Genomic DNA, 56,572 nt, shown 5'->3' with positions numbered 1-56,572 from the left:
GACGTTATCGACGTGTCTCCGGGCGGATTTATCTGATTCCGCCCATGCGAGATTAATCACGGGATTGAATCAGAACCGCGACCAAGGCGAAAGGCCATAAGTCGCAGGTGCATTGTATCAGGGCAAAAAAGAAGGCCGCCCGGAGGCGGCCTTCGATCACAATGCAGTTGAGCGTGAAAGCAGGGCTTAGAAGCCCATGCCTCCCATTCCGCCCATGCCACCCATACCGCCGCCACCGCCCGGCATCGCCGGTGCAGCTTCCTTCGGCAGTTCGGCGACCATGGCTTCGGTGGTGACCAGCAGGCCGGCAACCGAGGCGGCGTCCTGCAGTGCAGTACGCACCACCTTGGCCGGATCGATGATGCCCTTGGCGACCATGTCGACATAGGTTTCGGTCTGCGCGTCGAAGCCGAAGGTCTCGGACTTCTCGTCCAGGATCTTGCCGACCACGATCGAACCTTCAACGCCGGCGTTTTCGGCGATCTGGCGGATCGGAGCTTCCAGCGCCTTCAGCACGATGTTGATACCGGCCTGCACATCGGCGTTCTCGTTGGTGAGACGGCCGACGGCCTTCTTGGCACGCAGCAGCGCAGTGCCGCCACCGGGGACGATGCCTTCCTGAACGGCCGCGCGGGTGGCGTTCAGCGCGTCATCCACGCGATCCTTCTTTTCCTTCACTTCGACTTCAGTCGCGCCGCCGACGCGGATGACGGCAACGCCGCCAGCCAGCTTGGCCAGACGCTCCTGCAGCTTCTCACGGTCGTAGTCCGAGGTGGTTTCCTCGATCTGCGCCTTGATCTGGTTGACGCGGGCTTCGATCGCCGGCTTCTTGCCAGCGCCGTTGACGACGGTGGTGTTTTCCTTGTCGATCACGACCTTCTTGGCGCGGCCGAGCATGGCGAGCGTGACGCTTTCCAGCTTCATGCCGAGATCTTCCGAGACGAGCTGACCGCCGGTCAGGATCGCAAGGTCTTCCAGCATCGCCTTGCGGCGATCGCCGAAGCCTGGTGCCTTGACGGCAGCAACCTTGAGGCCACCGCGCAGGCGGTTGACCACGAGGGTGGCGAGCGCTTCACCTTCGACGTCTTCAGCAATGATCAGCAGCGGCTTGCCCGACTGCACCACGGCTTCGAGCACCGGCAGCATGGCCTGCAGGCTGGAGATCTTCTTCTCGACGAGCAGGACGTACACGTCCTCGAGCTCGGCGGTCATCTTCTCGGCATTGGTGACGAAGTAGGGCGACAGGTAGCCGCGATCGAACTTCATGCCCTCGACGATGTCGACTTCGGTCTCGAGCGACTTGTTCTCTTCAACCGTGATGACGCCTTCGTTGCCGACCTTCTGCATTGCCTGGGCGATCATCTTGCCGATGGCAGCGTCGCCGTTGGCGGAGATGGTGCCGACCTGGGCGACTTCAGCCGAAGACGCAACCGGCTTGGCGCGCTTGGTGATGTCCTTGATGACGGCGGCGACGGCGATATCGATGCCGCGCTTGAGGTCCATCGGGTTCATGCCGGCGGCAACCGACTTGGCGCCTTCACGGACGATGGCCTGGGCCAGCACGGTGGCGGTGGTGGTACCGTCGCCTGCGGTGTCGTTGGTCTTCGAGGCAACTTCGCGCAGCATCTGCGCGCCCATGTTCTCGAACTTGTCCTCGAGCTCGATCTCCTTGGCGACGGTGACGCCGTCCTTGGTGATGCGCGGAGCGCCGAACGACTTCTCGATCACGACATTGCGGCCCTTCGGACCGAGCGTGACCTTGACGGCGTTGGCGAGAATGTCGACGCCGCGCAGCATGCGATCGCGCGCGTCTCCGGAGAATTTAACGTCTTTGGCTGCCATGTTGATGGTGCTCCAAGTGATGGGAATTTGAAATTAAAACGCTGTCATGGCCGGGCTTGACCCGGCCATCCATCTTCCTGCGAAGAAGCCAGATGGATGCCCGGATCAAGTCCGGGCATGACGTCCGAGTGTTTGGAGAGCGGACCGCCTTTAGGCGATCACGCCCATGATGTCCGACTCCTTCATGATGAGGAGTTCTTCGCCGTCGAGTTTGATCTCGGTGCCCGACCACTTGCCGAACAGAACCTTGTCGCCGACCTTGATGTCGATCGGGATCAGCTTGCCGGCTTCGTCGCGGCCGCCAGGGCCGACGCCGACGACTTCGCCTTCAGACGGCTTTTCCTTGGCGCTGTCCGGGATGATGATGCCGCCCTTGGTCTTCTCGTCGGCGACGATGCGCTTGACGACGACGCGGTCGTGCAGCGGGCGGAATTTGGTCTTGGCCATGGGAGTGTCCCTTTAGGGTTTGCGATTTCGTTGCCATCTCGGAGGCGGGCGGGAATCCAGCCGGAACGCTCAAGGCGGCCGGCTCATTCCCTTAGCAATCGCGCTCCGGGAGTGCTAATTGAGCGTCCGGGAAATATGGCCAGACGCTTTTTGAGTCAAGCGAGGCCTTAAGGCCTTGGTGAGGCCAATATAGGATGATCTGGAAACCATAATGGAGAGTCGGCGTAATTCTGCCGACCTCATTGCGCCGTCAGGTGTTTTGCGCTTGGCTGCCGGGACGGGCAGCCGGGGAATTTGCTCTAGGGGATAATATGATCAGGTCACGCTACGCCCGCACGGTTGCCCATCTGGCGATCGTTTCAACTTTGGCGCTGTCATTGGGCGGGTGCGGCACGTCTGGTGGATTGGGCGGGTTCAGCTTTGGGAACTCGCAGCCGACACCGCCGCCGGAGCCCCCGCCGGCGCCGGAACTGCCAGCCTCGATCCGCTCGGAAGAACTCGTCGGCCGCTGGGGTCTGGCGTCTTACATGAATCCCAATGATCGCGTTCGCACTGAGAACGCCGCGCGTGGCCAGTGCAAGCAGCCCTATATCATCGGCCAGGGCGCCACCGGCGGCGTCATCATGCATCTCGCCGACGAGGCGACGCCGCAGGAACTGCGCCTCAAGGGCTCGCCGAGCGGCAAGAACTATATCGGCCCGCCCGGTCCCGCCGGTGGTGAGAAGGATCGCGAGATCGTCTCCTTCGACGGTCGGATTCTCGTCACACGCTTCATCGACAAGGACGCTGCGGTTCGCTACGGCAACATGGTCTATGTCCGTTGCGCACCCAAGGCCTGACCTGACAAGGCCTGACCTGAGGCGTAAGGCGGATCCCGCCACTCCCTTGAAGACGTGAGCCCATGCATCGATTGCGCGACCTCGTTTTCGGACCGGGCCGCGCGGTCCTCGTGCTGGCATTCACCCAGATCCTGACCTGGGGCATCCTGATCTATCCACCGGTGCTGACCATGCCGCATGTCACGGCGGCGCATGGCTGGTCGCTGGCCTTCGGCATGGCGGGCTTTTCGCTGGGGCTGATCGTATCGGGACTGCTGTCGCCGGTGGTTGGTGGATTGATCGACCGCCACGGCGGCAATGTCGTCATGGCATCGGGCGCATTGGCCGGTGCCTTGGGTCTCGCTCTGTTTTCGGTTGCCGATCATCCCGCGACCTATCTGGCTTGCTGGCTCTTATTGGGCGCTGCGATGTCGGCGTCGCTCTACGATCCCGCCTTTGCCACGCTGACGCGTATCTTCGGTGCCTCGGCGCGGCGGCAGATCACCTTCGTGACCTTTGCAGGCGGCTTCGCCTCGACGGTCGGCTGGCCGGCGACCCATCTTCTGCTTGAGGCCGTCGGCTGGCGCGGGACGTATCTGACCTTCGCAGCGATCTTCGCCTTTGTGGTTGCGCCGCTTCATGCTTTTGCATTGCCGCGCCACGTCGCCGTCGCGCCTCTGCCCGTGGCGGACGCCGTTGTCGTTCCCCCGCAGGCAACCCTGCGCCCGGAAGGCTGGCCGTTCATCCTGCTGGCGGCGGCGTTCTCGCTTTATAGCTTCATTCTGTCGGGCGTGACGTCGAACCTGCTGGCGCTGCTGGAGCGCGGCGGGCTCAGTGCTGCAACGGCGGTGACCATCGGTGCGATGTTCGGCCCGGCGCAGGTGGCATCGCGGTTGGCGGACTTCATGCTGGCGGGACGCACCCATCCGCTGTGGATCGCGCGCGGGGCGGTGGTGCTGGTGATGTCGGCCTTCGCGATGCTGGCATTGGCCGGGATTTCATTTCCGCTCGCGGCGCTGTTCGCGGTTGCTTTCGGCGCCGCCAATGGCGTCATGACGATCGCGCGCGGCGCGCTGCCGCTGCTGATGTTCGGTCCGATCGGGTATGGCCGCGTCATCGGCCGCATCGCGCGGCCTGCCTTGTTCGTGCAGGCCTTTGCACCGTTCGTGGTGGCGTCCGCGGTCGAGACGCTGTCGGACCGTACTGTACTGCTGCTCGGGACGGCGGGAGCGTTGATCGTACTGGTCTGCTTCGTGATGATAAAAACGCCGGGCGTTGCGGCCCGGCGTTAAACGATCTCTAACTGTGGTCGAAAATTATCTTAGCCGAACAGCGCATCGATATCGTCCTGCGAAGCGTGGCCGACGTCGCCGTCCAGCTTCGGACCGTTGAGTAGCTTGTCGTCTTCGCTGCGGTCATCGACCTTGGCCGGCGCATGCGCCTTGATCTCATCGACGCCACCCCAGATGTCCATCATCGCAGTAATGCGGTTTTCGATGAACTTCATCGTGGTCATCACCTTGCTGATGCGCTGGCCGGTGAGGTCCTGGAAGTTACAGGCTTCGAAGATCGCGACGACGTTATCGCCGATCTCTTCCAGCATCTGCTTCTGCTGATCGGGTGAGGTCACCTTGCCGAGCGCTGTCGATGCATTATCGATGGCTTCGGCTGCGGCGAGAATCTGCTGCGTGGCTTCTTCGGTGCCGCCGACGACGGCGCCGAGTTCACCGTTGACCTTCGCCATTTCGTCGCCTTCGAAGCTCTTGCCGTGAAGAACTGCGATTTCCATCTTGGTACGGGTAATGGCGTCGTGGATCAGATCGAGTTCGATCTTGAGCTTTTCGCACTGCTCGATCTGAGCGCGATAGGTGGCCAGCAGCGCCTGTGCTTCCGCAACCTGCTGATCGGCGGCGGCGCCGACCTGATCTGTCACGGCGTTGCGGGCTGGCGCTCCCATCTGCGCGCGGATCGCGCGGAGCTCAGCCATGATTTCGCGATGCATTGGCATCGGCTCGCTGCTGCCCACCACTTCATTGGGCATAGGTGCAGTACCGAAAACTTCTTCAATGCGAAATCGCTTGCGACGAACAGACATCAGGTCCCCCAACGTTCAATCAATCCCCCATTCGTATACCCATGAGTTTAACGTGAAGTTCACGCGGGAGCATCGCACCGATAGCCGATAATCGCTGCGCAAACTGTTAGTTAACCATGGGGCTTTCGCGTTCATTCAAAATAAACGCTACCAAATAGAACTGCGCCGTTTGACGACGTGGTGAATCCAAACGGCGATTGTGTTTACCAAACCGAGGCGATTTTAACCTTAAGTCGGAGTGTGCAAAGCGCTTCTCAGGTGAGAACGCGCACGACGAAACAGTGCAGAGTACGTCGATGTTCAAAAAGTTCTCTCTCACGCTTCTTGCCAGCGCATCTTTTATCACCGCTGGATCGCATCAGACGCTTGCGGTGGAAGCCGCGGCCCAATTCGCCGAGCCTTCGGTGGTCTATGCGCAGCAGCCGCAGCGCCCGATGCAGCGCACGGCTTATGCCGAACGCTCGCGCATGGGCGGCGGCTTCATCGAGTTTCTGTTCAGCGACGGTCCGGCGCAGCAGGGCCAGCGTTATCAGCAGCAGCCGGACTACTCTTACGAGCAGCGGCGTTCGCTGCTGCCGCCGATGGATCCGCAACAGCGTGTCTATCAGCAGGAGGAGACGGCAGATGCCGCGCGCCCCGCGCTCGATCCCAAATATCAGCCGCAACTGGTCGAATATCAGGGCAGCGAAAGTGCGGGCACCATCGTAGTCGATACGCCGAACAAATTTCTGTTCCTGGTACAGGGTGGCGGCAAGGCCATGCGCTATGGCATCGGCGTCGGCCGTCCAGGCTTCACCTGGTCCGGTGTGAAGACGATCACGGCGAAGAAGGAATGGCCGTCGTGGACGCCGCCAAAGGAAATGCTGGCGCGCCGTCCTGATCTGCCGCGTTACATGGAAGGCGGTCCGGAGAATCCGCTCGGCGCACGCGCGATGTATCTCGGCTCGACCCTGTATCGTATTCACGGCTCCAACGAGCCATGGACGATCGGCACCAATGTTTCCTCAGGCTGCATCCGCATGCGCAACGAGGACGTCATCGATCTCTATGGCCGCGTCGGCGTGGGTGCCCGGGTCGTCGTGATCTGATTGATCTCCCGTCACATGAAAACGGCCGCTCGTGAGAGCGGCCGTTTTTGTGTTGCTGGTCTAAACGATCAGGCCAAATCGCTGTCGTCGGAATCCATGTCCATGGCGTCATAATCGCCGTCGTCCTGGTCTTGATCCTGGTCCTGATCGGCATCGGCCTGCGCCTGATCGAACGATCCGGCGCGCGAGCCGCTGGACGAACCGATATCATTGACGCCGGCCTGATTGCCGAGGTTGCCGCCGGAGGAATCCGAACCGGAGCTCCACGGGCTCTTGCTCTCGCTGGCATTGGCGGCGTCACCGAAACCTTGCTGATGGCTGCCGCCCATCATCGAACGGATGCTGCCGAGCAAGAGTGACCCGCCGACCACGCCGGCTGCTGCCGCAGCCGCTGTACCCAGGAACGAACCGCCACCACCGGCTTGCGGTTGTTGCTGGCCGAACTGGCCCGGTGCCGGACCCTGGCCGTATCCGCCTTGACCATAGCCACCCTGTGGCTGGGGCTGGCCGATGACCTGCCCGGTGTTCCAGGCAGGACGGCTCGGCTCGGGCGGGCGAACGCTCGGCACGGAGCCGCGCGGCTGGTTCGGGTTCTGACCCTGACCGAACAGGGCGTCTCGCATCGAATCGAGGAAACCGCCCTGAGCGGCCTGTTCGGGGGCGCCGTTGCCTTCCAGTTGCTGGATGCGCTCATGGGCGCGCTTCAGCGCTTCGTCCTGCAGCAATACGGTCTGCACCAGCGCATAGAGCGCATTGGGCGCGCGGCGCTGGCCTTGCGCAATGGCGTCGAGCGCGTCCGGATCGCGTGGCGCGCCTTCGACCTTGCTGAGCCGGTCAAAGAGATCGTCAACCAGTTGGCGTTCTTGCGGTGTCATGGCGTCCTCTGTCTTCAAAGCGCGCTTGCTTTGCGCGCTGGAGATGTAGTGACGCTTTGTGTCGCAATAAGTGCCGCCTGGATTAAATTTAGTTATGCGACAAAACGACCGGCAAGCCTTGTCGTGCTTCCTCTTGTCATGCTTCCAGCGCGTAACGCGCCAGATTGGCCTTCAGCATGTCGAGAATCTGATCCCGTGCCGGATCGCGGGTCCCTCTGACCCAGGCTGCGGCGAGCGGAAGCCTGTTCATTGCCGCCATGCCTAGCGGCATATAGCGAACGCCGCGTGCGGGCATGCGAGACGTCCAGCGCGGCACGATCGCCAGTCCGATCTCGGCGGCGACGAGATTGACGATGGTCTGCTTCTCATCAGCGATCTGCACGACATTCGCCTGTAACCCGGATTCCGCAAACAGCTTCATTGTCAGGTCATGACTATGCGGCCGTGACCGCCGCTCCGGCACGATCAGCGGCTCGTCGGCGATGTCTGCGATCGTCAGATGCGTGCGCGACGCCAGCGGATGGCGTTCGGAGACGGCCACAACGGCTGTCTCGTGAAACAGAAACATGAATTCCAGCCGCTTGTCGGCACTCTCGGGCGGTCGGACGAAAGCGAGATCGAGCCGGCCCGACAGCAGGCGCGGCAGCAACCGGATCGTCTTGTCCTCATCCAGCTTGATGGCAAGGTCAGGGGCGCGTTCGCGAAGATCGTGAAGCAGCGCCGGCAGAAGCCCGGCGGCGGCGCTGTCGATTGCGCCGACCCGGATCGTGGCCGCACGGGCACGCACGCGTGCGCGGAAGGACGACGCGATCTGATCCGCGCGGGCGAGCAGGTCGCGCGCCTGTTTCAGAAACTCGGCGCCGTCATCGGTCAGGGCGACGCTGCGCGTCGTGCGCGTCAGCAGGCGTGTGCCGAGATCGTCCTCGAGGAGGCGGATGTAGCGGCCGAGTGCGGACGGCATCATCTCGAGCCGCTGCGCCGCGCGGCCGAAATGCAGTTCGTCCGCCGCCGTTACGAAACAGCGCAACTGGTGCAGATCCATCGGTGGTCCCTCTTCGTCATGCCCGCCTTGTGCCGGGTATCCACGTCTTGGCCACACCGAAGAAAGGCGTGGATGGCCGGGACAGACCCGGCCATGACGAGTACAAACCATTATATCATTTATTTATATAAACAACCTCGATTGAGCCGGGCGTAGCTCGCCTGCAGGGTGGGGAGAGCCAGTTCAACCCAGCAGAGACCTCACCATGCGCGAATATTCCATCGCGGCCATTCCGGCCGACGGGATCGGACCCGAAGTCATCGCCGCCGGCACCCGTGTGCTCGAAGCCCTGCAGAAGCGGGTCGGCGACGTGACTTTCAATGTCGAGACCTTCGACTGGGGCTCGGCCTATTACCGCAAGCACGGCGTGATGATGCCGGCCGACGGCCTGCCGAAGCTGAAGAAGTTCGACGCGATCTATTTCGGTGCGGTGGGGGCGCCCGATGTGCCCGATCACATCACGCTGTGGGGCCTGCGGCTGCCGATCTGCCAAGGCTTCGACCAATACGCCAATGTGCGCCCGACCAAGATCCTGCCCGGCATCACCTCGCCACTGCGCGGTGTCGAAACTGGCGATCTCGACTGGGTGATCGTGCGCGAGAATTCCGAAGGCGAATATGCCGGCTGCGGCGGCCGCGTGCATCGCGGGCTGCCGGAGGAAGTCGGTACCGAAGTCTCGGTGTTCACCCGGGTCGGCGTGGTCAGGATCATGCGCTACGCGTTCAAGCTCGCGCAGTCACGTCCGCGCAAGCTGCTCACCGTGGTCACCAAGTCGAACGCGCAGCGCCACGGCATGGTGATGTGGGACGAGATCGCTGACGAAGTGTCGAAGGACTTCCCTGACGTCACCTGGGACAAGATGCTGGTCGACGCCATGACCGTGCGTATGACGCTGAAGCCGCAGAGCCTCGACACCATCGTCGCCACCAATCTTCACGCCGACATTCTCTCCGACCTCGCCGGCGCACTGGCCGGCAGCCTCGGCGTCGCGCCGACGGCGAATATCGATCCGGAGCGCCGTTTTCCCTCAATGTTCGAGCCGATCCACGGCTCGGCCTTCGACATCACCGGCAAGGGCATCGCCAATCCTGTCGCCAGTTTCTGGACCGCTGCGCAGATGCTCGATCATCTTGGTGAGCCGGATGCATCGGCGCGGTTGATGCGTGCGGTGGAAAAGGTCTGCGAAGCCGGCATTATCACGCCCGATGTCGGCGGCAAGGCCACGACGAAAGAAGTGACCGACGCCGTGGTAGACGCGATCCATAGTTCGAACGTCTGACGCGATTTCCGAACGCCCCGGTCTCACCGGGGCGTTCGATTTCAATAATCAAAACAATATTCAGGGAGGATCTCATGAAAGTCACAGCTACACTTGCGTTTGCGATTACGCTGGCAAGCTCCGCTGCCTTCGCACAGGGCTATCCCAACAGGCCGATCACCATGCTGGTGCCGTTCGCGGCCGGCGGTGCCACCGACACCGTTGCGCGCGTCACCGCTGCGACAATGTCGAAGATCCTCGGCCAGACCATCATCATTGAAAATGCCACAGGCGCCGGCGGCACCATTGCCGCCGCACGCGCGGCTCGCGCCGAGCCGGACGGCTACACGATCCTGATCCATCACATCGGAATTTCTACGGCTGCGACGCTGTATCGCAAACTGCCTTACGATACCAAGACCGCCTTCGCGCCGATCGGCCTCGTCACCAATGCGCCGATGACCATCATCTCCAGGCCGAACCTGCCGCCGAACACGCTCGCCGAGCTGATCACCTATATCAAGGCCAACGGCGACAAGATGACATTCGGCAATGCCGGCCTCGGCGCCGCCTCGCAGCTCTGTGGCCTGATGTTCATGAATGCCATCGACAAGCAGATCCTGTCGGTGCCCTACAAGGGCAACGGCCCGGTGATGAACGATCTGATCGCCGGCCAGATCGATCTCACTTGTGACCAGACCACCAACACCACCGGCCCGATCGCGGCGAAACTTGTGAAGAGCTACGCGATCACGACGAAGACGCGTTTGTCGTCCATGCCGGACCTGCCCACCGCGGATGAAGCCGGCCTGAAGGGTTTTGAGGCGGGCGCCTGGCATGGCATCTACGCGCCAAAGGGAACTCCTGACGATATCGTGCAGAAACTGGCGAAGGTGCTGCAGGATTCGTTGCGCGATCCCGAACTGATCAAGCGCTTCAACGACATCAACACCGATCCGGTGCCGCAGGATCAGGCGACGCCGCAGGCATTGAAGAAGCAGCTCGATAGCGAGGTCGATCGCTGGGCGCCGATCATCAAGGCGAGTGGACAGTTTGCGGATTAGCGTGCGAGAGTGACGTTGGTTGCCGCCAGCAACTGCACGAAGGCATCGCTTGCCAGATACTGATATTCGCGTTCGCGCTGGTCGGTGAACGGATCGAGGTCGATCAGGATCTCATCGACATGACCCGGGTGGCACATCACCAGCCCGCCATCCGGAAGGTCGTTGAGGAAGCCGGCCATCAGCGCACCGAAGTCGGCTTGCTTGGTGAAGTCATAGGCGCCGGCGAAGCCCGGATTGAACGTCACGCCGGCGCCTGTCGCACGTCGGCGGAACGTGGCGCTGAGCGTGTCGAGCAATAGCGCCTTCGGATTATCGAGGCGTTGGCCTAACGACAGCACGCGGCCCGATTGGCGGACCCAGGCCTGTGGCGCATTTTTCCTCACCGCAGCGAGGAGCGCATCGCGCACCTGCGGGAAGGTCTGTACGTGCTGGTGCCCGTCGACATAGTCGGGGGCGCGCCCGAACAGGGCCACAAACTTCGCGATCTGCGTCGTCAGCTCGGTTTCGATCGCCTCGCGATCCAGCTTCCGCATCAGGCTGAAGCGCAGCATCTTGCCAAGCGGCAGGAACAGCTCGTCGAGCAGCGGCCGGTAGTGCATCGTCAGCGGATGAAACGGGGCGGTCAGCGTCGCGTGTAGCCCGATCTCGCAGTTCGGGTTCTTCGCGACGGCGTCCTGCAACGCACTCACGTCATCGCGCGAAATCGCAGGTCCGACCACCATCACGGAGGTGGCGTTGAGGCGTCCAAGCGCAATGAGTTCGCGGATGCCCTGATTGACGCCGGGGCTGATGCCATAATCGTCGGCGCAGAGCGTGATGCGGCGCAGGGCTGCGCCGGTCATTCGGCAGCGGTCCGGTCGGTGGTTTGCGTCACACTATCGGGGGTGTTGCGCTTCACGCTGTGCTCGGCGACGAAATAGATCGGCCGCGCCTTCAGTTCAGACAGGATCTTGCCGATATATTCGCCGAGCACGCCAATCATGATCAGCTGCACGCCGCCGAGGGTCATCAGGCCGACGACCAGCGATGGATAGCCCGGGACAGACTTGCCGGAGACCCATGTCTCCCACAGGATCGACAGACCGAACAGGAACGCGCCGAAGGCGAGCAGCAGACCGAGCAGGCTGGCGAAACGCAAAGGCGCCACCGAGAACGAGGTCAGTCCTTCGATCGACAGGCCGATCAACTGCTTCGGATTGAACGATGTCACGCCATGTTCGCGCGCCGCCGGCTCGTAGTCGACGCGGAGCTGGCGGAAGCCGATCCAGGTCGCCAGTCCCTTGAAGAACCGGTTGCGCTCCGGCAGCTGCCGCAGCGCCGCTGCGGCGCGCGGTGACAGCAAACGGAAGTCGCCGGCGTCTTCCGGGATCTTCTGCCGCGCGCCCCAGTTGATCAGCGCATAGAAGCCGCGCACGGCCTGGCGGCGCAGGAAGGATTCGTTGTCGCGATGGGCTTTAGCGGTATAGACGACGTCATAACCTTCGACGATCCAGTGCCGCACCAGCTGTTCGACCAGTGACGGCGGATGTTGGCCGTCGCCATCCATGAACAGAACCGCGCCCTTGGTGACATGGTCGAGCCCTGCCATCAGCGCGGCTTCCTTGCCGAAATTGCGCGACAGTGACACGACCTGAACGTCGAGCGACGTGGCTTGCAGGCTGCGCGCAACCGCCAGCGTGCCATCGGCGCTGCCGTCATCGATATAGACGACTTCGCAGGCGAGGCCGTGGCGTTCTTTCAGTGTCGTCGCAAGCGTCGCCAGCCGCTCATGAAACAGAGCAAGGCCGGGCGCCTCGTTGTAAACAGGCACAACGATCGACAGGCCTTGTGCCGCGGCGGTCGCGGCATCGGTCGACAGGCTCGATACGTCGCTGCCCAGCATCATCGATCAGATTCCGATATCCAAAATACGCTCATGAATCATATGGTAATCAGCCGGTGCGTCCGCCAGCAAGGCGAAACGCCGCGCTGCGCGTTACTGCCGCAAGAACGCCTCAAGTTTGGCGAACAGCGGATTCTCGCGATCCATCACATAGTCGAGCGAGGCGACCGAGACGGTATCTGCGCCGTTGGCACGCAGGAAGCTGCTCAGCGCGTAAAGCTGCGCCGGCGGGCAGTGCAGGGTGATCATGCCCGACGAGGTCGGGCCGCCGAACGGCGACACCACGCCGAAACGGTTGTGGGCCTCGGTGAGGAGCGCCTGATTGCAGCCGGCGAAGCGGGTGCGCACTTCCTTGTATTTGCTGGCGCGGGCGCGCGCGGCAATGTGGTCGAGAATGATGCGCGCAGTTTCCAAGGACTGCGCCGACCAATCGGCGGCGCGCGAGGCGACGAGATTGGCCTGGCTGCGCAGGATGACGCCGTCATCGAGCACCTTGAGGCCGTTGGCGACGAGGGTCGCGCCGGTGGTGGTGATGTCGACGATCAGTTCGGCGGTGCCGGTGGCCGGTGCGCCTTCGGTGGCGCCGGCGCTTTCGACGATGCGATAGTCGACCACGCCATGGGACGCGAAGAAGTTGCGCGTCAGGTTGATATACTTCGTGGCGACGCGCATGCGGCGATTGTGCTGCGCGCGGAAGCCGGTGGTGACGTCATCGAGATCGGCCATGGTGCGGACATCGATCCAGGCCTGCGGCACCGCGACCACCACATTGGCGCTGCCGAAGCCGAGGCCTTCGATCAAAGCGACCTTCTTGTCGGCGTCGGGGATGCTCTCGCGCAGCAGATCTTCGCCGGTGATGCCGAGATGCACGGAGCCGCGCGCCAGGTTCGAGGCGATCTCGCTGGCCGAGAGATAGGCGATTTCGACATTGTCGAAGCCGGCAATGGTGCCGCGGTAATCGCGCACGCCGCCCGGCTTCGCCAGCGTCAGACCGGCGCGGGTGAAGAAGGCTTCGGCGTTTTCCTGCAGGCGTCCCTTGGAGGGAACGGCAAGGACGAATGGTGCGGTCATGACGCGCTCCCGCAAACCAGCGCCGAGGACGCGTTGTGAGTGAGGGCTTCGATCCAGATCGAGAAGCCGACCGCAGGGATCGGCGTAGCGGAGCCGAGCTGCGTCAGCAGTCCGTCATACCGGCCGCCGGCGACCAGCGGCTCGGTGCCGTTGCCCTTGCGGTGTAGTTCGAATTCGAAGCCGGTGTAGTAGTCGACGCCGCGGCCGAATGAGGTCGAGAAACGCGTCTTGGTGGTATCGATACCGCGCGCCGCCATGAAGCCGATGCGGCTTTCAAATTCGTCGATGGCGGCCGTGATGTTGAGTTTGGCATCGGAGGCGAGCTTGCGCAGTTGCTGCAGGGCATCGTCGGGATCGCCTGAGATCGCGAGGAAGCGCTTGATCAGTACCAGCGCATCGCGCGGCAGTGCGCCGCCCTTGAGTGTCGATTGTTCGAGGAAGCGATCGGCGATTTCTGCCACCGAACGGCCGCCGACATTTGTCGCTCCGGCGATCGACATCAGGTCGGTGACCAGTGCCAGCGCCGCCTTGCGGTCGGAGCCCGCGAGCGCGGCGAGTACGCCTTCGTATTCGTTGCGGACCGGCGACTCCGCGAGGGTCAGCCGGTCGAGATCGTGGGTCAGGCTGATCTTGCGGTTGAAGTCCTTCATCAGCCGGCGCTTCCACACCGGATAGAGGTCGAGCGCCTCAATCAGCGCCGCGAAAAGTGCGACGTCGCCGGTGCGAATCTCGATATCGCTGAGGCCAAAGGCGGCCGTTGCCTCCAGGCCGAGCGCCAGCATTTCGGCATCGGCGGCGGCGCGATCCTGACGGCCGAAGGATTCGATGCCGGCTTGCTGGAATTCGCTGGGCGTGCCCTGACGATAGCGGAACACCGGGCCGAGATAGCTGAAGCCCGCGGGCTGGCCGGCCTGCGGCGAGGAGAGATAATCGCGCGCCACGGGGATCGTGAGATCCGGCCGCAGGCATAGCTCTTCGCCCGACGCGTCGGTCGTCAGATACAGGCTCTTGCGGATGTCTTCGCCGGACATGTCGAGGAACGGATCGGCCGGCTGCAGGATCGCCGGCTCGGCATGGGCGTAGCCGGCCTCGGCAAACGACAACAGCAGCGCATCCGCCCAGGCGGCGGATCCGGTCGCGCGAGGGGCGGCGGGTTTGGTCATCTCGAAGTCCAGCAATCTCAACAGAGTGGTCGTTGGCGCAGCCCATAGCATGGCGGTTGCGACGTTTCGACCACCATCGCCCGGTGGCCTTAATGTCGGGTCATGGCAGCGGGTTATTTGCCTACTTGGTTACCATTCCAGTCACCAAGCCCCGTTTGCACCAGCGCCAGCGCAGCTACGGCGGCGGTATCGGCGCGCAGGATCCGCGGGCCCAGTGCCAGCCGCAGGATATTGGCCTGTTTCAGCAGCAAAGCCCGTTCCTCGTCGGCAAAGCCCCCCTCCGGGCCGATCAACACGTCGATTCCGGCGGAGGCGGCCGTCCGGGCGCCGGTCAGCGCGGCCATGGGATCGGTCACTTCAGCGGCCTCGTCGCAGAAGATCAGCAGCCGTTTGGCATCCCGCTGGTCGAGATATTTGGGCAGGTTCAGCGGCTCGGCGACAGAGGCCACGCTCAGAATTCCGCATTGTTCGGCCGCCTCGACCACATTGGCGCGCATCCGCTCGGTATTCACCCGGCTGGCCTGTGTGAATCGCGTCATCACCGGCTGCAGTGCAGCCGCGCCCATTTCGATGGCCTTCTGGACCATGTAGTCGAGCCGGGCGTGTTTCAGCGGGGCGAATACATAGGTCACGTCGGGCAGGTGGTCCTGCGGCCGGACCTGGGTCAGCAGGGTCAGGCGGTCTGCCCGCTTGCCGCCGGAAATGGCGGCCTGCCATTCGCCGTCCTTACCGTTGAACACCAGCACCGAGGCGCCGGAGCCCAGCCGCAGCACATTGCCGAGGTAATTGCTCTGGTTGCGATCGAGCGAAATGGTTGCGTCGGCTGCAAAAGGCGCATCGACAAAGAGGCGGGGGCTGCGGAAATCGGCTTGCGGCATCGTTCATGTTCCATTCAGAGGGCGAGCTTTAGCCCAACTGCGACGAATTATCATGCGAGAACGCGGCTTTGCGCCGTGCTGCCGCCCGAATCCGCGTGCTCTTGGTGGGTTGTTAAGGCTTGGCAGGAATCGTAGAAAGTCCTGAATCAGGATGGGCTTCGCCCCCGATCGATCGGGGCACTGAGCTGCCGGAGGAATATCTGTGATCATCCGTCGTTTGATTGTGCCGCTGTCCATGGCCGTGTTCGCCATGCAGGCTATCGAAGTTCATGCCCAGGGCGCGTTTCCCGCGCCGCTGCCGGGCAACAGCTCGGCTGCGCCTGCGAGTTCGTCGCCGTTTCCGCCGGTGAACGGTGCGCCTGCCAGCGCATCGCCATTTCCGCCGGTCAATGGTGCGGCGGCTGCGCCCAGCGCGTTTCCCTCCAATGGCGCTGCGCCGATCGGTGGTGGCGGCTTCGGCGCTCCTCCGCAGCAACAGGCGGGCCCGCCCGGCGGCGAAGATTGCATGAAGGGCTTTCTGCCCCTGCGTCAGGACGCCGAAAAGAAGGGCGCTGCCATCAAGGCTGCGAGCGAGCGTCGCGCGCCGCCGGACGAGGCCTGCAAGCTGATCACCTCTTTCTCGCAGACCGAAGTCAAGATGATCAAATACATCGAGGCGAATGCGCAGAAGTGCGGCATCCCGCCCAATGTCGGCGAACAGATGAAGACCGGCCACAAGAACACCGAAGGCATGCGGCAGAAGGTGTGCAGCGTCGCGCAGCAGCAACGGGGTGGCGGTGGTGGCGGCCCGGTGGCAGCGCCGCGCCTCAGCGACGTGCTGGGCTCCTCGGCATCGCTGCCGGAAGCGAACAATGCGCGCAAGAGCGGCGGCACCACCTTCGATACGCTGAACGGCAACGTGCTCACCCGATGATCGGGTGGCAGATCATTCTGTTCCAATGAGCGACGCGGCCGCCCGCGTTGCGGATGCGACCGGCAACTGGGTCGATCGCTCGGCGCCGTTGTGGTCGCGGCCCTATCTGCGGCTGTCGCGCTTCGACCGTCCGATCGGCTCATGGTTGCTGCTGATGCCGTGCTGGTGGTCGGCGGCGCTCGCCTCCGGCATGGCGCATGATATCCATCAATTGCCCAAGATGATCGCGCTGTTCTTCATCGGCGCCTTCGTCATGCGCGGCGCCGGCTGCACCTGGAACGACATCACCGATCGCGACCTCGACGCCAAGGTGGAGCGCACACGCTCGCGGCCGATTCCGGCCGGGCAGGTCACGGCGAAACAGGCTTTTGCATTTCTGGTGCTGCAGGCCCTCATCGGTCTCGTGGTGCTGCTTCAGTTTAACACTTTCGCCATTGCCACCGGCATCGCCTCGCTTGGCATCGTTGCCGCCTATCCCTTCATGAAGCGCATCACCTATTGGCCACAGAGCGTGCTGGGCCTCGCCTTCTCGTGGGGCGCGCTGATGGGCTTTGCTGTCGTGTTCGGCCGCATCGATGCAACAGCGCTGGCTTTGTACGCGGGTTCGATCTGCTGGGTGATCGCCTATGACACGCTCTACGCTCATCAGGACACCGAGGACGACGCGCTGATCGGCGTGAAGTCCACCGCGCTGTTGTTTGGGGAACGCACGCAGGCCGCGCTGACGCTGTTCTACGGGCTTGCCGTGTTGCTGATCGGCGCGGCGCTAGCGCTGGCTGGCGCACGCTGGCCGGCATGGCTCGGCCTCGCGGCATTCGCCCTGCATCTGGTCTGGCAGATCACCCGCACCGATATCAGCGACTCCGCACTATGCCTGCGGCTGTTCAAGTCCAACCGTGACGCGGGGCTGCTGCTGTTTGCAGGATTGCTGGTGGATGCCATCATGCGGGCGGCGTAATCGCGCCTTCCCAGGCATTGGTGGACCGCAGAGATGGACGTCGCGCAGCTCAAGACACTCATCCACGTGGCCGAACTGGGAAGCCTGAGCAAGGCCGCCGATCGCCTTCGCATCGCGCAGCCGGCCTTGAGCCGGCAGATCAGATTGCTTGAAAAGGAACTCGGCGCGGTGCTGTTCGAACGGCATGGGCGCGGCATGGTCATCACGGAGATCGGCCGCGACGTTCTCAACCATGCGACCCGCGTGATGACCGAGCTCGATGCCATTCGCAATGTCACCTCCGAGGAGAGCGCGTCGTTCAAGGGGCTTGTCTCCATCGGCACGACGCCGACCGTGGCCGAGATCGTCACCGTTCCCCTGGTGAAGAAGATCAAGGAAGTGCATCCGCAGCTCTCGATCCGGCTGTCATCGGCTTTCACGGGCCATCTGCTCGACTGGCTGCAACGCGGCGAACTGGAGCTCGCCGTGTCCTACGATCCGCAGCCGCTGCGTTCACTGCGCATCGTGCCGGTGATGATGGAGAACCTGTTATTCGTCAGCGCCGGCAGCAAGGGATTGCGCATGGATCGGCCCGTTCCGTTCGCGGCGCTGGCCCACGAAGAGCTGGTTCTCCCCAGCCTGCGCCATGGCCTGCGCGGAATCATGGAAGAGTGCGCGCGGCAGGCTGGCATTCAGTTGCGTGGCAGTGTCGAAGCAGACTCCTTCGGCGCGATGATTGATCTGGTGCGCAACGGTGTTGGCTCCACTGCTTTGCCGCTCGCGCCGATCCACGTGCTGGTCGAGAGCGGCGTGCTCTGTGCGGCGCCGCTAATCGATCCCACACCGGCGCGCAAGCTGGTGCTGGCCTATCCGGCAGACCGTTCGGTCAGCGCGGCGGCGCGCTTCGTCGGCGATACATTCACGGAGATCGCCGCCGATCTCGTCGCCCGGAATATCTGGGTTGGACACATGATCGATCCCAGGAAAACGTAGCTGCGTCGCACCATTCGCGCGCTGTCGAGTGTTGCAACGCCAGAGATCAAATCTCGGCATATCTCTTCGAGCAAATCGGTATGCGTCGGGCTGTCTGCTTTGGGCTAAGCGTGAGTCAGCGCTATGCTGCAAGCAACGGAGACTGGAATGTCAGATGCAGGGCCCACGCCCGGTTCACAGGTGGATTGGCGGCACGATGTGTTCCGCATCCTGAAGGAGGCCGACGTCAAGCACATCGTCTATGTGCCCGATGCCGGCCATTCCACGGCGATCCGTCTCGCCGACGAGGATAATGCGATCAACTCCGTGGTGCTGACGACCGAGGAAGAAGGCATCGGCTATCTCGCGGGTGCCTGGCTCGGTGGCGAGCGCGGCGCGCTGCTGATGCAGTCCAGCGGTGTCGGAAATTGTATCAACACGCTGGCGCTGCAGGCCTGCACGCGCTTCCCGCTTCTGATGGTCGTGACCATGCGCGGCGACTGGGCCGAGTTCAATGCGTGGCAGAATCCGATGGGGCAGGCGACGGAGAAGGCGCTCAACCTGATGGGCGTGCTGACCTGGCGCGCCGATGAGCCGCAGGATGTTGCGCCGCTGTTGCATGGTGCCGCATCGATGGCATTCAATGGCGATGCAGCCTGCGCATTGCTCCTGGGGCAGCGTTTGATCGGAGAGAAGCAGTGGGTCAAGTAAACGCAACCGGCGCGCTCGATCGCCGCGAGGTCGTGCAGAAGCTGCTGGCCGGCCGCAAGGATCTGCTCGTGGTCACCGGCCTCGGCTCACCGTCCTATGACGTGATGGCTGCCGGCGACCACGACAACAACTACTATCTCTGGGCGGCGATGGGCAGCGCCGCCATGGTCGGGCTTGGACTGGCGACGGCGAAGCCCGATCATTCGGTGCTGGTCATCACGGGCGATGGCGAGATGCTGATGGGTATGGGTGGACTCGCGACCATCGCTACCCGCAAACCTGCCAATCTCACCATCGCGATCCTCGACAATGGACATTTCGGCGAGACCGGCATGCAGGTCAGCCACGCCGGGCTCGGCGTCAATCTCGATCGCGTGGCGCAGGCCTGCGGCTTCGGCTGGACGCGCGAGATCCGCGATATGGCCGGCGTGGAGGATCTGCGCACTCGCCTGTCGTCGCGCGATGGCGTCAAGCTAGCGACCATCAAAGTGAAAGCGGAAAACCCGCCGCGCGTGCTGCCGCCGCGTGATGGTGTCTATGTGAAGAACCGATTCCGTGCAGCGCTGGGACACGCGCCGCTCTGAACCAACGGAAGGGGCGCTCATCCATGTGGATGCGGCGCCCTTCTGACGATCGCTGGAAGACCCAATGCTGGAAAACCAGTGTGGGAAACAAAAATCATCAAGGGTAGGGAAACAATGGCGAGCAAGATCACACGCCGCACGTTCTGCCGCTCGGCAGCCGTTGCGGCGTCCAGCATGATGATTCCAGGTACCAGTGTCTGGGCGCAGGCAGACCTGCCGAAAAGCCCGATCACGCTGGTCGTGCCTTTCGCAGCCGGTGGGGCCACCGACATCGTCAGTCGGCATGTCGCCAAGAAGGTCTCCGATCAACTCGGGCAGACCATCCTCATTGAGAATGTCGGCGGTGCGGGCGGCGTGGTCGGTGCCACGCGGGTCGCGCGCGCGAAGCCCGATGGGCTGACATTGTTGATGGGCACCATTTCCACCCACACGATCAATCCGCTGATGGCGAAGGTGCCGCCCTACGATCCGGTCAAGGATTTCACCGCGATCTCGATGCTGGTCACGGTGCCCAATGTGCTGATGGTGTCCAAGCAGGTGAAGGCGACCACCGTCGGCGAACTCATCGCGCTGCTCAAGGCCGATCCGACCAAATATAGTTACGGGTCGTCGGGCGTGGGAACGCCGCCCAATCTGTCGGGAGAACTGTTCAAGGTGCAGGCGGGCGTGAAGATGGAGCACGTGCCCTATCGCGGCGGCGCGCCGGCCATGAACGACCTGATGGGCGGACAGATCCCGGTACTGTTCGACGTGCTGAGCGGCGCGGCGCCGTTCATCAAGGCGGGCTCGATCCGCACGCTGGCCGTTACGACCAAGAAGCGGTCGCCGTCCTTCCCTGATATCCCGACCGTTGCCGAGTCCGGCCTGCCTGATTACGAGACCTATACCTGGAACGCGGTGTTCGGCCCACCCGGCATGGCGCCGGCGTTGGCAGAGCGGTTGAGTTCGGAGTTCCGCAAGGCCGTCGCCGATCCGGACGTGGCGAAGCAGTTGCGCGAGCTGAGCGGCGATCCGGTGGGCTCGACCGGCGCCGAGCTCGAGGCGCAGGTCAAAGCCGAGGGCGTGAAGTGGGGCCCGATCATTCGGGCCGCCGGTCTGAAGGCGGAGTAGCTCTGCGGAAGGATAGCGTGTTGACGTCTCTGAAAGCTGATCCTGCCGCATTTCTTGCTGCCGTGGCCGCAGTTATTGGCGGCAAATATGTGCGCACTGGTGCGGATGCCGATGCCTATCAGCAAGACTGGCGCGCCCGTTATCGCGGGGCTGCTGTCGCTGTAGCCCTGCCGGGAAGTACGGAGGAAGTTGCGGCACTGATGGGCGTCTGCCGCAGCTTCGGTGTGGCCGTCGTGCCGCAAGCCGGCAATACCGGGCTCACCGGCGGAGCGGTCGCACCGGATGAATTGGACTGCCTGATCGTCAATGTCTCGCGGCTCAACCGTGTGCGTCATCTCGATCCACTCAACAATGCGGTGACGCTGGAAGCCGGCTGCATTCTGGCCGATGTGCGTGCGCTGGCTGACCAGCACGACCGGCAATTTCCCGTGTTGCTCGGCAGCGTCGGCAGTTGCGAGGTCGGCGGACTGATCTCCACCAATGCCGGTGGCACGGGTGTGCTGCGTTACGGCAATATGCGCGAGCAGGTGCTCGGGCTGGAAGTGGTGCTGGCGGATGGTCGGATCTGGAATGGCCTCAGGGCGCTGCGCAAGGACAATACCGGCTACGACCTGAAACAGCTCTTCATCGGCGCCGAGGGCACGCTCGGCATTGTCACTGCCGCTGTGCTGAAACTGTATCCGAAGCTCATGGTGTCAGCGACGGCGATGGTGTCGATGGACGAGGTCGGCCAGGCGATTGCGCTATTGCAGTATCTGCAGCGCACCACGGGCGGTCGTGTCGAAACCTTTGAACTGATGTCGCAGAGCCAATTGCAGATCGTTTTGCGCCATGGCTCGGGGAGCGGCAGCCCGATGGCAGATGAAGCACCGTGGTATGTGCTGCTCGAACTGGCGGACAGCGCCGCGGACTGGAATGCCGTGGAAAGCCTCGAGACCGCACTGGCCGCAGCGATGGAGGACGGGCTCATCGGCGATGCGGTGATCGCCACCGATCAGGCCAAGGCCGACCGGATCTGGAACCTGCGCCACACGATTTCGGAATCCAACAAGCGTGAAGGCTTCACGGTGTCGAACGATACGTCGGTGCCGATCTCGGCGCTGCCGGAATTTATCGATCGCGTCACGCGTCGGCTACAGCGCGAGCTGCCGAATGCGCAGGTCGCCCATTGCGGCCATGTCGGCGACGGCAATGTGCATGTGATCGTCGTGTTTCCCTACGACATCGGCGATGCGCAGGTCCGCGAGGCTGCGGCGCACGAGGCCAACACCATTGTGCATCAGGAAAGCGTCGCCTGTGGCGGCAGTATCAGCGCCGAGCACGGCATCGGCCGCATGCATATCGATCGGCTTCCGCTCTACACGTCGGAAGTCGAGCTCGATCTGATGCGGCGCGTGAAACTCGCACTCGATCCCGACCGGATGATGAATCCGGTCAAGGTGTTGCGGTTGCCTTGAGTGAAGCGGCAGGAGATTCCTGACTGCTTCCCCATGCGAGAGCGCGACCTCGAACATGTCCGATGCCGCAATCAGTCGATGCCATTTGCCCACGCTGGGCATCTGTCGACTTAAGAGTTGCGCTATCCCTGGAATGTAGCTACGCTTTCAAGATTGCCCGTGAATTGAGCTATCCTTCCCAGTTTTTGTATTTGATTTGGGGGATTGGCATGACGTTCTCGAAAATTGCGTGCGCTTTGCACATTGCGACATTTCTCTTTTTAGCTTTGCTTTGTCCAGCATCGGCGCAAATCGTTGCGATCGGTGGAAGTAACACTCAAGGTCGCGGGGTGAGTTCTTCCGAGTCTTATCCGGCGCAGCTCCAGACAATGTTGGAGGCTAAGGGCTCCAGAATGCGCGTGGTGAACGCCGGCATATCGGGCGACACGACGACCGGAATGCTGGCTCGCCTGTCGAGTGAGGTGCCCAACGGCACAAAGATCGTGATCTTGCAATTTGGCACCAATGATTTCCGCCGAGCGAATTTCGATCCTGCTGTGCGTCAGGCGAATATGGCCAGCATAGAACAGCAGTTGCGCGCCCGCGGGATCAGGATTGTTCACTCCGATCGTCTCGTATGGGCGGCGCTCGCGGCTGGCATGAAGCAGTCGGACGGTACTCATTTGACAGTGGAGGGCCATCGACGGGTTGCTGCTCAATTGCTTCCGTCGATACGCTGATCGCCATTGTGGCGCCCGTCCGGTCAGCGAAAGCCGTGACATCGAAAACTGTGCCGCCGCGGCAGCGTGCGGCTGCTCCAAAAAAGAATTTCCTGAAATCCCAGCTGGAGAAGCGCACGTTCGGCGAGCTAGTGATCGTCGTAAAGGCGATCGCTGTCGTTTTTGTAACGGTCGTGCCCGCGGTGCTTGCGACAGTTGTCGTATCGAATGCGATACGCGATACCGGCGTCGTGATGTCATACCTTCGCGTACCGCAGTCGTTCGAGGCGATCGGCTATTCTTCTGAAACGGCCACTCAGCAATTGCTTGATGAGATATCGATCCTGAACAAGAGTTCAACCGCGGCCAAGCCCAAGACGCAGATAGGCGACGGGCACCTTCTGGAAGCTCTGTCTTCGATCGAAACGCCTACTGGCAACCTTGATATCAAATCGGTCCAGTCGTTGATACAACGTGTGCTTGGCAAGACACTCACTCAGATCTCGGGAGAAATCACGACCCGCAAGGAAGACGGTCGTGAGCTGACGCGTTTGCGTTTGCGCCAGACTCCCGGTCGCGAGACTCTGATCGATGTCGAAACATCGCAAGGCCCTGACGGTCTCTTCAGAAAGGCTGCCTTGAACCTTCTTGAACATATCGATCCCGAAATCGCGGCGGGAATTTATTGGCGGGAGTATCGCGATGAAGAAAATGCATTGCGGCTGACGGCGATAGCCCTTGCGGGAGGATATCCCGACGCGGAAAAATACGCGATCAATCTGAAATCATTCATTCTGGCATCCCGCGGTCAAGCCGCTGAAGCCCTGCAGGCGTCGGATCAGGCAAGAGCCATGGACGCGGCTTTCGTCGGGGCCGAGTACTCTCGGACGTTTGCCCTGCTTGCCGGGCGGCGATTTGACGAAGCTCTGGTGGCGGCCAAAGCGGGTGTGGAGCGCGCTCCGGGCTCAGTCAACAGCTTCACCACGCTGGGATTTGCGCTTCGGGCTCTCAACCAGAATGACGAGTCGATCAAAGCTTTCAAGGAGGGCCTGCGCCTCGACCGGTCCAACGTCTTTGCGTATCGCGCTTTGGCAAATATCTACAGCAGCCTGGGCCAATCCAAGGAAGCAAGCGACACACTTTTTACTGGCGTGGCGACTGTACCACGAAGTGCGTTCCTGCAATTCGATTACGGAGAGAATTTACGCAAGAATGGGCGTCAGCATGACGCTATTGGACCCTTGAGAAAAGCCTACGGGTTACAGCCCGATAATTTGATGTTTCTCATTGGATTGGCAGAAGTCGAACTGGGTGAAGGTCACGACGCCGAAGCGCTTCGAATGGCCTCCATTGTCAGGATGCGCGTCAACAGTGGCGAAAAGGTCGCGCAGAACTTCAAGCAGCGAGCTGACGCACTTATCTCACGCCTCGGAAACACACCTTAGCGCCGACCGACTTATCGCAATCGGCGCGCGGGATCTATCAGGTCCCATCGCGATCTAGTCTCTTGCGATGATTTCGCGCTCACCCTTGTACATGCCGGCTTCGCCGAGCAACGCGCCAGGACGACGGCGCACCAGGAATTTCGGGCGGCGCTCGCGGATCGCATTGCGGCGACGGCGGCGTTGCGCCGGTTCGTAAGTCTTCTCTTCGGGCAATTGCGGGAGTGCGAAGATCTCGCTCCACATCTGCCAGGCCATGTCGATTTCCTCGCGATCCGAGCTGACCAGCAACGGAATCGACAGTGAAGGATCGCGATGCGCGAGCATCAGCATCTTGCCGTCGTCGAGACCGCGCAAGGTGACGCCGAGAAAATCGCTGACGCGCACATTGATCGCCATACGCATGCCGCCGACGGCACGATGCAGGACGACGCGGGTGCGATGCAGTTCGATATGGCGGATCGCTCCGTCGGCGCGGGTGTCATGCGCCTCGAAACGAACCGGAAGTGAATGGGGATCGAGCCGCAATGCGCTGCCCGATCCCGGGGCATGGGCCCCACCTGTCGCTGTTTGATGCCTCACGGCTTTTTATCTCCCCGCCGGAATTATGTTCCCGGTCGATGGGGAGACCTTGCCAGAGCCGGTTCGGAATCGGCTTAAAAAGGCTGGTTAATCGAATCCGACTGCCCTTCATGATTGACAGAAGCTTGGCAGGCATGATTGACGAACCGTTGCGAGAGCCCTGAAATTCTTTCCTTTTCGGCGCGGCAAATGCTTGAAGTCCCTGCGAAATAAGCACATCTCTAACAGCGGCCATCGCCGCTTCGGACCTGTTGAAATCGTCTCTCAATGTTGGGATTTTGTTCGTGAACTCTTCACCAAACGCATCGTCGTCTGCCTCCACGAAATCCGACAATTCCGATCTGCTCGATCAGTCCGTACTCTCCACGCTGGCGCAGCGTCTCGTCGAGGCTGCCAGGAAGGCCGGTGCGGATGCCGCGGATGCGGTCGCGGTGCGCGGCGTGTCGCATGGCGTCGAAGTGCGTGATGGGAAGGTCGAAGCCTCCGAGCGTTCGGAAGGCGACGATATGGGATTGCGCGTGTTCGTCGGTCGCCGTCAGGCGGTGATCTCCACCAATGACATGTCCGGCGATAATGTCGCGCAACTGGCCGAACGTGCTGTCGCGATGGCGCGCGTCGCACCCGATGATCAATATGTCGGCCTTGCGGACTCAGTGCTGCTTGCGCGCGACTTTGCCAATCTCGATCTGCTCGATCCCGTCGTGCCATCGGTCACAGAGCTCGAACGCCGCGCAGTGGAAGCCGAAGCGGCGGCGCTCGCGGTGAAGGGCGTGACCAAGTCTGGCGGCGCATCGGCCTCGACCGGCATTGGCGGCATGGTGCTCGTCACCTCCACGGGTTTCCACGGTTCCTATCTGCGCTCCAGCCAGGGCGTCTCGATGACGGCCATCGTTGGCGACGGCACCAAGATGGAGCGCGACTACGCCTTCACCTCGGCGCTGCATGCGTCTGATCTGGAGTCGCCGGCCAGCGTCGGCAAGCTCGCGGGCGAGCGCACGGTAGCGCGGGCCAATCCGCGCAAGGTGCCGACCTGCAAGGTACCGGTGGTGTACGATCCGCGCGTCTCGAACTCGCTGGTCGGTCACGTCATCGGTGCCGCCAATGGCGCGTCCGTCGCGCGCAAGACCACCTTCCTCAAGGACAGTCTCGGCAAGCAGCTGTTTAGCAGCAATATCCGCATCATCGATGATCCGCTGCGCGTGCGCGGGTTGCGCTCGCAGTCCTTCGATGCCGAAGGCGTTGCGACGAAGCAGCAGGCCATCATCGACGGCGGCGTGCTCACGACCTGGCTGCTGGATTGCGCGACCGCGCGCGAACTCGGCATGACCACGACAGGCCATGCGCATCGCGGCGTGTCGTCGTCGCCATCGCCCGGCGCCTACAACCTGCATATGGAAGCAGGCGACGTGAGCCCCGAAGACCTGATCGCCGATATCAAGGAAGGCTTTTACGTCACCGATCTGATCGGCTCGGGCGTCAATGGCGTGACCGGCGACTACAGCCGCGGCGCCGGCGGATTCTGGATCGAGAACGGCAAGCTGACCTACGCCGTCAGCGAGATCACCATCGCCGGTCATCTGTTCGAGATTTTCAAGTCGATGATCCCGGCCAACGACCTTACGTTCAAATACGGCGTCAACGCGCCGACTGTGCGCGTCGAGGGACTGACGATTGCCGGACGCTGATCTCGACACCGACAAACGGCTCGCGCACGATGTTGCCCTGATGACGGACACGGTGCGGGCGGCCGGCGAGCTCGGCCTCGCAATGTTCGGTACAGAACTCAAGAAATGGACCAAGGGCGAATCCTCGCCCGTCTCCGAAGCGGATATCGCCGTCAACGATCTGATCGAGAAGCGGCTTCGTGCCGCGACGCCCGATTACGGCTGGCTCTCGGAGGAGAGCGCCGATGACGAATCCCGTCTCGGCAAGCGCCTGACCTGGATCATTGATCCGATTGACGGCACCCGCAGCTATCTCGCCGGTCGCGAGGATTGGTGTGTCTGTGTCGCGCTAGTCGAGGATGCACGGCCGGTGATGGCCGCGGTATTTGCGCCATCCACAGATGAATTTTTCCTGGCGATCCACGGGCAGGGCACCACCTGCAACGGCGTTCCGGTTCGGGCCACGACCGGTTCCGCGATGGACTTTTCGCGCGTGGCGGGCCCGAAACCTCTGGTCGAGCGGATGGTCCATCCCAGACAGGATATCACCCTTTATCCGCGAATCGGCTCGCTGGCGCTGCGATTGTGCTGGATCGCCAATGGCCGGCTGGATGCGGCCTTTGCCGGGGGGCAGAGCCGGGACTGGGATCTGGCCGCCGCAGATTTGATCGTGCACGAAGCGAATGGTAGGATGACCGAGCTTTCGGGCGATCCCATCCTCTATAATCGCCGGGAAGTCACGCACGGGTTGCTGGTGGCAGCGGGGGCCGATCGCCATGCTTACATCGTCGAGCAATTCCAGAACCGCCGGGTTTAACCGGCTGCACCACTATCTTTGACTTATCGGATCGCAGCCGGTCGCTGCAGGAACAGGATTCATGTCTGACACACCACAGCAACTGCTTCATCTGGTCATCGGGGGCGAGCTGACCAACCTGAAAGAGACGACGTTCAAGGATCTCAGCCAGGTTGAAGTCGTCGGCGTCTATCCGAATTACGCGACGGCATTTGTCGCCTGGAAGGCCAAGGCGCAGCAGACCGTCGACAACGCGCACATGCGCTACTTCATCGTCCATCTCCATCGGCTGCTCGATCCGGGTCAAGACGCGAAGCCGACCGCTTGAAACGACTGCTCCGAAACACGCTGCGCAGCAGCTGGGTTCAGCGCGCCGCGGGTTTTCTTGCGGCCGAATTTTTGCGTCTGGTCTGGAAGACCAACACCTTCACCTTCGATCCCGTCGATGTCTATGACATCGTCGAGCCGCAGATGCCGGTCATTCTGGCGTTCTGGCATGGCCAGCATTTCATGACGCCGTTCATCCGGCAGAAGGACTATCGCGGCGCGGTGTTGATCTCGAAGCATCGCGACGGCGAGTTCAACGCGCTGGCTGCCGAGCGTCTTGGCATTGCCACCGTCCGCGGCTCCGGCGATCACGGCGGCGCATTTCACCGCAAGGGCGGTGTCGGTGCGTTCAAGGAAATGGTGCGGGTGCTGGAGCGCGGTATCAATATGGCGCTGACCGCCGACGTGCCGAAGCGCTCGCGTGTCGCCGGCATGGGCATCATCATGCTGGCGCGTGAAAGCGGCCGGCCGATCATGCCGTTTGCCATGGCCACCAGCCGCTACGTCCAGCTCAACAACTGGGACCGCACCACGATCAATCTGCCTTTCGGTCGCGGCGTACTGGTCGGCGGTGAACCCCTGAGCGTTCCTGCCGATGCCGACGCTGCCACGATGGAGGCGCTGCGCCTGCAGCTCGAATCCACGCTGAACGAGGCCACGCAGCGTGCCTATGACGCGGTAGGTCGGCCGGAAGGTGCGGGTCGTGCCTAACGCGCTGCCGATCACGCTGCGCGCCTATCGCAGATTGTCGGCGGCGCTGACGCCGCTTGCGCCGGTCCTGATCAGGCAACGGCTGAAAAAGAACAAGGAAGATCCCGCGCGCCTCGACGAGCGTCGCGGCATCTCGCAGATCGAGCGCCCCGCCGGGCCGCTGGTCTGGATTCACGGCGCCAGCGTCGGCGAAGTGCTGGCGGCGGCGGCGCTGATCGAGCGGCTGCGCGCGCTGGGTATGCGCATTCTGCTGACGTCGGGCACGGTGACCTCGGCCGAGATCATCGCCAAGCGCTTTCCGGCCGATATCATCCATCAATACATTCCCTATGATTCACCGCGTTTCGTGGCGCGCTTCCTCGATCACTGGAAGCCGAGTCTGGCACTGTTTATCGAGAGCGATCTGTGGCCGAACCTGATCATTTCCGCCGCCAAACGCCGTCTGCCGATGGTGCTGATCAATGCGCGCATGTCGCAGCGCTCGTTTCCACGCTGGCAGAAATTCTCGGCAACCATCGGCGCCTTGCTCGGCCGTTTCGAAATTTGCCTGGCGCAGTCCGAAACCGACGCCGAGCGCTTCAGCGCATTGGGGTCGCGCAGCGTTGTTGTCACGGGCAATCTGAAGCTCGACGTGCAGGCGCCGCCGGGCGACGCCGTGAAGCTGGACAAGCTCATGGCGGTGACGCGCGGTCGCCCCATCATCGTCGCATCCTCGACGCATCCCGGCGAAGAAGAAATCATCCTCGAGACCCACAAGACGCTGACAAGTTTCTTCCCGAAATTGCTGACGGTCATCGTGCCGCGCCACGCCCATCGCGGGGCGGATATCGCGCAGATGATCACGGTGGCAGGTGCGCAGGTTGCCTTGCGCTCGCGCGAGGAGTTGCCGCATGCAGGCACTGATATCTATGTCGCCGACACCATGGGCGAGCTCGGCCTGTTCTATCGCCTGTCACCGGTGGTGTTCATCGGCGGCTCGCTGGTGCCGCACGGTGGGCAGAACCCGATCGAAGCCGTGAAGCTCGGTGCGTCCGTGGTGCATGGTCCGCACGTCTTCAATTTCACCGATGTCTATGAGGCGCTGGATGGCGCCGGCGGTGCAAAGCTTGCCGACTCCTCCGAGCAATTGGTGAAACAGCTCGGCCAGATGCTCGGTAACGAGGCGGCACGCGATGCCGCGATCGAGGCCGGGCGTCGCGTGGTTGAACGGCTTGGCGGTGCGCTCGACCGTACGCTGCATGCGCTGGAGCCTTATTTGATGCAGCTCCGGCTCGAAGCGGGAGCGCAGGATGCGTGAGCCCGCGTTCTGGCGGCCGCCATCGACATGGTTGTCGCGTCTGCTGATGCCGCTTGGCGCCATCTATGGCGAAGTCGCAGGTAGCCGCATGGCGCGCAAGGGCGTCGATGTCGGCATTCCCGTTCTTTGCGTCGGCAATTATCACGTCGGCGGTGCCGGCAAGACACCTACGACATTGGCACTGGTACACGTGCTGCGCGATCTTGGTGAGGTACCGGTGGTGCTCAGTCGCGGCTATGGCGGCAGACTGCGCGGACCGGTGAAAGTCGATCCGTCCAGGCACGTGGCGGCAGATGTTGGCGACGAACCGCTGATGATGGCACGACAGGTGCCGGTGGTGATCTCCGGGGATCGCGTCGCGGGCGCCGCACTGGCGCGCTCGACCGGCGCGAGCGTGATCGTGATGGATGACGGCTTCCAGAACCCTGCGCTCGTCAAGGACGCGTCGTTCATTGTGATCGACAGCAATCGCGGTCTCGGCAACGGCCGTGTGCTGCCCGCGGGACCTTTGCGCGCGCCGCTCGATCTGCAGATCGCACGCACCGATGCGCTCGTGGTGATTGGCGATGGTGTTGCGGCGACGGGCGTGGCGGCGCTGGTCGCGGGCAAGGGCGGTCCGGTGTTGACGGCGCGCCTCGTGCCGGACGAGACGTCAGTGGCGGCTCTGCGCGGCAGGCGCGTGCTGGCCTTTGCGGGAATCGGCGATCCCCAACGCTTCTTCCGCACGTTGCGTCATGCAGGTGTGGACGTGGCTGTGGAGAAGGCCTTCGCCGATCACCACCCGTATGCGCCCGCTGAGATCGACGCGTTGGTCGCGCAGGCGAAGCCTGATGGGCTAGTGCTGGTGACGACAGAGAAGGACATCGTCAAGCTCAGCAGCATGCCGGCCGCGGCGGAGATCGTACCATTCGCCGTCACGCTGGCCTTCGAAGACAAGGCGGCGCTGCAGGCTTTCGTGGTCGAGAAGCTCAATCGGGCAAGAGTGAAGACGCTCAGAATGTAAGGTGGGCAAAGCGAAGCGTGCTCACCTACGGAACGACCGATACGAGCTTACTTCTGACCCTTCACGGCGTCCGGATAATGCCGCGCCAGCACCGCATTCGGCACCGCATAGGCTTCCTGACGATCGACGCTCCAGTATTTCAACTCGTCCAGCGGAATGCGCTCGCCTGTAATGGCACAAGTCACATAGGTGCCGGGTGACACCACGCGGAAATCGCCGTCGAGATATTGCAACTGGGCTTCGCCGTGGCCCGAGGGGCCAAATTTGTTCAGCACGGCTGGTCTCCTGGATCGTCACTAAGTCATCTTGCCGGATTGGTCACCGGCCCTGAATGTCGTCATCTCGTAGCATAAATAGGGCCGCGGCGTCGCCCAATAAAGGCGGCCCGCGTAACCTCTAGAACAGGCTGCCCTGATCGATTTTCGTCGCCTTTTTCGGCGCGGCCGGCGACACAGGCTTTGCTTCACGCGCAGCGGCCGTGCGGTCGCCATCGGCGGTCACGCCGACGCGGCCATCGGCGAATTCGATGCTCAGGCGCGCGCCCGCTCCGACAGTGGCGGCGGCATGCAGTGCCGCGCCTTGCTCGTCGCGCACCAGCGCAAAGCCGCGGGCCAGCACGCTGCGATAGGAGAGGGCACCGAGCAGCTGGCTCGACGCCTGTACGCGTGCCTGCTGGCGCTGCACCAGTGTCGTCAATGCACGGCGCGCGCGTTCGGCAAGGCGCAGAGCGCGCTCCCGGTCGCGCGTGATGGCATTGCGCCGCGCCTGCGCATTGGCGAGCTTGGAGGCCTTCAATCGTGCTTCAAGGCCAGTGAAACGATCGCGGCGCTGCCGCAGCAGGGCACGCGCGGAGAGGCTCAACCGTTCGCCCGATACCGTCAGTCGCTGCGTGGCATGGGCGATCTGTGCGCGCAGGACGCGCAGCGTCAGCCCGGCGCTGGCCTGCGCGAAGCGGCGATGATGCGCGTGGGTATTGGCCTTCAACGCACGCGGCAGCGATGCGGTTGCGCCATCGAGACGCTGGCGCGGAATGGCGAGCAGTTCGCTGAGATCCGGCAGAGCACGCGCTGCGGCGCGTAGTTCGTTGCGGCGGGATTCCTGCCCGCGCTGCCAGCACAGCATCATGCGGCGCTCGAAGCCGGATATCTCCACCATCAGTTCGGCGCGCACGGGCACCGCCATTTCGGCGGCCGCTGTCGGCGTCGGCGCGCGCTTGTCGGCGGCGAAATCGATCAGCGTGATGTCGGTCTCGTGGCCCACGGCCGAGATCAGCGGGATCATGCTCTCGGCGGCAGCACGCACCACGATCTCTTCGTTGAACGACCACAGGTCTTCCAGCGAGCCGCCGCCGCGCGCGACGATCAGCAGATCCGGCCGCGGAATGGCGCCGCCCGCCGGCAGCGCATTGAAGCCATGAATCGCGGCCGCGACCTGCTCCGCCGAACCTTCGCCCTGAACTTTCACCGGCCAGACCAGTACGCGGCGCGGGAAACGGTCTTCAAGGCGATGCAGGATGTCGCGAATGACAGCGCCGGTCGGCGACGTCACCACGCCGATCACCTCCGGCAGCCATGGCAGCAACTGCTTGCGCGCTTCGTCGAACAGACCTTCCGCGCCGAGCTTTCGCTTGCGCTCTTCCATCAGCGCCATCAGCGCGCCGACGCCGGCGGGTTCGATGGCCTCGATGACGATCTGGTATTTCGACGAGCCTGGATAGGTGGTCAGCTTGCCGGTGGCGATGACTTCGAGGCCTTCCTGCGGCTTGAAGCGCATTCGGCCATGGACGCCCTTCCAGATCACCGCCTCGATCTTGGCGCTCTCGTCCTTGAGCGAGAAATAGCAGTGGCCGGACGAATGCGGCCCGCGAAAGCCGGAGATCTCGCCGCGCACCCGCACGTTCCCGTATGTGTCTTCCACCGTCCGTTTCAGGGCTGAGGACAGCTCGGAGACGGTGAATTCGGGGGAATTGGTGAGGGGGGTGGCGGCTTTGGGCATCGAATCTCGGCTTTCAGGATCGTCGCAAAGTAGGGATGTCGGTCGCAAAACGCCAATCAGATATTGATTTGCAGATAACTCTGTTATACAGAGTTATCTGCATTCAGAGAATGGCGGGTATTATGGCGTCGATATTGACCTTCGCGGTCCGTGGCATCGTTTGGCTCCTTGCTGCGGTGGGTCTGGCGGCCCTGGTGCTGGCCGGCATGATTGCGGTGCCGGTTTCCCGGCCCAAGGCACTGGCCTCCATTGCGGACACGGCGCGCAGTGCGTATCGCGGCGACGTTCCGCCACTGCAGTATTTCCAGGCGAGAGACGGCTCGAATCTGGCCTACCGGCGCTACACGCCATCCGGACCGTCCGTGAACCGTGCCGCACTTCTCATTCATGGCTCGTCGGGATCGAGCATCGCGGTGCACGCTCTCGCAAAAGCGCTTGCCGCGCGGGGCGTCGAAAGCATCGCTCCCGACATGCGCGGCCATGGCGCGTCGGGGACCCGCGGCGATATCGCCTATCTCGGGCAGCTCGACGATGATCTCGCAGATCTCGTCGGCCATTTGCGCGGGCAGGGGCTGGCGTCGCCACTGACGCTCGCCGGGCATTCGTCGGGCGGCGGGTTTGCGCTGCGCGTGGCAGGGTCTGCCAATCAGGGGCTTTTCGCACGCACCGTTCTGCTGTCACCCTATCTCGGCCTGAAGTCGCCATCCACACGCGAGAACGCAGGCGGATGGGCCAGTCCGAATGTGCCGCGCATCATCGCGCTGAGTGTGCTGCAGTCATTCGGGGTGACGTGCTGTTCGCAGCTCCCGGTGGTTGCCTTTGCCGTGCAACCGGGGTCGACACGCATTCTGACGTCCGAATATTCATTTCGGCTGCTGCAGAATTTTGGCACGCATCGTGACTATCGCCTCGATCTCGATCCGGCGAATGGACCCATATCGGTCATCGCCGGGCGCAATGACGAGCTGATGTTCGCCGACAAATATCGCGAGGCGATGCAGTCGAAGGCCAATATCGACGTGCGCGTCCTCGACAACGCAAATCATATGGACGTCGTCAGCACGGCAAGTTTCGTCGCCGTCGTCGCCGACGATCTCGCAACGAGGTGACACAGTGATCAACAGCCAGGAAGCCAGCGCTGCGTTGATGGAGATCGAGAGCCTCAGTCGGCTGGTCCGGCAGTCGGTATTCTATCGGCACGCCAGCACGATGCTCATTCTATGGGGCGTTGCGACTTTTATCGGTTATCTGCTCTCGTTCTTTGCGCCTGCTGCGGCTCCCGTCATCTGGTCGGTCGTCATTGTCGCGGGTGTTATCTGCGCGATCATCATCGGGGCCCTCAACAAGAAGCGCGAAGGCGTCAGTACCTTCGATGCCCGCGCGACGGCAGCTTTCATTGCGTTCGTGGCTTTTGGCTGTCTGTGGAGCATCGTTTTCGGGAACATGGCGCCGCGGCAGATCGGCGCGTTCTGGACGACTTACTTCATGTTGCCTTACGTGATGACAGGGTTCTGGTTCGGCCGCGTCTTTGTCGTGATCGGCATGAGCGTGATCGCGCTGACGCTGCTCGGTTACTTCTTCGCCGGACCGTGGTTCACGCTCTGGATGGCTGTCGTCAATGGCGGCGGCCTGTTGCTCGGTGGCCTCTGGATGCGGCGCAGCTGACATGGCCGAACTCGACGACATCATCCATCAGCCTCTGCGGCTCAAGATCATGGCAGCGCTGAACGCATTGCATCCGACACAGGGGCTGGATTTCCCGCGATTGAAGAAACTGACCGGCGCCACCGATGGCAATCTCGGCGCACATATCGAGACCTTGGCGAAAGCCGGTTATGTCAGCGTCGAAAAGGCCTTTGTCGGCAAGAAGCCGCAGACAACGGTGACGGCCACCGCGACCGGGCGTGGTGCCTTCGCGCGGCACGTCGCGACGTTGCGTGAGATCATTGCAACTGCGGAAGGCAAGTAGAGCAAAGCAAGTAACGTAAAGCTCTGGAGATTGTCATGGACATCGCGTGGCGCATTCTGACCAACACGCCGATCTGGGTGTTCGCGTTGCTGGTGCTGCTGATCTGGCTCGGAAGCCTGTCGTTTCGGCCGCGAAAGACAGAGCTGCGCCGTTTGCTGATCGTTCCGATGGTGTTTCTCCTGATGGGGATGTCGCGGCTGATCTTTGCCGGCGGCCAAATGCATCTGATCGGGGCATGGCTGGCAGCGGCAATCGTGATGGCGGCCGTCGCTCTGTGGATCGGCCCCGGCGAGATGACGGTCGATCGGCAGGACGGCACCATTCTGCGCCCCGGGAGCTGGCTGCCCCTGATCCGCAACCTGTCGGTCTTTCTGCTGCAATATGCCGTGGCGGTCGCAACCGCGATGAAGCTGGGTTCGGGTGCTGCCGTCCCGCTGATCGGTCAATTGGTGTCAGGGGCGTGCGCCGGTTATTTCCTTGGCTGGACGGTGGCTTTGATCCGCCGCTATCGCGCGGAAACAAGTGTCGCCGTCGCTTGACGGGTTGGCCGCCTGGCCAGTTGATTACTCAGACCACTGATTGCTGTCCCGACGCGCCGTGCTAAACGATGGGCGTGTTTGATTGCAATTGGTCTGGCTGGTTATGAACATTCTCCTCATCGGTTCCGGTGGTCGCGAACACGCGCTGGCGTGGAAACTGGCCGCGTCGCCGCTGCTGACCAAGCTCTGGTGCGCGCCAGGTAATGCCGGCATCGCCCGGGAGGCCGAATGCGTGGCGGTGGATATCACCGACCATGCGGCCGTGATTGATTTCTGTAAGGTGAACAAGGTCGATTTCGTCGTGGTCGGCCCGGATGCCCCGATAGCGGCGGGCATCGTCGACGATCTTGCTGCCGTCGGCATCAAGGCATTCGGACCCAGTAAAGCCGCCGGCCAACTGGAAAGCTCGAAGAGCTTCACCAAGGAACTGTGCCGGGCCAACAACATCCCGACTGCGGCCTACGGCCATTTCCATGATGCAGAGTCTGCCAAGGCCTATATCGGGACCCAGGGCGCACCGATCGTGGTCAAGGCCGATGGCCTCGCCGCTGGCAAGGGCGTTGTGGTGGCGATGTCTGAAGCCGAGGCGCTGGACGCGGTCGACATGATGTTCGATGGCGGCTTCGGCGAGGCCGGTGCGGAAGTCGTGATCGAGGAGTTCATGCAGGGCGAGGAAGCCTCGTTCTTCGCGCTGTGCGATGGCGAGCACGCGTTGGCGCTGGCAACTGCGCAGGACCACAAGCGCGCCTTCGACGGCGACAAGGGCCCGAACACCGGTGGCATGGGCGCCTATTCGCCGGCGCCTGTCATGACCGAGGCGCTCTGCGCGCAGGTAATGGACGAGATGATCATGCCGACCCTGCGCGCGCTCAGCGCCATGGGGACGCCCTATAAGGGCGTGATCTATGCCGGCGTCATGGTGACCGAGCAGGGGCCGAAACTCGTCGAATACAATGCCCGGTTCGGCGATCCGGAGTGCCAGGTGCTGATGGTCCGTATGATGTCGGATCTGCTGCCGGCGCTGATTGCCTGCTGTGACGGGCAGCTCAAGAATTTCGATCTGCGCTGGTTCCCGGATCCGGCGCTGACGGTGGTGATGGCCACGAAGGGCTATCCCGGCGACTACGACAAGGGCACGCGCATCGCCGGCTTGGACCGGGCCGAGAAGATCGAGGGTGTCGAGATTTTCCATGCGGGGACCAAGGCATCCGGCGACTGGATTCTCGCCAATGGTGGCCGCGTCCTCAATGTGACGGCGTCCGCCAAGACCGTCGCTGAGGCCCAGCGCCGTGCCTATGAAGCCATCGGCCTGATCAACTGGCCCGAAGGTTTCTGCCGCCGCGATATCGGCTGGCAGGCGGTGGCGCGGGAGCGCAAGGGCAAATAACGGTATTCAGGGGTTCCTCTTGGGGAACCGAAGGTTGTATGGCGCGTTGATGGGGCTGTGAGGTACCCATGGCGCACTATTATTTCGACCTCAAGAACGGCACGACACAGCGCGACCACGCTGGTCGGGAGCTGCGCAGCGACGCCGAAGCGATTGCACAGGCTTATGTGATCGCCGACGAAGTCAGCACGCGATTGGCGACGCATGAGGACCATGAGCGCCATATTTGCGTCATTCACGAAGACGGGCACGAAGTAACCCGTATTCCCGTCGATATAGCCGCCAGCAAAGCCTCAGCGCCGCGCTTTAAAAAACTCTCGTAACAGCGCGGCGGACTGGGTTTCGCCCACGGACGGATAGACCTCCGGCGCGTGGTGGCAGGTCGGCGAAGCGAAGAAGCGCACGCCGGAATCGACCCCGCCGCCCTTGGGATCGGCTGCGCCGTAATACAGCCGCCGGATCCGGGCGAAGGAGATTGCGCCCGCGCACATGGTGCAGGGCTCCAGGGTCACATACAGGTCGCAGTCGACCAGCCGCTCGCTGCCGAGCCTTGCGGCCGCCTCCCGGATCGCCAGGACTTCGGCATGGGCGGTCGGGTCGCGGTCCCGGAGGGTCCGGTTGCCGGCCGTGGCGATCACCTCGTTATTCCCGACGATGACGCAGCCGATGGGGACTTCGCCGGCATTTCCGGCGCTTTCGGCCGCTTTCAGCGCCAGATCCATGAAAGAAGGTGCGGTCAACGGCTCGTTTCCTGCGCAAAACTCTGCTACGGAGTTGCATTCAGCAAAAGTGGATACTGGTTTTGCGTGAGAATGCGCCCCAATGAGCGCGCATTTTCGGCCCGCGAACCCTGTCCGCACCGCTCAACCCAATTCAGCTTCCGCTGCAGTGAGACCCTTCATGCCCCGCGACAACGACAAAAACAACGGCCCCTCGCGCGGCCGGCCACCCGGTGGCAAAGGCGGAGCCGGCAAGGGCCGCTCCGGCGCCGCACGTGGACCCGACAAGAAATTCGCCAAGCGCGACGGCACATACACCCCGAAGCCGCCCGGTGCTGGCGGCGGCGAGAAGCGATCTTTCGGTGGCAAGCCGTCTGGCGGCAAATCTTTTGGCGCCAAGTCTTTTGGATCGAAGCCTTACGCCGGCAAGCGCGATGACGACCGCGCGCCGCGCCGTGACTACGGCGATGCGCCGCGACGCGATCGTGACGATGCGCGTCCGGCCCGCTTCAACCGCGACGACCGTCCTGCGCGTAGCGGCGGAGGCGATCGTCCGGACCGCGGTCCGCGCAAGGATTTCGGCGACCGCGAGAAGCGCCCGTATGCGCCGCGCGCCGGTGGCGGCGACAAACGTCCCTATAGCCCGCGCGGCGACGCACCGCGCGGCGACCGTCCGAATTTCAACAGGGATGACCGCGCCCCGCGTGGCGACCGCGGCGATGCGCGTCCGGCCGGACGTTTCTCCGACAAGAAGTTCGGTGACAAGAAGCCATATGCATCGCGTGATGGTGGTGGCGAGAAGCGCCCCTATACGCCGCGTGGCGAAGGTTTCCGCGGCGGCGATGGTGATCGTCCGCGTCCGCGCTTTGATCGTCCGCAAGGCGATCGCAACGAACGCCCACAGCGTGATCGCAGTGATCGTCCGCAAGGCGATCGTCCGTTCAGCCCGCGCCCGTCGCGTGACGGAGATCGTCCGCGTGGCGACCGGCCTTTCAGCGCCGAGAAGAAATTTGGCGGCGACAAGAAGTTCTCGCGTGGCGCGCCGGATCGTGGCGGTCCGCGCAAGAGCTTCAGCGATCGTGGAGATCGCGGTGATCGTGGTGGGCGTGATTTCGAGCGTGGCCCTGATCGCAGCGAGCAGAAGCCCTGGCAGAAGCGCGAAGGCGGATCGGATGATCGCGGCAGCCGCAGCGCGCGTCCGCCGCGCGATGGCGCGCGCAATTTCGATCGTCCGAAATTCGACAGGCCAAAATTCGAGCGTTCGCGCGATGATCGGCCGGAGCGTAGCGACAGTGAGCGTCCGCGTTTCTCGCGTCCGCGTGAGGACCGTCCAAGCTTCGATCGTCCGCGCGAGCCGCGTGGCCGCACCGACTGGCAGGAGCATGGTCGCAGCGAGGCTCGCGACGGCGACGAGCGTCCGCGTCGCGAGAATGAGGACGACAGCAGGATTTTCGCCAAGCGTCCTGCATTCGGCGGCCGTGGTGAATATCGCGAGCGCGATCCGGAAGCGCGCCGCCCGGCGCGCGTTCCCGCGGCCAAGAAGGCCGGCGAGCGTATCGCCAAGGTCGTGTCGCGCGCGGGCCTGTGCTCGCGCCGCGATGCCGAGGAATGGGTCACGCAGGGCCGTGTTGCCGTCAATGGCCGCGTGATCAATTCGCCGGCGCTGGACGTCAGCACCAACGACGTGATCACCGTCGACGGCAAGCCGTTGCCGGCGCCGGAGCGCACGCGCCTGTTCCTGTATCACAAGCCGCGCGGCCTGATGACGACCCACGCCGATCCCGAGGGACGGCCGACGGTGTTCGATCATCTGCCCGAAGGCCTGCCGCGCCTGATCTCCATCGGCCGGCTCGATTTCAACACCGAAGGCCTGCTGCTGCTGACCAATGACGGCGGCCTCGCGCGCACGCTCGAACTGCCGGAGACCGGCTGGCTGCGCCGCTATCGCGTTCGCGCCCATGGCGAAGTCACGCAGGCGCAGCTCAACGAGCTCAAGAACGGCGTCGAGGTCGATGGCGTCAAATACGGCTCGATCGATGCGACGCTGGAACGCGACAAGAGCGCCAATGTCTGGATCGTGTTCGCAATCCGCGAAGGCAAGAACCGCGAAGTGCGTAACGTGCTGGCGCATCTGGGCCTCGAGGTGAACCGGCTGATCCGCATCTCCTACGGTCCGTTCCAGCTCGGCGAGATCGAGGAAGGCCAGGTCGACGAGGTGAAGACCCGCGTGCTGCGCGAGCAGCTTGGTGAGAAGATCGCGGATGCCTCGGGCGCCGATTTCGGCCGGCAACTGCCCAGCAAGGGCGATGTGTCGCTCGACCCGGTGATCGTGAAGAAGCCGGTTCTGAAGCGCTCCACGGTGGAAGACCGCAAGGGCCGTCGCATTCTGGTGCAGCGCGCCGGCTCGGAAGAGTCGCGTGCCCGCAACGAGGACGCAGCTACCTTCGGCGGCCCGCCGAAGAAGCCGAAGCGCGGCTATCACGGCAAGCGCGATCTGAAGCCGCGGGACGCGTAAGAGAAGTCAAAGAGAAGTACGATGTGCATCGCGACGGCAGTTGTGCTCCCTCCCCCCTTGCGGGGGAGGGTCGGGGAGGGGGGTAACCCGGAGCTCCGACGTTTGTGGCTCACCCCCCTCCCGGCGCTTCGCGCCACCCTCCCCCGCAAGGGGGGAGGGCACCACGCTACACCTGCGGTGGCTTTGCCACTTTTCAAACGAGGCATCTGATGCGTGTCGTCGGTGGCCGGCTGAAGGGCCGCAACATCGCGTCGCCCACGACGCAGGCGATCCGTCCCACGGCGGATCGACTGCGCGAGGCACTGTTCAACATCCTGATCCACGCTTACGAGAGTCCGATCGAGGACGCGCGCGTGCTCGATCTGTTTGCCGGCACCGGTGCGCTCGGCATCGAGGCCGTATCGCGCGGCGCCAAGTTCACGCTGTTCGTCGATAACGGTTCCGAGGCGCGCGCCTTGCTCCGCAACAATGTCGAGGCGCTGGGTCTCGGCGGCGTGACCAAAGTGTATCGCCGCGATGCCGCCGATCTCGGCCCCGCCCATCCGGTCGAGCCGTTCTCGCTGGTGTTCCTCGACCCGCCCTATCGCATGAAGCTCGCCGAGAAATCGCTGGCCTCGCTGCGCGATGGCGGGTGGCTGACGCCGGGCGCTCTGCTGGTGGTGGAAGAGGCGAAGGATGTTGCGTTCGCAGCGCCGGAAGGGTTCGAAGAACTCGAGCGCCGCGCCTATGACGATACCGAGTTTACATTTCTGCGATCTGTGTAAGAAGACGTCAAAAGGAGCCGCCGATGTCTGCGATCGAATACACTTGGGATCATGTCCATATCCGCACGCCGGACACCGAAGCCACCGCGCAGTGGTTTGCCGATATGCTCGGTGCAGAGATACTGCGCGCGCCCGGCCGCATCGATATCAGGCTCGGCGGCGGAATGATCTTCCTCGCCCCGGTGACGCCGGAGATGGGCGTCAACCCGCCGCCGGTCACGCCCTATCAGGGCCTCGACCATTTCGGCCTGAAGGTGAAGGACATCGATGCGGTGGCCGCGTCGCTGAAGGCCAAGGGTGTGGAGTTCACCAAGGAGCCGCATACGCTCAAGCCCGGCCTGCGCATCTGCTTCATCCGCGCCCCGCAGGGCGTGTCGATCGAGCTGCTCGAGCGCGATCCGAAATATACGTGAGTCGAGCACCAGCCCGTCCACGTCATTGCGAGGAGCGAAGCGACGCGGCAATCCAGTCTTCGCTTGCGGCTCTGGATTGCTTCGCTGCGCTCGCAATGATGGCTGAGGGGTCTATCGTCGCCCGAACAGCTTCTCGATATCGCTGAGTTTCAGCTCGACATAAGTCGGCCGGCCGTGATTGCACTGGCCGGAATTCGGCGTGTCTTCCATCTCGCGCAGCAGCGCGTTCATTTCCTCGGGTCGCAGCCGGCGGCCTGAGCGCACCGAACCGTGGCAGGCCATGGTCGCGGCCACATGCAGCAGGCGGCGCTCCAGCGGCAGGGCTTCGTCCCATTCCGCCATGTGTTCGGCGAGATCGCGCAGCAGCGATGCGGCATTGGTCTTGCCGAGCAGCGACGGCGTCTCGCGCACGGCAATGGCGCCGGGGCCGAAACTGTCGATGGCGAGGCCATAGCTTGCGAGTTCCTCGGCGCGATCGAACAGTTTCTCCACGATGGCCTCGTCCATTTCGACGATCTCGGGGATCAGCAGTATCTGCCGCTGCACGCCATTGGCGGCCAGCGATGCCTTCAGCCGCTCATAGACGATACGTTCATGCGCGGCGTGCTGATCGACCACGATCATGCCGTCGCGGGTCTGCGCGATGATGTAGTTCTCATGCACCTGCGCACGCGCGGCACCGAGCGGCCGGTCGACCAGATCGGTCTGCGGCGTCTCTTCGAAACGCACATCGGCCGTGGGCGTGCCGACATCGAAAGCCGCCTGGCTGCGTTCGGCAAACGCCGCCGAACCATCGAAGCCCGGCATTGGATTGACCGGATAGGCCGGCGAGCGCTGCCAGTCCCAGTTCGCATTTGCACGCGGCGCGAAATTCGGAGCGAAGTTGGGGCGGAACGAGTCCAGCACGGCGCCGTCGCTATTGGCCGCCGTGCGGCGTCCCTCACGGGCGAGGCCTTCTTTCAGGGCATGCACGATCAGCCCGCGCACCAGCCCGGCGTTGCGGAAACGCACTTCGGTCTTGGCCGGATGCACATTGGCATCGACCTCCTGCGGGTCGAGCGTGACGAACAGCGCGACGATCGGGTGGCGGTCGCGGGGCAGATAGTCGGAATAGGCCGCGCGCACCGCGCCGATGATCAGCTTGTCGCGGACCGGACGGCCATTGACGAACAGATACTGTCCAAGCGCATTGGCGCGGGTCAGCGATGGCGCGGCAGCAAAACCTTCAACCACCACGCCTTCGCGCTCGCTGCGCACTTCGATGGCACTGAGACGAAACTCAGGTCCGAGAATATCGCCGAGCCGCGTCAACCGTCCGGCCGGACCGGGCAGGGCCGCCGCCCATGTTACCGGTGCGCGTTCTTCGCCGGCCATGGTGAAGGCGATATCCGGCCGCGCCATTGCGAGGCGGCGGACGACTTCGCGGATCGCTTCGGCTTCGGTGCGGTCGGTCTTGAGAAATTTCAGCCGGGCAGGCGTCGCGTAGAACAGATCGCTGACCTCGACGCGGGTGCCCTGCGACAGCGCGGCGGGCGCGATGTCAGATTTCTCGCCGCCATCGACGGTACGCGACCAGGCATGCGGTTCCGACGCGTGGCGTGTGGTGATGCTCAGCCGCGCGACAGACCCGATGGAGGGCAGCGCCTCGCCGCGAAAGCCAAGCGTGCGGATCTGCAGCAGGTCCTCGTCATCGAGCTTCGAGGTGGCGTGGCGATCCACGGCAAGCGTGAGATCGGCATGGGTCATGCCGCCGCCGTCGTCGGTGATGGCAATCTTTCGCCGTCCGCCGCCATCGGTGAAGATCTCGACCCGGGAGGCGCCGGCATCGATGGCATTCTCCACCAGCTCCTTCACCACGCTGGCCGGCCGCTCCACCACCTCGCCGGCGGCGATGCGGTTGACGATGGTTTCTGGGAGCTGGCGAACGGGCATGGATCTCGGGGCGTGGTGACGGGTCGGGGATATGTAGGGAACCTCAAGCGCCATTCTATGGCCCCGGGCGCCCGATGTCCCCGCCGCAGCCCGCTTTTCCCCGGTTCTGGCTTTTTGTTTTGACGCGTTTTCTGGACGCGAACCGGTATCCACTTCGCTCGAAAACGCTTTAAGCGAATCGGCCGCCTTTCTGGATCACCTCGATCTTGTAGCCGTCGGGGTCGGTGGCGAAGAAGAATTGCGCCAGCGTGCGGCCCTCATGTTTGAAATCGCGCAGCGGACCGGGCGCAAGCTTCTCGCCCTCGAAGCGGGCATGTTCCGCGGCCACGTCGTCTACGACAACCGCGAGATGGCCGTAGCCGTCGCCCAGCACATAGGGCTCGGTACGGTCGAAATTCACCGTCAATTCGAGCTCGAAGGGCGAGGAGGGATGGCGCAGATAGATCAGCGCAAAGTCGGGAAATGCGATGCGCTCGGCAATCTCGAGGCCAAAAGCGCGTTTGTAGAAATCCAGTGCGCGTGCTTCGTCGAGCACGCGGATCATGGAATGAACGGGTTTGGCCATCGGGAAATTCCTGGAAAAAGTGGTCTGGCTTGTTGTGTGGGGCGCGGCTCAGTCGTCAAAACGCCCGCCGCGGCCGGCCTTGACGTCGCTGCGGCGCTTCTTGCCATCGAGGCGGCGCATCTTCGAGCCGAGCGTCGGTTTGGTGGCCCGCCGCGGCGCCTGCCGGAAGGCGGCTTCCTGCATCAGTTCGACCAGCCGCTCGATGGCGTCGGCCTTGTTGCGCTCCTGGGTGCGGAAGCGCTGGGCGTGGATCACGATCACGCCGTCCTTGGTCATGCGCTGGCCGGCGAGGGTGCGCAGGCGGATCGCGGTGTCCTCCGGCAGCGCCAGCTTGCGGCTGTCGAAGCGCAACTGCGCGGCGGTGGAGACCTTGTTGACGTTCTGCCCGCCGGGTCCGGACGCGCGGACGAAGACGATATCAATATCGTCTTCGTCGATGGCAATGGAGCGCGTGATCCGGAGCATGATCCTCCGTAGCACATCCGCCATACATCCGGGCAAGCCTGCGCGTTGAAATGCGCCGCTAGGCGCGCCGCGATCCGCTGCGCTCGACCAGCTTCACCATGACCTGCAGCGCATGGTTGGTCGGCGTCGGAATGCCGTGCTCGGCGCCTTTCCGGACAATGAAGCCGTTGAGGAAGTCGATCTCCGACGGCTTGCCACGCGCGAGATCCTGCGACGTCGACGATTGCTGAAGCGGCATGCTAGCGGCGAGGGCGAGGGTCTTGTCCAGGAGGTCGGCGGGCAGCGACACGCCGCAGGCGCGCGCCACCGCCATGCATTCCACGACGGCATTGGTGACGATGTCAGGCACGCCCTGGACCTTGAACATCTCGCCATAGGCGATGCCAGCCACGGCCGATAATGCATTATAGGCGCAGTTGTTGATGAGCTTCGACCACTGCACCGTGTCGATATCGCTGGCGACGGTGGTCGGCACGCCCGCATCGGACAGCAGCTTCGCCAGCCTTTCGCTCTCGGGCGATGCGCCAATGATCAGTTCGCCGCGTCCGTTGTGCTTGATGTGGCCTGGACCCGGCATCTCGGCGGCCACATAGACCGCTGCAGCGATCACCGGCTGGCTGAGGATGGCGCGCAGGCGCTGCGGATTGTCCACGCCGTTCTGCAGGCTCAGCACGATGGAATTGGCTTTGAGCACAGGTTTGAGCGCGGCTGCCGAACTGGTATCGCCGGACTTCACGGCGAACAGAACGAGATCCGGCGGCGCGAGATCGGCGATCTGCGTCATCGCCTTCGCCGGAATGAAACCGTCGAACTCGGCGCTCTCGAACCGAAGGCCGTTCGCATTGATCGCATCGACATGGGTCTGGCGTCCGACCAATGTCACGTCATGGCCGGCGCGCAGCAGCTTTGCACCATAGTAACAGCCGACCGCGCCAGCACCGATCACCGCGATCCGCATGGCGGCGCCTCAGTTGGCCTTCGGTGCCGGGGCTACCGGCGCTGCGGCCGCCTGCGGCGCGCGTCCGACGACGACGGTCAGCAGGCCATCCGCCCACAGCTTCTTCGCGGCCGCCTTGGCCTGGTCCAGCGTCACCGCATCGACCACGGCATTGCGCTTCTCGATGTAATCGATCGGCAGTCTGTCGAGCTGGTATTGCAACAGCGCGCCGGCCAGTTTCGATGAGGTGTCGAGCGCCAGCATCTGCGAGCCCTTGAGATAGGACTTCGCCTCGTCCAGCTCGCGCTGGGTCGGACCCTGCTCGGCCATGCGTTTCACTTCGCTGGTCACGGTATCGACCGTCTCGGTGGCGCGGTCGGCGCGAGTCGCGGTGCTGCCGATATAGATGCCGGAATGCTGCATCCACAGCAGCGAGCCACTGACGGAATAGACCAGGCCGCGCTTCTCGCGCACTTCGTGATACAGCCGCGATGACAGCGTGCCGCCGCCGAGGATGTGATTGACGATATAGGCAGCCATGAAGTTCGGATCGTCGCGTTTGACGCCCGGGCTGCCGAAGGTGATGACCGTCTGCGGCACGTCCAGCGTCACGGATTCCTTCTGCGGCGGCTTGGCCGCTGTGACTTCCGGGACCGGCGTCAGTGTCGCCTTGGCGGGCAGGCCACCGAAGGTCTTGTCCAGCAATGCCGCGAGCGTATCGGAATCGACGTCGCCGACCACGGCAATCTTCAGCGTGTCCTTCGCGACGATGCGTTGCTTGTAGGCCTTGATGTCATCGACATTGATGGTCGGCACGTCGGTCAGGCTGCCGTTGGACGGTCGGCTATAGGGATGGTCGCCGAATGCCACCTGCAGAAACTTGCGCGTCGCCAGCGAATTCGGGTTCGAGGTTTCGCGGCGCAGGCCGGACATGATCTGCGCGCGGATGCGCTCGACATCGGGGGCATCGAAGCGTGGCGACGTCAAAGCGAGGCGGGCGAGGTCGAACGCCTCGTCGCGATGCTCTTTCAGCATGCGCAGTGAGCCACGCAGGTAATCGCGCTGGGCGTTGAAGTTGAGCTCGATGGCGCGGCGTTCCATGCGATCGCGGAAGGTCGTGGAATCGAGATCGCCCGCGCCTTCGTCCATCAGGCTGGCCACCATGTTGGCGGTGCCGGATTTATCTTTCGGATCCTGTGCCGCACCGCCGCCGAACGCATATTCCATTGCGATCAGGGGAACGGTTGCATCCTGCACGAACCAGGCTTCGATGCCGCCTGGCGTCACGAGCCGCTGCACCTTGGCCGCGGCGAAAGATGGCGTCACCGTCAGGGTGACGAGTGAGAAGGCGGTAGCGACGGCAATGCCGAGGCGGCCGGCGTTGAAGATGATGCTCACGACCGCTTCTCCTCGCGCTTCGGCGCAGATGTATCCTTGACCAGATAGCCGGTGACCGAGCGCTTCTTGTCGAGCCAGGTCTGCGCGGCTGCGCGCACCTGCTCGGCGGTGACCGCCTTGATGCGGTCGGGCCAGCTACGGATGTCCTCGACGCTGAGGCCCGTGGTGAGTGCCGCGCCATACCAGCGCGCCAGCGAGGCCTGGCTGTCCTGCGCATAGGTGGCCTCGGCGACGAGCTGCGTCTTGACGCGTTCGAGGTCGGCAGCCGGCACCGGGTTGGTCGCGAGGTCGGCGATCACCGCGTCGATGGTCTTTTCGATATCGGCGAATTCGGTGCCCGGCTTCGGCGAGGCTGAAATCATGAACTGTGCGCTGTCGAGGGCCGTGCCCTGGTAGCTGGCACCGGCATTGATCGCGAGCTGTTTGTCGATGACGAGGGCGCGGTAGAGATATGAGTTCGCGCCGCCGCCGATCAACTGGCCGAGCACATCGAGCGCCTGGCTCTCGCCGGCCGCAGCGGTGGTGGCTGACGGCACCAGATAATAGCGGCGCAGGCTTGTCTGTTCGACACGCGGATCGGCGAGCGTCACCGTGCGCGGCGCGGCGGGCGTCGGCTCCTGTGGGCGCATGCGGCGTTCGGGGATCGCCGGCTGTGCCGGGACCACGCCATAGGTGCGCTCTACCATCGGGCGGATTTCCGCCGGGTCGACATCGCCGGCGATGATCAGCGTCGCATTGTTGGGGGCGTAGAAGCGCTTGTAGAAGGCGAGCGCGTCCTCGCGGTCGAGCTTCTCGATTTCCTGATGCCAGCCAATGATCGGGCGGCCATAGGGATGGTTGAGATAGAGCGCGGCCATGATCTGCTCGGACAGCCGGGCATCCGGGCTGTTGGCGACGCGCATGTTGTATTCTTCCAGCACGACGTCGCGCTCGGGCAGCACGTTCTCGTCCTTCAGCACCAGGCCGGTCATGCGATCGGCCTCGAATTCCATCATCTTGCCCAGCTGGTCCTTGCTGATGCGCTGGTAGTAGCCGGTATAGTCGGTCGAGGTGAAAGCGTTCTCCTCGCCGCCGACGCGCTGCACGGTCTGCGAGAATTCACCGACCGGATGTTTCGCGGTGCCCTTGAACATCAGATGTTCGAGGAAATGCGCCAAGCCTGACTTGCCCGGCGTCTCATCGGCCGAGCCGACCTTATACCAGATCATCTGCGTCACGACGGGCGTGCGGTGATCCTCGATCACCACGACCTGCATGCCGTTATCGAGCTTGAACGTGGTTGGCGGCTTCGCCGTCACCGTCTGTGCGCGGGCGCCCGATATGGCGAGGGCGGGAGCCAGCAGCAAAGCGACGACTGCGACGGATCGTGCGGCAAGTCGGAATGAAGAGGTCATGGCGGGGCTAATAGCTCCAAAGCATGGGGAAAGGCGTGACCAAGCCATCGCGCGGGACACATCCGCGCGTGCAGGCTGATCGCAGTGAAAGGACGTCTTTGGAATGGCGGCGCAAAGGGAGCGCTGCGATCAGAACTTACCCGTCATCGGGTTGATGTTGTAATCGTTCTTCATGGTTTCCTTCGGCCCGGTGCCATAGGCATAGCCCGAGGCAGGCGTCTGGTAACCGGCCGGCGGCTGGGTCAGCGACTCGCGTGTCGGCTCGCCCTTGAATTCGGCGGTCTCACCCTTGTTGCTGCCGAACATGTTCTTGAACAGGCCACCCTCATAGCCGAGCTGCTTCGGGCTCAGCACGATGTTCTTGTTCGGATCGCCTGGTGAGGAATTGTCCACGGCGGACGAGGCGCCACGTGCGCGCTTCGGCGCCATCTCGCGCGGGGTCAACGGGCGCGCGGCTTCCAGCACTTCTTCCGGACGTCCGGTCTTGGCGTTGGCGGCGGCTGCGCGGCGCTGCTGTACATCCGGATCCTTCGGCCAGTTCGCGACAGGCGCGGGGCCCTTGGCATCCGGTGGCGGCAGGTCGATCTTCGGCGGCACCACCAGCGGCGAGCGCTCACGATAATCGATCCCGGTGTTTTCCATATTGGTGCCGCCGAGACCGGTCATGATCTGCTTGATCACCTTCTGCTCGAACGGTTGGTCTTCTTCCTCGGCATCCTGGGCACGTGCGGCGCCTGCGGACATCACGAGACCAACGCTAAGGGCAACGGCGGTAAGGCGCAGGGCGCGCATCCAGGCGCCCGATGAAGTGTGCAGAGCCCAACCGGTTTCGGTCTCGCGCATCGTGTTCATCCTGTTCAAATATCTGGCGGATCGGCAAGAATCCGAAGAATCCTGGTGCGGTTCCGCTGGTATCGCCCTTGGCCTTGCGTATCGGCTGGGATCAGGGCGCTTTTGCGGCGGGTACCGTGAAGAAAGAGTCATACAGCAGGGCCGCTACACCGGCAACAATGGCGACATCGGCAAGGTTAAACACGTACCAGTTGTAGGTCTTGCCGGATATTTCGACGTGCAGCAGGGCGAAATCGACCACGGCGCCATAGGCGAACCGGTCGATGGCATTGCCGATCGCGCCCCCGATGATCAGTCCCAGCCCGATCGTGGCCAGTCTGGTCTCCGATTTCGCCATCCAGATGGCCAGCGCCACCACCGCGATGGCTTTGATGGCCACCAGCACGACCTGGCCGGTCGGCCCGGAATCGGAGAACCAGCCGTAGCTGATGCCGGTATTCCAGGCCAGGACCAGATCGAAGAACGGTGTGATCCTGACCAGGCCACGATGGCCGAGATCGAAGCCATAGAGCAGCCACAGCTTCGTCGCCTGATCGAGGATCAGGATGACGATGGCTGCGATCAGCCCGGAGCGAACGGCTGGTTTCAAACAGCCACTCCCAGCGCCTTCCACTCCCGCAGTGCCTGCGCGTCGCGCGGGGTGACGTCGGGATACTCCTTGTCCTCGCCCACGGTCGGCAGGATCTTCCACGACCGCGCACATTTGGTGCCGACGGCCTTTTCGACCACCACGGCAACGCCGGGCACGTCGTTCAGTGCGAAGGCGCCTGCGGGCGCTTCGGCATTGGTCAGCATCGCATTCGAGGTGATGCAGATCTCCGCAAGATCGACGTCGGCCAGAATGGCGAAGATCGCCTTGTCGGTGACATGGATCAGCGGCGAGGCTTCCAGCGACGAGCCGATATTCTTGGCGGCACGCTCGACTTCCAGCGCGCCGGTGACAACGCGGCGCACATTGCGGATGGTCTCCCACTTCGCGGCGAGCGCCTCATTACGCCATGCCGGCAGCGTCTTCTGGAACGTTTCGAGATGCACCGACACGGAGCTGCTGCCATAGCGCGACAGCCACGCCTCCTCGGCGGTGAAGCTCAGAATGGGTGCGAACCAGGTCACGATCGAGCGGAACAGGTAGTCGATCACGGTTAGCGACGCCTTGCGTGTCACCGACGACGGCGCGTCGCAATACAGCGTGTCCTTGCGGATGTCGAAGTAGAAGGCCGACAGTTCGGTGTTCATGAAGGCGGCGAGTGTGGCCACCACCGTCTTGTAGTCGAAATCGACATAGGCCTGCCGCACCACCGCATCGACTTCGGCGAGACGATGCAGCATCAGCCGCTCGAGCTCCGGCATGTCGTTGGCCTTGACGCGATCCTCGTCGCGGAAATGCGCGAGGCTGCCGAGCATCCAGCGCACGCTGTTGCGCAGCTTGCGATAGGTCTCGATGGTGTTCTTGATGATCTCCGGGCCGATGCGCTGGTCGTCGGCATAATCGGTGGCGCAGACCCACAAGCGCAGGATGTCGGCGCCGGAGTCCTTGATGATCTTCTGCGGCTCGATGGTGTTGCCGATCGATTTCGACATCTTGCGACCGTTTTCGTCGAGCGTGAAGCCGTGGGTCAGCACGACGTCGAACGGCGCGCGACCGCGGGTGCCGCTGCTCTCCAGCAGTGACGACTGGAACCAGCCGCGGTGCTGGTCGGAACCTTCCAGATACATGACGGTGTCCGCGCCGCCCTCTACCTTGCGCTTGATGCCGGCAAGGCCGGGGAAGTGCACGGGGTCTTCGAGCACGAAGGCGTGTGTGGAGCCTGAATCGAACCAGACGTCGCAGATGTCGTCGACCTTCTTCCACTCTTCATTGGCAAGCGAGCCGAGGAAATGCTCGCGCGCGCCTTCGGCATACCAGGCGTCGGCGCCTTCCTTCTCGAACGCGTCGGCAATGCGCTTGTTGACGGCCTCGTCCTGCAGGATCTCTGCGGAGCCATCGCCTTTCTCGCGCACGAACACCGCGATCGGCACGCCCCAGGCGCGCTGGCGCGAGATCACCCAATCCGGCTTGGTGTTGATCATGCCGTTGATGCGGTTCTGGCCGGTGGCCGGCACCCATTGCGTGACCTTGATGGCTTCGAGGGCACGGTGACGCAGCGTGTCGCCGGGCTTCGCCTTGCCGTCGTCCGCCATAGCTCCCGGCTTGCCGGGAGCGTTCACTTCCAAAATGTCCTTGTCCATCGCGATGAACCATTGCGGCGTGTTGCGATAGATCACCGGCTTCTTCGAGCGCCAGGAATGCGGGTACTGATGCTTCAGGCGCGCACGCGCCACCAGCATGCCGCGCTCGACCAGCGCCTTGATGACGGCCTCGTTGGCGTCGCCCTTCTCGCCCTTGTCGTTGATTACGCGGGTGCCAGCGAAGCCCGGCGCCTGTTCGGTCAGCGCGCCGTTCTCATCGACGGTGTAGGGGATCGTCGTCGCGATGCCGCGCTCGGTGAGCTGGCGGCCATTCGACGTCCAGATATCGAAGTCGTCGCGGCCATGGCTTGGCGCGGTATGCACGAAGCCGGTGCCGGTATCGTCGGTGACGTGATCGCCGTCGAGCAGCGGTACGATGAAGTCATAGCCGCCGGCGAGACCCTTGAGCGGATGACGGCATTCCAGATCCTCGAGGATGTCCGAGGACAGCTCGCTGCTCTTCTTCCAGGACGTCACGCGCGCCTGCTTGAACACGCTTTCGGCCAGCGCGTCGGCGAGGATCAGCAGGTCGCCGGTCTTCAGCCAGTTATCCTCCGGCGCCTCGGTGACTTCATAGAGGCCGTAAGAGATCTTGCTGGAGAACGAGATGGCGCGATTGGCCGGCAGCGTCCATGGCGTGGTGGTCCAGATCACCACCGCGGCCTTGGCGAGCCGGCCGAATTCGGCGGCCACGGGGAATTTCACCCATACCGCATCCGACGTGTAGTCCTCGTATTCGACTTCGGCTTCGGCCAGCGCGGTCTTCTCGACCACGCTCCACATCACAGGCTTCGATCCGCGATACAGCGTGCCATTGGCCGCGAACTTCATCAGCTCGCGGGCGATCTGCGCTTCGGCGAAATAGTCCATGGTGGCGTAGCGGCCGGCCCAGTCGCCGATGATGCCGAGTCGCTTGAATTCCTCGCGCTGGATGTCGAGCCACTTGTTGGCATAGGCGCGGCATTCCTGGCGGAACGCGATCATCGCCGCGCCGTCCTTGAAGTTCGGCTTGACCTTGCCCTTGGAGCGGTAGTTCTCTTCCTCGATCTTCCACTCGATCGGCAGGCCGTGACAGTCCCAGCCCGGCACGTAGTTGCTGTCGAAGCCCAGCATCTGCTGGCTCTTGGTCACCACGTCCTTGAGGATCTTGTTGAGCGCATGCCCGATATGGATGTTGCCATTGGCATAGGGCGGCCCGTCATGCAGCACGAATTTCGGCTTGCCCTTCGCGGTCTCGCGGAGCTTGCCGTAGAGGTCGATCTCGTTCCACCGCGCCAGCATTTTCGGCTCGCTGGTCGGCAGGCCGGCGCGCATCGGAAATTCGGTCTGCGGCAAATAGAGGGTCTTGGAATAGTCGTGGGCGTCAGATTTGGCGGGCTTGTCGGACATAATGGCTCTGGCTTGCTCGAATGGCGCTGAAACGCGTGAAAACGCGATGAAACTGGACGGTCCCGGTCTTGCGCCGAGCGAAGCTCAGGCGGAAGCCGGGCCGATAATGCTTATGATGGGGCGCCGTGCAGACATCCGGCACTCAATAGCAGCCGGGGAGAGGATCGCAAAGGGTCGGATTAGCCCCGTTTGCCAATCACCCGGGCCGGATTGCCGGCCACGGTGGCGCCGTCCGGAACGTCCCGGGTCACCACGCTGCCGGCCCCGATCACGGCGCCGTCACCGATGGTGACACCGGGCACGATAATGGCCCCGCCGCCGATCCAGACATCGGCGCCGATTTTGACCGGCCGGCCGAATTCCAGTCCGCTGCGGCGGGTCTCGGCGTCCCGCGGATGGTCGGCAGCGTAGATCTGCACGGCCGGGCCGATCTGGGTGCGGTCGCCGATAGTGACCTCGACGATGTCCAGGATCACGCAGTTGAAATTCAGGAAAACGTTGTCGCCGAGATGGATGTTGTAGCCGTAGTCGCAGAAGAACGGCGGCCGGATCACGCAGTCGGCGCCGACGGCACCAAAATGCTCGGCGAGCAGTGTCCGTCGTTCGGCGACAGGCCGGTCCAGCTGCGCGTTGTATTTCGCGAGCCAGGCCTTGTTGGCCTTCTCGTCAGCGACCAGTTCGGGGCTGCCGGGGCGATAGAGTTCGCCGGCGAGCATTTTCTGCTTTTCGGTCCTGGTCAGTCGATGTCTCCCAGTTTCGGAAACGCATCCGGCGCAGCCGCCAGCGCGGCTCGCGCTTTGGCGCTGTCGTCGTCCATCTGGCGGATCAGGGGTTCGATGCCCTCGAATTTCATTTCATCGCGGATGAAGGCAATGAAGGCGACGTCCAGTGCCTGGCCGTAAAGGTCGCCCTTGAAGTCGAACAGGAAGACTTCGAGCAAAGGCGCGCCGTTATCGAAGGTCGGGCGCCGGCCAAAGGATGCAACGCCGTCGAAGCGCTCGTTTCCGCGGCCGACCCGCACGGCGTAGATGCCGTGCTTGAGGCCGCAATTGTTATTCAGGCGGATATTGGCGGTGGGATAGCCGAGGTCGCGGCCGAGCTTCTTGCCATGGATCACTTCGCCGGTGATGAACCACGGCCCGTTCAGCATCTCCGTGGCCTCGGTCACCTGGCCCTCAGCCAAGGCCATGCGGATGGCCGTCGAAGACACCGGGCGCTCATCGATATCGACATGCGGCTGGATGTCGACCTCGATGCCCAGGCGCGGCGCTTCGTTGGCCAGCAGGCTGGGCGAACCGACGCGGCCTTTGCCGAAATGAAAGTCGTAGCCGACGGCGATGCCGCTGATGCCGAGACGCTCAATGAGATCGTGGTGAATGAAGTCTTGCGCCGTGGTGCTGGCGCGTCCCTTGTCGAAGGTCATGACGACGGCGCCGGCGAGGCCGGTTCCTGCCAGCAGGCGCAGCTTGGCGGCTTCGTCGGAGAGCCGGAACTGCGGTGTGTTCGGGCTGAAGAAACTGCGCGGATGCGGCTCGAAGGTCACCGCCAAAGCGCTTGTTTTATGCAGTTCCGCCATGCGTAACGCAGCACCGATGACGGCGCGGTGGCCGAGATGGACGCCGTCGAAATTACCCATTGCCACGACGCATCCGCGCGGGATGGCTTTGGCAGGCGTTGTGTCGCGGATCACGCTGAAAGCAGTCGTCATGATTGGATTCGTTGGTGGTTTTGGCGGGTGAGGGACCGTGGCGCGCCCACCACGTCGAAGTCAAGCGAAGGTAAAATCGGCTTTCTTCTCGAATTTGACGAATTTCGCGCCATGGGGCGGTTAACTGGAAATTTAACCCACCCTGCTAATTCTTGCCCCAAGCCGCGGACAGCAATACTCGCCAATCCCGGTTGGAACGGTTTGCCTGACGGCAAATATCATTTTTTGCATTTGCGTATCGTGCCTCAGGGGGAATGAAGATGGCGGTTGATTTGTCGATGACGGTGCTGGTGGTGGACGATTACAACACCATGATCCGCATCATTCGCAATCTTCTGAAGCAGCTTGGTTTCGAACACATCGACGATGCCAGCGATGGTTCGATGGCGCTGGAAAAGATGCGTACCAAGAAGTATGGCCTCGTGATTTCCGACTGGAACATGGAGCCGATGACGGGCTACGACCTGCTCAAGGAAGTCCGCGCCGACCCCAACCTGTCGCAGACCCCTTTCATCATGATCACGGCAGAATCCAAGACCGAGAACGTGATTGCCGCCAAGAAGGCCGGCGTGAACAACTACATCGTCAAGCCGTTCAACGCGGCGACGCTGAAGACCAAGATCGAAGCCGTGTTCCCGGACACCGTGCCAGCGTAAGCCGCGCAGCTTCGCTCAGAGCTTTCGAATTTCGCAATGCCCGGCCTCGTGCCGGGCATTTTCATGTCTGCAAAGAAGCAAGCGCGGATGCGTCGCGCGGCTAATGATAGTCCCTCCTCTCATTCCGGGGCGCAAAGGACCGCAAAGCGGGCCGGCGCGAACCCGGAATCCCGGAGTGTTTGGCTCTACGGAGACTCCAACGTTGAGATTCCGGGCTCGGTCCCGTCGCCTACGGCGTCGGTCCCGCCCCGGAATGACAGTTGGGGGCGGCAGACAGCGCTAAACATTTTTTCCTATCCGCCGTTGACACCATCCCCGTCAGGTTTATATTCCCCTTCGTCCTGCCCCACCGAGAGGGGCGATCGCGATCGTCACGTTCGCGGGGCAGGATGCGGTGGACGCCGGAGATGCGGCGTCACGCGGTTTGGGGGTGACGTCTGTCTTCGGGCAGGACGGATCTGCGCCAGCACTGCCACTGGCAAGGACACGGCCGACCTTGAGATGGAAAGACTCCCTGGACAGCGCGACGGACGACCAAGTCAAAACGCGTTCGGCCAAGTGCTTTGCGGCTACCCTGTCCCTCCGCCCTGGGACATTAATTTTGGTGATGGGACCGTTCGCCATGGCAGATGTGCAAGCAACCGAAAAAACACCGTATGCGGAACGTCGGGCACTTGCTCGGCGCCTCCGAAAGTCCTGATGCACTCTAAATTGCGGAAGACCGCATCGCATCAGGCCCAAGGGTGCAACGGGCACCCGGCGTTCCGCACGCCCTCTCACAAGGGGGGCGGGAATGCAAAGGACGACGGCGCCCCCGCGCCGCAAACAATGGGGGCGATGACGCATGTCTGAAGAACAGTGGCTGTTTGACAGTTGAATCAGCAACGGCGCGACGTGGACGTCCCACACACTGCCGTCATGCCCGGCGCATGCCGGGTATCCACGTCTTGGCGACAAAGGAAGGCGTGGATGACCGGAACAAGTCCGGCCATGACGAACATGGGACGCGGTGCGTAGGATGGGTAGAGCGCAGACGCATCGCGCCGGAGCGAAACCCATCATTCACGCGCACAGAAAGCGATGGGTTTCGCTGCGCTCTACCCATCCTACGATCGCACCTTACGTCAGCTCACCACTTCAATTCGCGCATCAGCGCTTTCGGTGGATGGCCGAACAGTTCCTTCACTTCCGAGGCGCCCATCTGTTCGATGCCTTCGAAATCGCCCGCATGGATGCCGCGGGTGACGAACAGCAGGTCGATGCCATAGGCATGCGCGCCGGCGAGATCGGTGCGCACGGAATCGCCGATCGCCAGCACGCGATCCAGCGCCGTGTCCTTGCCGCGCTTCGCCTTGGCCAGCGCCATGGCCTGATCGTAGATCGGCCGATGCGGCTTGCCGTAGAAGATCACCTCGCCGCCCATCTCGCGATAGAGTTCGGCGACCGCACCGGCGCAGTAGATCAAGCGGTCGCCGCGCTCGACGATGATGTCGGGATTGGCGCATACGAGCGTCAGCTTGCGCGCCAGCGCCTGGCTCATCATGTCGCGATAGTCGTCGGCGGATTCGGTCTCGTCGTCGAACAATCCGCTGCAGACGATGTAGTCGGCCTGTTCGAGCTGGGTGAGCTTCACATCGAGGCCGCGATGGATCGAACTGTCGCGGTCCGGCCCGATCAGATACATCGCCTGACCCGGCCGGCCCGCGACGAAATTGCGCGTGAGGTCGCCGGACGAGACGATGGCGTCATAGGTGTCGTCAGCGACGCCGAGCTTCCGGAGCTGCCGCTGCACGGAGTCGGCGGGGCGCGGCGCATTGGTGATCATGATCACCGTGCCGCCCTTGGCGCGAAACGTATGCAACGCCTCGCAGGCTTCGGGGAAAGATTCGAGGCCGTTATGGACGACGCCCCAGATGTCGCTGAGGACGACGTCGACATGTCCGGTGAGGTCGCGCAAGCGCTCGGCGAAACGTAGTGTGGTCATTGGATTGAGGGCCGTTCAGTTCGGGCCGGTGGCGC

Annotated in this window: 57 protein-coding genes (1 of these 57 only partly in view); 30 read left to right on the top strand and 27 right to left on the bottom strand. The window is 63.1% G+C overall.

All coding sequences use genetic code 11. From position 1 onward, the window contains the following. Positions 1-186: 186 nt before the first annotated feature. Both groL and LPB73_RS20310 read right to left on the bottom strand, forming a co-directional pair. On the bottom strand, positions 187-1,842 hold the full coding sequence (groL, locus tag LPB73_RS20315; protein WP_068733597.1) for a chaperonin GroEL: 1,656 nt from the start codon (positions 1,840-1,842) through the stop codon (positions 187-189). A gap of 150 nt (positions 1,843-1,992) precedes the next feature. Next, complete coding sequence (locus tag LPB73_RS20310) at positions 1,993-2,289, bottom strand: co-chaperone GroES (RefSeq protein ID WP_089261928.1); 297 nt, start codon at positions 2,287-2,289, stop codon at positions 1,993-1,995. A 311-nt stretch (positions 2,290-2,600) separates the two neighbouring features. Between LPB73_RS20310 and LPB73_RS20305 the strand changes: the two genes are divergently transcribed. Both LPB73_RS20305 and LPB73_RS20300 read left to right on the top strand, forming a co-directional pair. Then, positions 2,601-3,128: a hypothetical protein gene (locus LPB73_RS20305; protein ID WP_068733601.1), complete on the top strand. Its 528-nt coding sequence runs from the start codon at positions 2,601-2,603 to the stop codon at positions 3,126-3,128. Positions 3,129-3,190: 62 nt separating this feature from the next. Further along, on the top strand, positions 3,191-4,399 hold the full coding sequence (locus LPB73_RS20300) for an MFS transporter (protein WP_231077963.1): 1,209 nt from the start codon (positions 3,191-3,193) through the stop codon (positions 4,397-4,399). A 29-nt stretch (positions 4,400-4,428) separates the two neighbouring features. Here the strand turns inward: LPB73_RS20300 and LPB73_RS20295 are convergent, their stop codons facing one another. After that, positions 4,429-5,202, bottom strand: a complete 774-nt coding sequence (locus LPB73_RS20295) for a protein phosphatase CheZ (protein ID WP_089261924.1) — start codon at positions 5,200-5,202, stop codon at positions 4,429-4,431. Between the two features lie 296 nt (positions 5,203-5,498). Here LPB73_RS20295 and LPB73_RS20290 point away from each other — a divergent pair, with 296 nt between their 5' ends. Next, on the top strand, positions 5,499-6,290 hold the full coding sequence (locus LPB73_RS20290) for a L,D-transpeptidase (RefSeq protein WP_231077962.1): 792 nt from the start codon (positions 5,499-5,501) through the stop codon (positions 6,288-6,290). Positions 6,291-6,358: 68 nt separating this feature from the next. Here LPB73_RS20290 and LPB73_RS20285 read toward each other — a convergent pair whose 3' ends face one another. Both LPB73_RS20285 and LPB73_RS20280 read right to left on the bottom strand, forming a co-directional pair. Continuing rightward, positions 6,359-7,165, bottom strand: coding sequence for a DUF2076 domain-containing protein (locus LPB73_RS20285; RefSeq protein ID WP_120288550.1), 807 nt, complete (start codon positions 7,163-7,165; stop codon positions 6,359-6,361). A gap of 136 nt (positions 7,166-7,301) precedes the next feature. Further along, entirely contained in the window at positions 7,302-8,207 is a 906-nt protein-coding gene (locus tag LPB73_RS20280) for a LysR family transcriptional regulator (RefSeq protein WP_120288551.1), read from the bottom strand. A gap of 205 nt (positions 8,208-8,412) precedes the next feature. Between LPB73_RS20280 and LPB73_RS20275 the strand changes: the two genes are divergently transcribed. Continuing rightward, entirely contained in the window at positions 8,413-9,486 is a 1,074-nt protein-coding gene (locus LPB73_RS20275) for a tartrate dehydrogenase (RefSeq protein WP_115034037.1), read from the top strand. A 74-nt stretch (positions 9,487-9,560) separates the two neighbouring features. Continuing rightward, positions 9,561-10,529 carry a tripartite tricarboxylate transporter substrate-binding protein gene (locus LPB73_RS20270; RefSeq protein ID WP_089261917.1) on the top strand — a complete coding sequence of 323 codons (969 nt, stop codon included), beginning with the start codon at positions 9,561-9,563 and terminating at the stop codon, positions 10,527-10,529. Here LPB73_RS20270 and LPB73_RS20265 read toward each other — a convergent pair. The 5 genes from LPB73_RS20265 to LPB73_RS20245 all read right to left on the bottom strand — a co-directional run bounded on the left by LPB73_RS20265 (position 10,526) and on the right by LPB73_RS20245 (position 15,523). Then, positions 10,526-11,371 (bottom strand): ChbG/HpnK family deacetylase, encoded by an 846-nt coding sequence (locus LPB73_RS20265; RefSeq protein WP_120288552.1) that lies wholly within the window; start codon positions 11,369-11,371, stop codon positions 10,526-10,528. The two genes, LPB73_RS20270 and LPB73_RS20265, sit on opposite strands and share 4 nt — an antisense overlap. Next, entirely contained in the window at positions 11,368-12,414 is a 1,047-nt protein-coding gene (locus LPB73_RS20260) for a glycosyltransferase family 2 protein (protein ID WP_089261913.1), read from the bottom strand. The genes LPB73_RS20265 and LPB73_RS20260 overlap by 4 nt, the downstream gene beginning before the upstream one ends. A 90-nt stretch (positions 12,415-12,504) precedes the next feature. Beyond that, the gene (gene hisG, locus LPB73_RS20255) at positions 12,505-13,482 is read right to left on the bottom strand and encodes an ATP phosphoribosyltransferase (RefSeq protein ID WP_120288553.1); all 978 of its coding nucleotides are present in this window, start codon (positions 13,480-13,482) and stop codon (positions 12,505-12,507) included. After that, positions 13,479-14,645, bottom strand: a complete 1,167-nt coding sequence (locus tag LPB73_RS20250) for an ATP phosphoribosyltransferase regulatory subunit (protein WP_120288554.1) — start codon at positions 14,643-14,645, stop codon at positions 13,479-13,481. The genes hisG and LPB73_RS20250 overlap by 4 nt, the downstream gene beginning before the upstream one ends. 113 nt (positions 14,646-14,758) lie before the next feature. Further along, positions 14,759-15,523: a 16S rRNA (uracil(1498)-N(3))-methyltransferase gene (locus tag LPB73_RS20245; protein ID WP_120288555.1), complete on the bottom strand. Its 765-nt coding sequence runs from the start codon at positions 15,521-15,523 to the stop codon at positions 14,759-14,761. Positions 15,524-15,725: 202 nt separating this feature from the next. On the opposite strand from LPB73_RS20245, the gene LPB73_RS20240 reads away from it, so the two are divergent. The 9 genes from LPB73_RS20240 to LPB73_RS20200 all read left to right on the top strand — a co-directional run bounded on the left by LPB73_RS20240 (position 15,726) and on the right by LPB73_RS20200 (position 24,350). Then, complete coding sequence (locus LPB73_RS20240; protein ID WP_374725691.1) at positions 15,726-16,436, top strand: hypothetical protein; 711 nt, start codon at positions 15,726-15,728, stop codon at positions 16,434-16,436. A gap of 25 nt (positions 16,437-16,461) precedes the next feature. Next, entirely contained in the window at positions 16,462-17,394 is a 933-nt protein-coding gene (gene ubiA, locus LPB73_RS20235; RefSeq protein WP_120288556.1) for a 4-hydroxybenzoate octaprenyltransferase, read from the top strand. Between the two features lie 33 nt (positions 17,395-17,427). Beyond that, positions 17,428-18,366 carry a LysR substrate-binding domain-containing protein gene (locus LPB73_RS20230; RefSeq protein WP_231077961.1) on the top strand — a complete coding sequence of 313 codons (939 nt, stop codon included), beginning with the start codon at positions 17,428-17,430 and terminating at the stop codon, positions 18,364-18,366. 147 nt (positions 18,367-18,513) lie between these two features. Next, positions 18,514-19,056 (top strand): thiamine pyrophosphate-binding protein, encoded by a 543-nt coding sequence (locus LPB73_RS20225; protein WP_089261903.1) that lies wholly within the window; start codon positions 18,514-18,516, stop codon positions 19,054-19,056. Then, positions 19,044-19,640 carry a thiamine pyrophosphate-dependent enzyme gene (locus LPB73_RS20220; RefSeq protein WP_093759374.1) on the top strand — a complete coding sequence of 199 codons (597 nt, stop codon included), beginning with the start codon at positions 19,044-19,046 and terminating at the stop codon, positions 19,638-19,640. Before LPB73_RS20225 ends, LPB73_RS20220 begins: the two co-directional genes overlap by 13 nt. A 114-nt stretch (positions 19,641-19,754) precedes the next feature. After that, positions 19,755-20,750, top strand: coding sequence for a Bug family tripartite tricarboxylate transporter substrate binding protein (locus LPB73_RS20215; RefSeq protein WP_231077960.1), 996 nt, complete (start codon positions 19,755-19,757; stop codon positions 20,748-20,750). A gap of 20 nt (positions 20,751-20,770) precedes the next feature. Then, the gene (locus tag LPB73_RS20210; protein ID WP_231077959.1) at positions 20,771-22,207 is read left to right on the top strand and encodes an FAD-binding oxidoreductase; all 1,437 of its coding nucleotides are present in this window, start codon (positions 20,771-20,773) and stop codon (positions 22,205-22,207) included. A gap of 62 nt (positions 22,208-22,269) precedes the next feature. Further along, positions 22,270-22,926, top strand: a complete 657-nt coding sequence (locus LPB73_RS20205; RefSeq protein ID WP_231077958.1) for a GDSL-type esterase/lipase family protein — start codon at positions 22,270-22,272, stop codon at positions 22,924-22,926. A gap of 35 nt (positions 22,927-22,961) precedes the next feature. Continuing rightward, a complete protein-coding gene (locus LPB73_RS20200) occupies positions 22,962-24,350 on the top strand; it encodes a tetratricopeptide repeat protein (protein ID WP_147421605.1) in 1,389 nt (462 codons plus the stop codon). Positions 24,351-24,404: 54 nt separating this feature from the next. On the opposite strand, the gene LPB73_RS20195 is transcribed toward LPB73_RS20200, so the two are convergent. Then, a complete protein-coding gene (locus tag LPB73_RS20195; protein WP_120288562.1) occupies positions 24,405-24,929 on the bottom strand; it encodes a DUF6101 family protein in 525 nt (174 codons plus the stop codon). Between the two features lie 284 nt (positions 24,930-25,213). Here LPB73_RS20195 and LPB73_RS20190 point away from each other — a divergent pair, with 284 nt between their 5' ends. The 6 genes from LPB73_RS20190 to lpxK all read left to right on the top strand — a co-directional run bounded on the left by LPB73_RS20190 (position 25,214) and on the right by lpxK (position 30,727). Continuing rightward, positions 25,214-26,614, top strand: a complete 1,401-nt coding sequence (locus LPB73_RS20190; RefSeq protein ID WP_120289129.1) for a TldD/PmbA family protein — start codon at positions 25,214-25,216, stop codon at positions 26,612-26,614. Beyond that, the gene (locus tag LPB73_RS20185; protein ID WP_120288563.1) at positions 26,601-27,410 is read left to right on the top strand and encodes a 3'(2'),5'-bisphosphate nucleotidase CysQ; all 810 of its coding nucleotides are present in this window, start codon (positions 26,601-26,603) and stop codon (positions 27,408-27,410) included. Before LPB73_RS20190 ends, LPB73_RS20185 begins: the two co-directional genes overlap by 14 nt. Before the next feature lie 61 nt (positions 27,411-27,471). Then, a complete protein-coding gene (locus LPB73_RS20180; protein ID WP_068733639.1) occupies positions 27,472-27,717 on the top strand; it encodes a DUF4170 domain-containing protein in 246 nt (81 codons plus the stop codon). Then, positions 27,714-28,427: a lysophospholipid acyltransferase family protein gene (locus LPB73_RS20175; protein ID WP_120288564.1), complete on the top strand. Its 714-nt coding sequence runs from the start codon at positions 27,714-27,716 to the stop codon at positions 28,425-28,427. The genes LPB73_RS20180 and LPB73_RS20175 overlap by 4 nt, the downstream gene beginning before the upstream one ends. Further along, entirely contained in the window at positions 28,420-29,724 is a 1,305-nt protein-coding gene (locus tag LPB73_RS20170; protein WP_120289130.1) for a 3-deoxy-D-manno-octulosonic acid transferase, read from the top strand. The genes LPB73_RS20175 and LPB73_RS20170 overlap by 8 nt, the downstream gene beginning before the upstream one ends. Further along, positions 29,717-30,727: a tetraacyldisaccharide 4'-kinase gene (lpxK, locus tag LPB73_RS20165; protein ID WP_120288565.1), complete on the top strand. Its 1,011-nt coding sequence runs from the start codon at positions 29,717-29,719 to the stop codon at positions 30,725-30,727. Before LPB73_RS20170 ends, lpxK begins: the two co-directional genes overlap by 8 nt. A 47-nt stretch (positions 30,728-30,774) precedes the next feature. Here the strand turns inward: lpxK and LPB73_RS20160 are convergent, their stop codons facing one another. Continuing rightward, positions 30,775-31,002, bottom strand: coding sequence for a DUF2093 domain-containing protein (locus LPB73_RS20160; RefSeq protein WP_089261889.1), 228 nt, complete (start codon positions 31,000-31,002; stop codon positions 30,775-30,777). 121 nt (positions 31,003-31,123) lie between these two features. Then, entirely contained in the window at positions 31,124-32,722 is a 1,599-nt protein-coding gene (gene xseA / locus LPB73_RS20155; protein WP_120288566.1) for an exodeoxyribonuclease VII large subunit, read from the bottom strand. 122 nt (positions 32,723-32,844) lie between these two features. On the opposite strand from xseA, the gene LPB73_RS20150 reads away from it, so the two are divergent. The 6 genes from LPB73_RS20150 to LPB73_RS20125 all read left to right on the top strand — a co-directional run bounded on the left by LPB73_RS20150 (position 32,845) and on the right by LPB73_RS20125 (position 36,940). Next, complete coding sequence (locus LPB73_RS20150) at positions 32,845-33,831, top strand: alpha/beta fold hydrolase (protein ID WP_120288567.1); 987 nt, start codon at positions 32,845-32,847, stop codon at positions 33,829-33,831. A gap of 4 nt (positions 33,832-33,835) precedes the next feature. Beyond that, entirely contained in the window at positions 33,836-34,387 is a 552-nt protein-coding gene (locus LPB73_RS20145) for a hypothetical protein (protein WP_231077957.1), read from the top strand. Position 34,388: 1 nt separating this feature from the next. Then, a complete protein-coding gene (locus LPB73_RS20140) occupies positions 34,389-34,691 on the top strand; it encodes a winged helix-turn-helix domain-containing protein (protein ID WP_120288568.1) in 303 nt (100 codons plus the stop codon). Between the two features lie 35 nt (positions 34,692-34,726). Then, positions 34,727-35,230, top strand: a complete 504-nt coding sequence (locus LPB73_RS20135) for a DUF6622 family protein (RefSeq protein WP_120288569.1) — start codon at positions 34,727-34,729, stop codon at positions 35,228-35,230. A 103-nt stretch (positions 35,231-35,333) separates the two neighbouring features. Continuing rightward, positions 35,334-36,617: a phosphoribosylamine--glycine ligase gene (gene purD, locus LPB73_RS20130; protein ID WP_120288570.1), complete on the top strand. Its 1,284-nt coding sequence runs from the start codon at positions 35,334-35,336 to the stop codon at positions 36,615-36,617. Between the two features lie 68 nt (positions 36,618-36,685). Beyond that, positions 36,686-36,940 carry a DUF6894 family protein gene (locus LPB73_RS20125; RefSeq protein WP_120288571.1) on the top strand — a complete coding sequence of 85 codons (255 nt, stop codon included), beginning with the start codon at positions 36,686-36,688 and terminating at the stop codon, positions 36,938-36,940. Here LPB73_RS20125 and LPB73_RS20120 read toward each other — a convergent pair. Continuing rightward, entirely contained in the window at positions 36,911-37,357 is a 447-nt protein-coding gene (locus LPB73_RS20120; RefSeq protein ID WP_199712026.1) for a nucleoside deaminase, read from the bottom strand. The two genes, LPB73_RS20125 and LPB73_RS20120, sit on opposite strands and share 30 nt — an antisense overlap. A 160-nt stretch (positions 37,358-37,517) precedes the next feature. Between LPB73_RS20120 and LPB73_RS20115 the strand changes: the two genes are divergently transcribed. From LPB73_RS20115 to LPB73_RS20105, 3 genes are all read left to right on the top strand, one after another. After that, on the top strand, positions 37,518-39,851 hold the full coding sequence (locus tag LPB73_RS20115; protein ID WP_231077956.1) for a pseudouridine synthase: 2,334 nt from the start codon (positions 37,518-37,520) through the stop codon (positions 39,849-39,851). 209 nt (positions 39,852-40,060) lie between these two features. Next, positions 40,061-40,615 carry a 16S rRNA (guanine(966)-N(2))-methyltransferase RsmD gene (rsmD, locus tag LPB73_RS20110; protein WP_231077955.1) on the top strand — a complete coding sequence of 185 codons (555 nt, stop codon included), beginning with the start codon at positions 40,061-40,063 and terminating at the stop codon, positions 40,613-40,615. A gap of 23 nt (positions 40,616-40,638) precedes the next feature. Further along, a complete protein-coding gene (locus LPB73_RS20105; RefSeq protein ID WP_089261869.1) occupies positions 40,639-41,028 on the top strand; it encodes a VOC family protein in 390 nt (129 codons plus the stop codon). 111 nt (positions 41,029-41,139) lie between these two features. Here the strand turns inward: LPB73_RS20105 and mutL are convergent, their stop codons facing one another. From mutL to LPB73_RS20050, 11 genes are all read right to left on the bottom strand, one after another. Continuing rightward, complete coding sequence (mutL, locus tag LPB73_RS20100; protein WP_231077954.1) at positions 41,140-42,960, bottom strand: DNA mismatch repair endonuclease MutL; 1,821 nt, start codon at positions 42,958-42,960, stop codon at positions 41,140-41,142. A gap of 169 nt (positions 42,961-43,129) precedes the next feature. Beyond that, complete coding sequence (locus tag LPB73_RS20095) at positions 43,130-43,525, bottom strand: VOC family protein (RefSeq protein ID WP_231077953.1); 396 nt, start codon at positions 43,523-43,525, stop codon at positions 43,130-43,132. 48 nt (positions 43,526-43,573) lie between these two features. Then, a complete protein-coding gene (gene arfB, locus LPB73_RS20090) occupies positions 43,574-43,990 on the bottom strand; it encodes an alternative ribosome rescue aminoacyl-tRNA hydrolase ArfB (RefSeq protein WP_089263593.1) in 417 nt (138 codons plus the stop codon). Between the two features lie 58 nt (positions 43,991-44,048). Continuing rightward, entirely contained in the window at positions 44,049-44,948 is a 900-nt protein-coding gene (locus LPB73_RS20085; RefSeq protein ID WP_231077952.1) for a ketopantoate reductase family protein, read from the bottom strand. Positions 44,949-44,957: 9 nt separating this feature from the next. Beyond that, positions 44,958-46,292: a M16 family metallopeptidase gene (locus tag LPB73_RS20080; protein ID WP_414716914.1), complete on the bottom strand. Its 1,335-nt coding sequence runs from the start codon at positions 46,290-46,292 to the stop codon at positions 44,958-44,960. A 29-nt stretch (positions 46,293-46,321) separates the two neighbouring features. Then, a complete protein-coding gene (locus tag LPB73_RS20075; RefSeq protein WP_231077951.1) occupies positions 46,322-47,719 on the bottom strand; it encodes a M16 family metallopeptidase in 1,398 nt (465 codons plus the stop codon). Between the two features lie 129 nt (positions 47,720-47,848). Then, positions 47,849-48,562 carry a hypothetical protein gene (locus tag LPB73_RS20070; RefSeq protein WP_089263592.1) on the bottom strand — a complete coding sequence of 238 codons (714 nt, stop codon included), beginning with the start codon at positions 48,560-48,562 and terminating at the stop codon, positions 47,849-47,851. A 100-nt stretch (positions 48,563-48,662) separates the two neighbouring features. Beyond that, on the bottom strand, positions 48,663-49,160 hold the full coding sequence (gene lspA, locus LPB73_RS20065; protein WP_231077950.1) for a signal peptidase II: 498 nt from the start codon (positions 49,158-49,160) through the stop codon (positions 48,663-48,665). After that, the gene (gene ileS, locus LPB73_RS20060; RefSeq protein WP_231077949.1) at positions 49,157-52,189 is read right to left on the bottom strand and encodes an isoleucine--tRNA ligase; all 3,033 of its coding nucleotides are present in this window, start codon (positions 52,187-52,189) and stop codon (positions 49,157-49,159) included. The genes lspA and ileS overlap by 4 nt, the downstream gene beginning before the upstream one ends. A gap of 179 nt (positions 52,190-52,368) precedes the next feature. Then, the gene (locus LPB73_RS20055; protein WP_231081200.1) at positions 52,369-52,929 is read right to left on the bottom strand and encodes a sugar O-acetyltransferase; all 561 of its coding nucleotides are present in this window, start codon (positions 52,927-52,929) and stop codon (positions 52,369-52,371) included. After that, positions 52,926-53,897, bottom strand: a complete 972-nt coding sequence (locus LPB73_RS20050; protein WP_231077948.1) for a bifunctional riboflavin kinase/FAD synthetase — start codon at positions 53,895-53,897, stop codon at positions 52,926-52,928. Before LPB73_RS20050 ends, LPB73_RS20055 begins: the two co-directional genes overlap by 4 nt. A gap of 260 nt (positions 53,898-54,157) precedes the next feature. Between LPB73_RS20050 and LPB73_RS20045 the strand changes: the two genes are divergently transcribed. Continuing rightward, positions 54,158-54,553 (top strand): response regulator, encoded by a 396-nt coding sequence (locus LPB73_RS20045; protein WP_089263591.1) that lies wholly within the window; start codon positions 54,158-54,160, stop codon positions 54,551-54,553. Between the two features lie 1,129 nt (positions 54,554-55,682). Here LPB73_RS20045 and LPB73_RS20040 read toward each other — a convergent pair. Further along, positions 55,683-56,537 carry a TIGR01459 family HAD-type hydrolase gene (locus tag LPB73_RS20040; protein ID WP_231077947.1) on the bottom strand — a complete coding sequence of 285 codons (855 nt, stop codon included), beginning with the start codon at positions 56,535-56,537 and terminating at the stop codon, positions 55,683-55,685. Between the two features lie 15 nt (positions 56,538-56,552). Beyond that, positions 56,553-56,572, bottom strand: the 3' end of a protein-coding gene (locus LPB73_RS20035; protein ID WP_231077946.1) for an EAL domain-containing protein. It continues 1,456 nt past the right edge of the window; only the last 20 of its 1,476 coding nucleotides appear in the window; its start codon lies beyond the right edge, outside the window — the gene reads right to left on this strand; the stop codon is at positions 56,553-56,555.

It is taken from the genome of Tardiphaga sp. 37S4, from assembly GCF_021044645.1.
GTDB lineage: Bacteria > Pseudomonadota > Alphaproteobacteria > Rhizobiales > Xanthobacteraceae > Tardiphaga > Tardiphaga robiniae.
Note: the sequence above shows the minus strand (reverse complement) of the source record. Positions and strands in the feature narration are given on the sequence as shown.

Bases quoted from the DNA above. Each gene is read 5' to 3' on its own strand.
- groL (WP_068733597.1), bottom strand. From the start codon at position 1,842: ATGGCAGCCAAAGACGTTAAATTCTCCGGAGACGCGCGCGATCGCATG.
- LPB73_RS20310 (WP_089261928.1), bottom strand. From the start codon at position 2,289: ATGGCCAAGACCAAATTCCGCCCGCTGCACGACCGCGTCGTCGTCAAG.
- LPB73_RS20305 (WP_068733601.1), top strand. From the start codon at position 2,601: ATGATCAGGTCACGCTACGCCCGCACGGTTGCCCATCTGGCGATCGTT.
- LPB73_RS20300 (WP_231077963.1), top strand. From the start codon at position 3,191: ATGCATCGATTGCGCGACCTCGTTTTCGGACCGGGCCGCGCGGTCCTC.
- LPB73_RS20295 (WP_089261924.1), bottom strand. From the start codon at position 5,202: ATGTCTGTTCGTCGCAAGCGATTTCGCATTGAAGAAGTTTTCGGTACT.
- LPB73_RS20290 (WP_231077962.1), top strand. From the start codon at position 5,499: ATGTTCAAAAAGTTCTCTCTCACGCTTCTTGCCAGCGCATCTTTTATC.
- LPB73_RS20285 (WP_120288550.1), bottom strand. From the start codon at position 7,165: ATGACACCGCAAGAACGCCAACTGGTTGACGATCTCTTTGACCGGCTC.
- LPB73_RS20280 (WP_120288551.1), bottom strand. From the start codon at position 8,207: ATGGATCTGCACCAGTTGCGCTGTTTCGTAACGGCGGCGGACGAACTG.
- LPB73_RS20275 (WP_115034037.1), top strand. From the start codon at position 8,413: ATGCGCGAATATTCCATCGCGGCCATTCCGGCCGACGGGATCGGACCC.
- LPB73_RS20270 (WP_089261917.1), top strand. From the start codon at position 9,561: ATGAAAGTCACAGCTACACTTGCGTTTGCGATTACGCTGGCAAGCTCC.
- LPB73_RS20265 (WP_120288552.1), bottom strand. From the start codon at position 11,371: ATGACCGGCGCAGCCCTGCGCCGCATCACGCTCTGCGCCGACGATTAT.
- LPB73_RS20260 (WP_089261913.1), bottom strand. From the start codon at position 12,414: ATGATGCTGGGCAGCGACGTATCGAGCCTGTCGACCGATGCCGCGACC.
- hisG (WP_120288553.1), bottom strand. From the start codon at position 13,482: ATGACCGCACCATTCGTCCTTGCCGTTCCCTCCAAGGGACGCCTGCAG.
- LPB73_RS20250 (WP_120288554.1), bottom strand. From the start codon at position 14,645: ATGACCAAACCCGCCGCCCCTCGCGCGACCGGATCCGCCGCCTGGGCG.
- LPB73_RS20245 (WP_120288555.1), bottom strand. From the start codon at position 15,523: ATGCCGCAAGCCGATTTCCGCAGCCCCCGCCTCTTTGTCGATGCGCCT.
- ubiA (WP_120288556.1), top strand. From the start codon at position 16,462: ATGAGCGACGCGGCCGCCCGCGTTGCGGATGCGACCGGCAACTGGGTC.
- LPB73_RS20230 (WP_231077961.1), top strand. From the start codon at position 17,428: ATGGACGTCGCGCAGCTCAAGACACTCATCCACGTGGCCGAACTGGGA.
- LPB73_RS20225 (WP_089261903.1), top strand. From the start codon at position 18,514: ATGTCAGATGCAGGGCCCACGCCCGGTTCACAGGTGGATTGGCGGCAC.
- LPB73_RS20215 (WP_231077960.1), top strand. From the start codon at position 19,755: ATGGCGAGCAAGATCACACGCCGCACGTTCTGCCGCTCGGCAGCCGTT.
- LPB73_RS20205 (WP_231077958.1), top strand. From the start codon at position 22,270: ATGCCGCAATCAGTCGATGCCATTTGCCCACGCTGGGCATCTGTCGAC.
- LPB73_RS20180 (WP_068733639.1), top strand. From the start codon at position 27,472: ATGTCTGACACACCACAGCAACTGCTTCATCTGGTCATCGGGGGCGAG.
- lpxK (WP_120288565.1), top strand. From the start codon at position 29,717: ATGCGTGAGCCCGCGTTCTGGCGGCCGCCATCGACATGGTTGTCGCGT.
- xseA (WP_120288566.1), bottom strand. From the start codon at position 32,722: ATGCCCAAAGCCGCCACCCCCCTCACCAATTCCCCCGAATTCACCGTC.
- LPB73_RS20150 (WP_120288567.1), top strand. From the start codon at position 32,845: ATGGCGTCGATATTGACCTTCGCGGTCCGTGGCATCGTTTGGCTCCTT.
- LPB73_RS20140 (WP_120288568.1), top strand. From the start codon at position 34,389: ATGGCCGAACTCGACGACATCATCCATCAGCCTCTGCGGCTCAAGATC.
- LPB73_RS20135 (WP_120288569.1), top strand. From the start codon at position 34,727: ATGGACATCGCGTGGCGCATTCTGACCAACACGCCGATCTGGGTGTTC.
- purD (WP_120288570.1), top strand. From the start codon at position 35,334: ATGAACATTCTCCTCATCGGTTCCGGTGGTCGCGAACACGCGCTGGCG.
- LPB73_RS20125 (WP_120288571.1), top strand. From the start codon at position 36,686: ATGGCGCACTATTATTTCGACCTCAAGAACGGCACGACACAGCGCGAC.
- LPB73_RS20115 (WP_231077956.1), top strand. From the start codon at position 37,518: ATGCCCCGCGACAACGACAAAAACAACGGCCCCTCGCGCGGCCGGCCA.
- rsmD (WP_231077955.1), top strand. From the start codon at position 40,061: ATGCGTGTCGTCGGTGGCCGGCTGAAGGGCCGCAACATCGCGTCGCCC.
- LPB73_RS20105 (WP_089261869.1), top strand. From the start codon at position 40,639: ATGTCTGCGATCGAATACACTTGGGATCATGTCCATATCCGCACGCCG.
- mutL (WP_231077954.1), bottom strand. From the start codon at position 42,960: ATGCCCGTTCGCCAGCTCCCAGAAACCATCGTCAACCGCATCGCCGCC.
- LPB73_RS20095 (WP_231077953.1), bottom strand. From the start codon at position 43,525: ATGGCCAAACCCGTTCATTCCATGATCCGCGTGCTCGACGAAGCACGC.
- arfB (WP_089263593.1), bottom strand. From the start codon at position 43,990: ATGCTCCGGATCACGCGCTCCATTGCCATCGACGAAGACGATATTGAT.
- LPB73_RS20085 (WP_231077952.1), bottom strand. From the start codon at position 44,948: ATGCGGATCGCGGTGATCGGTGCTGGCGCGGTCGGCTGTTACTATGGT.
- LPB73_RS20075 (WP_231077951.1), bottom strand. From the start codon at position 47,719: ATGACCTCTTCATTCCGACTTGCCGCACGATCCGTCGCAGTCGTCGCT.
- LPB73_RS20070 (WP_089263592.1), bottom strand. From the start codon at position 48,562: ATGCGCGAGACCGAAACCGGTTGGGCTCTGCACACTTCATCGGGCGCC.
- ileS (WP_231077949.1), bottom strand. From the start codon at position 52,189: ATGTCCGACAAGCCCGCCAAATCTGACGCCCACGACTATTCCAAGACC.
- LPB73_RS20050 (WP_231077948.1), bottom strand. From the start codon at position 53,897: ATGACGACTGCTTTCAGCGTGATCCGCGACACAACGCCTGCCAAAGCC.
- LPB73_RS20045 (WP_089263591.1), top strand. From the start codon at position 54,158: ATGGCGGTTGATTTGTCGATGACGGTGCTGGTGGTGGACGATTACAAC.
- LPB73_RS20040 (WP_231077947.1), bottom strand. From the start codon at position 56,537: ATGACCACACTACGTTTCGCCGAGCGCTTGCGCGACCTCACCGGACAT.